Source organism: Microbacterium sp. LjRoot45, assembly GCF_964253325.1.
In the GTDB taxonomy this organism is placed as follows: Bacteria; Actinomycetota; Actinomycetes; order Actinomycetales; family Microbacteriaceae; genus Microbacterium.
Genome location: NZ_CAXUQM020000001.1, coordinates 2,380,024 through 2,436,974, shown reverse-complemented (window position 1 = coordinate 2,436,974; position 56,951 = coordinate 2,380,024). Strand labels below are relative to the sequence as shown.

The following is a 56,951-nucleotide window of genomic DNA, read 5'->3' as shown; positions in this document are numbered from 1 at the left end:
GTCCAACTCCTGAAGGCGATCTTCGGCCGCCTGCGTCCCGAGGACATCCTCGTCATCTCCGACCACGGCTCCTTCCCTTCGGGACATACCGCCAACGCGGCGACGATCGCCGTCGCGGCCGCGATCATCTTCCCCCGGTGGTGGGTGGCGCTGATCGGAGCGGCGTGGGCCCTCGTCATGGCGTTCAGCCGCACGCAGGTGCACGCGCACTGGCTCAGCGACACCCTCGGCGGAGTGCTCATCGGCACGGGCGCCGCCCTCATCGTCGCTGCCGCGTTCACCCTGCCGCTGGCGAGGGAGCGCTCGCTAGGCTGAGCGCATGACCGCGCCCGACGAAGCCGCCGCCGCCGAGATCGCCCGACTCCAGGCAGAGGCGGAGGCCGCTGAAGCGGCGCTGAAACTCGCGCAGGCCAAGGCCGCGCTCGCCGCCGCACAGGCCGCCGCAGCGCAGGGAAGCTCGACACCGGCAGTCGAGGCGGCACCGGAGACGGAGGCGGCACCCGAGGTCGCACCGGCGCCCGAGGAGGCACCGGCACCCGAGGTCGCACCGGCGCCCGAGGAGGCACCGGCGCCCGAGGCGGCGCCGGCACCAGAGGCGGCGACCGGACCGCTGGATGCCGACGAGATCGCCGCCGTCGTGAAGGGCTACACGTTCGACGGTGAGACGCTCGACCTCGGCGCGCTCATGAACACCGAACCCGTCCCGAGTGCGCAGATCCGCATTCCGCTCGGGATGATGAACCGCCACGGCCTCGTCGCGGGTGCCACCGGAACGGGCAAGACCCGCACGCTGCAGGGCCTCGCGGAGCAACTCGCCGCCAAGGGCGTGCCGGTCTTCGCCGCCGACATCAAGGGCGACCTGTCCGGCGTCGCGACGCCGGGGGAGCCGAGCGACAAGCTGCTGGCGCGCACCCGCGGGATCGGACAGGACTGGATGCCGACGGCATCCGTCACGGAGTACTTCGCCCTCGGCGGCATCGGCAAGGGCGTGCCGGTGCGGGCGACCGTCTCGGGGTTCGGCCCGCTGCTGCTCAGCAAGGTGCTGGGTCTCAACGCCACGCAGGAGTCGAGCCTCGGACTCGTCTTCCACTACGCCGACGAGAACGGCCTCGCCCTCGTCGACCTGTCCGATCTGCGCGCCGTGCTGACCTATCTGACGAGCGACGACGGCAAGGCGGAACTGAAGGGCCTCGGCGGGCTGTCGGCGGCGACCGCCGGCGTGATCCTGCGTGAACTCATCACCTTCGCCGACGACGGCGCCGACGTCTTCTTCGGCGAGCCCGAGTTCGACGTCACGGACTTCCTGCGGACGGCGCCGGACGGGCGCGGAGTGCTCTCCCTGCTCGAAGTGCCCGGCGTGGCCGACAAGCCCGCGCTGTTCTCGACGTTCCTCATGTACCTCCTCGCCGAGCTCTTCGAGATCCTCCCCGAGGTCGGCGACCTCGACAAACCCAAGCTCGTCTTCTTCTTCGACGAGGCGCACCTGCTCTTCCGCGACGCGTCGAAGGACTTCCTCGCGGCAATCACGCAGACCGTCCGCCTCATCCGGTCCAAAGGCGTCGGCGTCTTCTTCGTCACCCAGACGCCGAAGGACGTTCCCGGCGACGTGCTGGCCCAGCTGGGCTCCCGGGTGCAGCACGCGCTACGCGCCTTCACGCCCGACGACGCCAAGGCCCTCCGCGCCACCGTCGGCACCTACCCGAAGAGCGGCTACGACCTCGAACGCACCCTCCAGGAGCTCGGCACGGGCGAGGCGATCGTCACGGTCATGAGCGAGAAGGGCGCGCCGACGCCCGTCGCCTGGACGCGGTTGCGCGCACCGCAGGGACTGATGTCACCTACGCCCGACCCCGACATCGAGCGAGCCGTGCACGCCTCGCCGCTCCTCGCGAAGTACGGCACGGCGATCGACCGTGAGTCGGCGCGCGAGATCCTCACGGCCAAGATGAACGCCGCCGCGGAGAAGGACGCCGCCGAGACCGCGGCGGCGGAGAAGGCGAAGGCGGATGCCGAGTACGCCCGGCAGCAGGCCGCCATCGCGAAGGCAGACGCGGCGGCCGAGAAGGAGCGTCAGCGCGAATACGACCGCATCATGAAAGCCACCGGCGGCAGCACGCGCACCCGTACGACGCGGAAGAAGGAGGCGTCGCCGCTCGAGCAGGTGCTGAACTCCAAGGCGACCCAGTCGATCCTCACGTCGGTCATCCGGGGCGTGTTCGGCAACGGCCGCCGCTGAGGGCCGACGCCGTCGCCGCGACGGCGCCATGCCTCGGGCCGCATGCCTTGTCAGCGCGCCGTGCGCAAGGGGTTGGGCGGTCCGCTCTCCACGACGTAGGGTCTCGACATGGCTGAGACCGACCCGAGCACGCACGACGACGACACGACGCTGTCATCGCCGACCGGACGCGAACCCGCACTGCGCGCGATCCCGCGTCCCGACGGGTCGGCCCCGCGTGCTCTCGTCCTCGGGGCGACCGGCTATCTCGGCGGCCGGCTCGTGCCGCGCCTCCTCGCCGCCGGCTACCGGGTGCGCGTGCTCGTGCGGCATCCGGGACGACTGCCCGCGTTCGCGTGGGGCGACGACGTCGAGGTCGTCGAAGGGTCGGCATCCGACGCCGCGGCGGTCGCCGAGGCCGTGCCCGACGTCGACGTGCTCTTCTACCTCATCCACTCGATGGGACAGGGCGCAGGCTTCGAGGAGAGCGACCTGGCGGCGGCCCGAACCGTCGCAGCCGCGGCGGCCACGGCATCCGTCGGTCGCATCGTGTACCTCGGCGGGCTCCACCCCGACGCCACCGAGCTGAGCCCGCACCTGCGCTCGCGCGTGGCCGTCGGCGAGGAGTTCCTGCGCAGCGGGGTGCCGACGCTCGTGCTGCAGGCCGGCGTCGTGATCGGATCGGGCTCGGCGTCGTTCGAGATGATCCGCCACCTCACCGAGGTGCTTCCTTACATGCCCGCGCCCCGGTGGGTGCGCAACCGCATCCAGCCGATCGCCGTGCGCGACGTGCTGCACTACCTGCTCGGGGCCGCCCGGGTCGATGCCGACGTCAACCGCACGGTCGACATCGGCGGGCCCGACGTGCTCCGCTACGGGCAGATGATGAACGGCTACGCCGTGGAAGCGGGGCTGCGGCAGCGTCCGATCGCCGCGCTGCCCGTGCTGACGCCCGGTCTCGCGTCGCACTGGGTCAACGTCGTCACGCCCGTGCCGCGATCGATCGCCCGCCCGCTCATCGCCTCCCTCGTGCACGACTGCGTCATGCACGACCACGACGTCGACGAACTGATCCCGCGCCCCGACGGCGGCCTCACCGGCTACCGCGAAGCCGTCGCGCTCGCTCTCGGCCGCGTCGAAGGCGACGCCGTGGAGACCAGCTGGCAGGATGCCGCGGTGTCGGGCGTGCCGTCCGACCCGCTCCCGAGCGACCCCGACTGGGCGGGACGCACGGTCTACACCGACGTGCGCACCGCGCGCACGACCGCGTCGCCCGCGCGGCTGTGGGAGGTCATCGAGGGGATCGGCGGGGAGAGCGGGTGGTACTCCGCCCCGGTGCTGTGGGCGCTGCGCGGCTGGATGGACCGGCTCGTCGGCGGCGTCGGGCTCTCACGCGGACGCCGCAGCCGTTCGCGCGTGGCCGTCGGTGACGCCGTGGACTTCTGGCGGGTCGAGCGCGTCGAACCGGGCCGCCTGCTGCGCCTGCGGGCGGAGATGCGGGTGCCGGGACTCGCGTGGCTCGACCTCGCGTGTGACCCCGGGGATGCCGGTGGCGCCCTCTACCGGCAGCGGGCGGTGTTCTTCCCCCGCGGCCTCGCCGGGCGGCTGTACTGGCTCGCGGTGCTCCCGTTCCACGGCTTCATCTTCCGCGGGATGGCCAACCGGATCACGGCGGCCGCGGAAGCCCTCCCCGAGGCTCCGGCGGCCGCCGCGGCTCCGTAGACTCGGGCCGTGCCCCGCATCCGTCCGTTCCGTCCCGGCGACGAGCCCGCCCTGGCGGAGATCTGCCTGCGCACCGCCGATGCCGGCGGCGACGCGACCGGCGTGTTCGAAGACGACGACCTCTGGGCGGAGGTGTTCGTCCTGCCGTATTTGTCACGGCATCCCGACCTCGCGTTCGTCGTCGAGGACGACGCGGGCACGCCGAGAGGCTACGTCGTCGGCACCCCCGACACGCGCGCCTTCGAGGACTGGTTCGCCACGCAGTGGTGGACGCGGTTCGGGGCGCGCTGGCCCCGGCCGGAGTCCGAGCGCACGCGCCAGGACGGCACGCTGATCTACGCCTACGGGCGCCGCGCCGGTGCCGAGCCGTACGGCGACGACTACCCCGCCCACCTGCACATCGACCTGCTCCCGGAGCTCCAGGGGCAGGGATGGGGGAGGCGCCTCATCGACACCCTCGCCGACGCGCTGCGGGAGCGCGGTGTGCGCGGGCTCCACCTCGTCGCCTCGTCGGACAACACCGGAGCGCTGGCGTTCTACACCCGGCTCGGGTTCGCGCCGCTCCCGTCGCACGCGGGCGTGCAGGCGTTCGCCAAGACGCTCTGAGACGAGCGGCGTCAGCCGACGATCCGGCCGCGTTCCAGGCGCACCGTGCGGTCGACGAGACCCTCCGGCACCGTGACGTGCGAGATCAGCACGACCGCGCGCTCGTCGCCGACGGCGAGGAGCAGATCGCGCAGGAGAGCATCGGATGCGGCGGGGTCGACGCCGGCCGTCGGCTCGTCGAGGACGAGCACGTCGAACCCGCGCAGGAGGGCTCGTGCCAAGGCGATGCGCTGCGCCTGACCGCCGGAGACGAGGGCGCCGCGCTCGCCGACCCGCGCGTCGAGGCCGCCGCGCTCGCGCACCCACGCGCCCAGCCCGACCCGCTCCAGCACGCCCAGGAGGTCGTCGTCGCGGGCGGTGTCTCTCGCGAAGAGGAGGTTCTGCCGGATGTCCTCGTCGAAGAGCATGGGGCTCTGCTCGCACAGGCCCACCGTCAGCCGGACGTCGTCGGGGGCGAGCGCTCGGGCGTCCGCACCGCCGATCGTGTACGACCCGTCGATCTCCAGGAAGCGGACGAGCACGTGCGCGAGCGTCGTCTTCCCCGCGCCGCTCGAGCCGACCACGAGCACCCGCTCGCCCGGGGCGACGTCGAGATCGACCTCGTGCAGAGCGGACCCCTCGGCATCCGGCCAGGAGGCGGACACGCCACGCAGCCGCAGCCCCGACCCGGCGGGGGATGCGAGGGGAGGCGCGATCCCGGTGCCGACGGTCTCGCGCGGCAGCTCCGGAGGCGCCTCCGCCGGCAGCGCATCGGCGATGCGGCTCGCGGAGGCACGCACCTGACGCCAGGCGGCGGCGGCCAGCGGCACCGCCGTGAAGACCTCGAACACCGCCATCGGAACGAGGACGGCGACCGCGAACTCCGGCCCGAGCAGCGATCCGGATGCCACGGCCGGCGCGGCGATCCAGACCGCGAGCACCGAGGCGGCACCGGCCAGGAGCGACACCAGCGCCGTCGTGCCCGCCTGCGCCCCCGCACGACGGACGACCGCCCGCCGCAACCGCGCGTCGGCGGCGGCGATGCGCGCCCGGCTCTCCTCCTCCGCGCCGTACGCGACCAGCACGTCGAGGCTGCCGAGATGATCGAGGACGGCGCCGGCGAGGTCGGCACGGAGCGGAGCGATCGTCCGCTCGGCACGCGACCCCGTCGCCCAGCCCCAGAAGACCGCGACGATGCCCGCGGCCACGAGGCAGGCCAGGAGCGTGAGGGCGGCGGGCCACCAGATGACCGCCACGAGGATCACGGAACCCACCGCGACCGCTGTCGACGACACGAGCGGGAGCACGACGCGCAGCGGCAGATTCTGCAGCTCATCGACGTCGTCGACGAGCGCCCCCAGTACCGAGCCGCGACCCGTGCGGCCCAGGCCGTCGGGAGCGAGCGGCACGATGCGACGAACGAGGTCGGTGCGCGTGGATGCCAGTTGCCGCAGCGCCGCATCGTGGCTCGCGAGGCGCTCCGTGTAGCGGAAGGCGGCGCGAGTGAGGGCGAACAGGCGCACCCCGACGACCGCCGCCGACAGGTACATGAGCAGCGGCTGCTCGCTGGCGCGCACGATGAGCCAGGAACTCACGGCCAGCAGCGCCACCGCTGACGCCTCCGAGGCGAACCCGGCGGCGGCACCGGGCCAGAACCGGCGGGCGGGCGGCATGGCCGAGCGCAGGATCTCGCGCGAGGTGGTCATGCGACGGCCTCCGCGGGCGAGAGGGAGACGACGGCGTCGGCGATCTCGCGCGCCGACGGGCGGTGCGAGACGAGCAGGACGGTCGCGCCCCCGTCGGCGATGTCGCGCACCGACGCCCACAGGCGGGCTTCGGTCTCGGCGTCGAGGGCGGCGCTGGGCTCGTCGAGCGCGACGACCGACGCCCGCCCGCGGAGGTGACGGTGGATCGCCCGCGCGACGGCCACGCGCTGCGCCTGGCCGCCCGACAGCCCCGACCCCAGCACGCCGAGGAGGCGGTCCGGATCGAGGTCGTCGGCGCCCGCGAGCCGCAGCGCGCGGCCCACGAGCTCGTCGGAGCCATCGGCGTCGCCGGCGTCACCGAGCCTCACGTTGTCGGCGATCGTGCCGGCCACGAGTCCCGGCTGCTGACCCGCCCACGCGAGCCACGTGGAGGGGGCGAGCGTCGCGGCATCCGTCCCGTCCACCGTGATGTCGCCGCTGTAGGGCGCGGCCGTGCGGAGCGCCGCGAGGAGGCTCGACTTGCCGGAGCCGCTGGGCCCGTCCACGAGGGTGACCGTGCCGGGGCGCGCCTCGAACGAGACCGGCGGGAGGTCGCGCACCGCCACGTCACGCACCACCAGAACGCCGCGCGAGGAAGCGGCCGCGGCATCCCCGCCGTCATCGGCGGATGCCGGGCGCCCACCCACCGCGCGGCGGTGATCGTCGAGCACGGCGAAGACGTCGTCGGTGGCCGCGACGCCCTCCGCCGCAGCGTGGAACTGCACGCCGACCTGCCGCAGCGGCAGGTACGCCTCGGGCGCGAGCAGGAGCACGAACAGGCCGACCGTGAGGGTGAGCAGGCCGTCCATGAGGCGGAAGCCGATCGAGACCGCGACGATCGCGACGGCGATCGAGGCGAGAAGCTCCAGCGCGAAACCGGAGAGGAACGAGACCCGCAGCACCCGCATCGTCTCTTTGCGGTAGGTGTCGGTGACCGTGCCGATCGACGCCACGGCGCGGTGATGCCGTCCGAACACCTTCAGGGTCGACAGGCCCCGCACCGTGTCGGAGAAGCGCGCCGCGAGTCGCCCCAGCGTCTGCCACTGCTTCTGCTGCACCGACCGGGTCGCCAGGCCGATGAGCACCATGAACAGCGGGATGAGCGGGAGGGTCAAGAGCACGGTGAGGCCCGAGATCCAGTCCTGCCACCAAATGACCGCCAGCAGCACGGGCGTCGCGATCGCCGTCTGCACGAGCTGAGGCAGGTAGCGCGAGAAGTACGCGTCGAGGGCCTCCAGCCCGCGCCCCGCCGTCACGGCGAGCCGCGCGCTGTTCTGAGAGGCGATCCAGCCGGGCCCCAGGAGTCCGACGGCGGAGAGGAGATGGCTGCGCAGCTGGCTCTGCACGCGGGCGGCGGCGCGGGCGGCGACGGTCTCCCGGGTCCACAGCAGCACCGCCCGCAGGGCGATCACGCCGGCCAGCAGGAGCAGCGTCTCGCCGAGCGCGCCGTCGAGCGGCTCGCCGGCGATCGCGCCCGTGACGGCCCGCGTGAGGAGCCACGCGAAGGCGACGATGACGGCCGTCTGCGCGAGCCCGATCACGGCGATGGCGACGAAGAAGCCGCGCGACGCCGACGCATACCGCAGCAGGCGCGGATCGACCGGGCGCGTCCGGGTGCGCGCGCGACCTTCGCCTGCAGTGGTGGTCATGGTTCTTCGACCCTACTTCGGTTCCGCGCAGCGCCCCGGCGGCAGGTCACCGGCGCCGTCCAGGGCGCCGGGCGCGGCGGCCTGTCAATGGGCGACGGCGTCGGCCTTCTCGATCACGGCGCGCGTCACGCGCTTGCGGAACACCCAGTACGTCCAGCCCTGGTACAGCAGCACCATCGGCAGGAAGATGAGGGCGGCCCAGCTCATGATCTCCAGCGTCAGCTGCGTGCTGGACGCGTTCGAGATCGTCAGGCTGTTCGCGATGTCGGTCGAGGAGGGCATGACGAACGGGAACAGGGCCAGCCACAGCGTGAGGACGGCGAAGACGATCGTCACGGCCCCCGCGGCGAAGGCGCGGCCGTCGCGGTCGATCCAGTTGAAGGCGACGGATGCCAGCAGCGACACGGCCGCGATGACACCGCACGCGATGACCGCCCACAGGAGCGGAGCCTCACGGCCCGCGGCGATCAGCACGGTCCAGACAACCGTTCCGGCGGCGAACAGCACCGTGGGGATCGAGAGCTTCTTGGCGAGCGCCTGCGCGTCGTGGTGCACCTGGCCGTCGGTCTTGAGCCCCACGAAGTAGACGCCGTGGAGGAAGAAGAGGAGGAGCGTCGTCACGCCGACCCACAGGCCGTAGGGGTTCAGCAGCGTGAGGAACGAACCGGTGAACTCGTGGTCGGCATCGATCGGCACCCCCTGGACGATGTTGCCCACCGCGACGCCCCACAGGAGCGCGGGCACGGCCGATCCGATCGTGATCATCCAGTCGAAGCGCCGCTTCCAGCGCGGGTCGTCGCGCTGGTGCCGGTACTCGAACGACACGCCGCGCGCGATGAGGGCGAGCAGGATCAGCAGGAGTGCGAGGTAGAACCCGCTGAAGAGCGTCGCGTACCACTCGGGGAACGCGGCGAACAGGCAGGCGCCGGCGACGATGACCCAGGTCTCGTTGAGGTCCCACACGGGGCCGATCGTGTTGATGACCTGGCGGCGCGATACCTCGTCCTTGCCGAGGAAGGGGAGGGACATGCCCACGCCGAAGTCGAATCCGTCGAGCACGAAGTAGCCGACGAAGAGCACTCCGACGATGAAGAACCAGAGGTAGGCGAGATCCATGGCGTGCTCCTAGTAGACCGTCGTGGGCGTCTCGTCGATCGACAGCTCCGAGGGCTGTGGATCGTCGGGTCCGGGAAGGGGATCGGGTCCGGTCTTCACGGTCTTGAAGATGAGGCCGAACTCGACCACCGCGAGGATCAGGTAGATGAGTGTGAACGCCACGAGCGAGATCAGCACGCTCCAGCCGGGCACGCTCGGGGAGACACCGTCCTCCGTGAGCATCAGGCCGAAGACGATCCACGGCTGGCGTCCCATCTCCGTGAAGATCCAGCCGACGAGGATGCCGAGCAGCGCGAGGGGCGCCTGCCAGATCGCGATCTTCCACATCCAGCCCGCCACGGGGCGCTTCGCGTTCTTGCGCGTGACCCAGAGGCCGACGACGGCGATGAGGGCGGCGAGGCCGCCGAAGCCCATCATCCAGCGGAACGACCAGTAGGTGACCCACAGGATGGGCGCGAAGTTGCCGTCGACCTGGTCGGCGAACTGCGGGAAGAGCTCGGTCGTGTACTGCAGGTTGAGGTCGTTGATGCCCTCGACGCAGCCGTTGAAATCGTGCGTGGAGAGGAAGGCGAGCAGGTAGGGCACGCGCAGCGACCAGATCTCGCTCGTCCCGTCGGGGGTGCCGATCGAGAACAGGGAGAAGGAGGCGTCGGCGCCGCACGCAGAGTTGAACATCGCCTCGGCGGCGGCCATCTTCATCGGCTGGGTCTCGACCATGACCAGGCCGAGCTGATCGCCCGAGAGCGCGACCCCGGCGAAGGCGATGATCATCGACCACAGGCCGAGCTTGAGGGCGGGGCGCATCATCTCGTCGTGCTGCCGGCGGGAGAGGTGCCACGCGGCGACGGCGATCATGACCCCAGCGGCGAACATGATCGCCGAGAAGATCGTGTGTGGGAACTGCGTCAGGGCGACGGGGTTGGTCAGGACGGCGCCGAAGTCGGCCATCTCCGCGCGGTGCCCCTCGGTCGACATCCGGTAGCCGACGGGGTTCTGCATGAAGGCGTTGGCGGCGAGGATGAAGTACGCCGACAGCCACGTGCCGAACACCGTGATCCAGATCGTGGCGAGGTGGATGCCGCGGGGCAGGCGATTCCAGCCGAAGATCCACAGCCCGATGAAGGTCGCCTCGAAGAAGAACGCCATGAGGCCCTCGAAGGCGAGGGGGGCGCCGAACACGTCGCCGACGAAGCGGCTGTAGGACGACCAGTTCATGCCGAACTGGAACTCCTGCACGATGCCCGTGACGATGCCCATCGCGAAGTTGATGAGGAAGATCTTCCCGAAGAACCGCGTGAGGTGGAGCCACTTCACGTCGGCCGTGCGGAACCACATGGTCTGGAAGATCGCGACGAACAGCGACATGCCCAGCGTCAGGGGGACGAAGATGAAGTGGTACAGCGTCGTGAGCCCGAATTGCCACCGAGCCAGCAGCAGCGGATCCAGAAAGTCCATGCGAGTTCCCTCCCGAGCGTGGGTCTTCCTGTTGACTGAAGGTACAGACGGCGCGCGCGAGCCGATCGCGCGTGCGCCGTGAATAACGGCAGGCGGGCGATCAGTCGCCCGCGGCCGCGTGGATGAGCTGCACGACGCACTGACGCGGGTCGCACGAGGAGCGCATCCCGTCGACCGACAGCGGACCGCCGGCCTCGCTCAGCACGCTCTGCATGAGGCCGAGGTGCACGCTGCACAGCACCTCGCGGTGCGCGGCCTGGGCTTCCGCCTGCGCGCACGGCGTGAGGTCGACGGTGAGCTCCGTCTCGTCGACGAGCGGATCGAATCCGGCGTCGATCAGATCGTCGATCAGCGCGTCGACCTGGTGGAGCGCTTCGGTGTCGAGCTCGGGCGGGGCGCCGGGGAGCACGCGGCGCATGAGATCGCCGCGCTCGGCGGCAGCCTTCACCTTCCGACGCTGCACGGGGCTCGACGCACGGAGGCCGTCGGCCACGCTGTAGAGCACGCGCGGGCGGCCGCGGGTGGTGCGCAGCTCGGGGAGAGCGACGACGTAGCCGTCGTCGATCAGGCGCTGCAGATGCTCGCGCACCGTGTTGGGGTGGAGGCTCGTGGCATCCACGAGCTCAGTGATCGTACGTTGCGGCCGCTCCTGGATGAGGTGCAGCAGCTCGACGCGGGAGTAGCTGGAGATCGCGCTGTAGCCGACGGGACGCCCTGTGGTCATACCACTATTATTCCCGGTCATTCTCAGGAAGGGAAGAGGCTGCGCCGGGGGATTTCTCCGGCCCCCCGGAAGGCAGTCTCCGCCCCTCTCGGAAGGTCGCCGCCGGGACGACCGCCCATCGTCGCCCGCCGTTCGTCGGCCGTTCTCCTGCCGTTCGCCGAGGGCCGGGACGATCGCGTCGGCGACCCGCATCGCCGCCCTCCACCGCCTCCCGACCCTGGAGAGAGATGTCTTCCACCGTCCCGCACGCTCGTTCCCGAACCCGACACGGTTCCTCGCTCGCCGGCGCCCTCGTCGCCGCCCTCGGCCTCGGCCTGCTCGTCGCCCCGCTGGCGGCGCTCCCCGCCGTCGCGGCGGACGAGCCCGGTGTCGTGCTCAACGAGATCGAGTCGGACGGCGACACCACCGACTGGATCGAGCTCGTCAACGCCTCGTCCGCGTCGGTCGACATCTCCGGCTGGGTCGTCAAGGACAACGACGACACGCGCACCGACGCGATCCCGGCCGGGACGGTCCTGGCGGCGGGGGAGTTCTACCGGTTCGATCAGCCCGCGATGACCTTCGGTCTCGGACGAGAGGATGCCGCGCGCCTCTACCTCGCCGACGGCGTCACCCTCGTCGACGAGTACGCCTGGACGCAGCACGCTGCCACCACCTACGGGCGCTGTCCCGACGGCACCGGGGCGTTCGGTCTCACGGCTGTCGGCACTCCGGGCGCCGCGAACGACTGCACGCCCGCGCCGACGCCCACCGCGACGCCGTCCGACGACCCCACCGCCGACGTGATCGTCGTCAACGAGGTCGAGTCCAACGGCGACGACACCGACTGGCTCGAGCTGTACAACCTCGGCGACGTCGATGTCGACCTCAGCGACTACGTGCTGCGCGACAACGACGACACGAAGGCGTACGTGCTGCCGAGCGGGTCGGTCGCGCCGGCGCACGGCATCCTGCTGATCGACCAGCTGACGGCGCACTCGCCCGGGTTCGACTTCGGTCTCGGCGGTGCCGACATGGTGCGCCTGTTCGCTCCCGACGGGGTGAGCCTTGTCGCCTCGTACGCGTGGTCCGCCCACGCCGCGACCAGCTACGGGCGGTGCCCCGACGGCACCGGGGAAATGCGTGAGACCACCGTCACGACCAAGGGTGCGCCCAACAACTGTGCGCTGCCGGTGAAGATCAACGAGGTCGAATCCAGCGGCGGGACGCCCGGCGATTGGATCGAGCTCGTCAACCTCACCGACGCGTCGATCGATGTGAGCGGCGTCGTCGTGACCGACTCGGACACGGCCGCTCACCGCTACACGGTTCCGGCGGGCACCGAGATCGCCGCGAAGGGATATCTCGTGCTGGAGGAGGCCGCGTTCGGCTTCGGACTCGGCAGCGCGGATGCCGTGACCCTCTTCGACGCCGACGGGACGACGGTGCTCGACACCACCTCGTGGACGGCCCACGCCGCGACGTCGTGGGGCCGCTGCACCGACGCGACCGGATCGTTCGGTGAGACGGCGCTCGCCACGAAGGGGACGGCGAACCGCTGTGCCGGCGAGGTCGTCGTGGAGACCTGGCCCGGCGGTGCGCAGGTGCGCGTGCTCGACGACGAGAGCACCTTCGCCGGCGACCTCAGCGGACTCGACTACGCGACCGGCGCGAACGGCGCCGAACTCTGGGCCGTCGAGAACGGCAACGGGCTGCTCTATCGTCTCGTGCCCTCCGGCGAGGAGTGGGTGCCGGCGGCGGGATGGTCCGCCGGGCGTACGCTCCGGTACCCGGACGGCACCGGCACGGTGGATGCCGAAGGCGTCACGGTGCAGGGCGGCAGCGTCTTCGTCTCCAGCGAGCGCAACAACGACCAGAGCTCCGCGAGCAGGCCCGCCGTGCTCCGCTTCAACGGCGCGGAGAGCGGGGGCTCGTCAGAACTCGTGGCATCCGCGGAGTGGAACCTGGCATCCGACTTCCCCGGGCTCGGCGCGAACGCCGGTCTCGAGGGCATCACGTGGGTGCCCGACGCCGACCTGGTCGCCGACGGCTTCCGCGACGAGCGCACCGGCGCGGCGTACGACCCGGCGGACTATCCCGGCCACGGCGACGGCCTCTTCTTCGTCGGTGTCGAGGGGACGGCCTCGGTGTACGCGTACGCCCTCGGTTCCGACGGGTCGTTCGCGCGCGTCGCGACGATCGCGACGCCGTTCGCCCTCGTCGCCGACGTGCAGTACGACCGAGGGCTCCTCTGGGTCGTGTGCGACGAGGCGTGCGACGGCCGCACCGCGACGTACGAGGTCGACGGCACCGGCGTCTTCGCGCCGACGCATGTGTACGCGCGTCCGGCCGGGATGGCCAACGTCGCGAACGAGGGGTTCGCGATCGCCTCGACGTGTGTCGACGGTCACGCCCAGACCTTCTATGCGGACGATGCCGACACCGACGGGTTCTCGCTGCGCGCCGGCACCCTCGACTGCACGACGGGGACGCCCGAACCGACCCCGACACCGGAGCCGACCCCGACCGTCTCGCCGACGCCGGAGCCCACGCCGACGCCGGAGCCGACATCGGAGCCGACCGCCACGCCGACGCCCGAGCCGACGAGCACGCTCCCCGGGACGCCTGACGCGCCCGACGAGGGCGACCTGACGGACGAGAACCGCGGCGTGATCGACGCGCCCTCGGAGGTGCGCGCGGGCGGCAGCATCCGGGTGCAGCTGGACGCCGCGCTCGCCGGCACGACCGTGAATGTGTGGCTGTTCTCGGAGCCGACCTCCCTCGGTGCGGCGGTCGTGGCATCCGACGGCGGCATCACGGTGCGCATCCCGGCGACTGTTCCGGCCGGCGAGCACCGTCTCGTCGTGACAGATGCCGACGGCGCGATCCTCGCGTGGACGGAGCTCACCGTGACGGGCGCCGAACTGGCCGTGACCGGCGGCGATGCCACGGCATCCGCGCTGTCGGCGATCGGCGGTCTGTTCGCCCTGGCGGTGGGCATCGCGCTGCTGCGCCGAGGGCGTCGCACCGCCGCCTGACGACGAGCAACGGAGGCCGGGCGCCCGATCGGGCGTCCGGCCTCCGTGCGCTCCCGGGCACGGCCGACGCGGTCGGTTAGGGTGCACATGTGAGGCAGAGGAGCGCGGGGTGATCGGGGGCGCTCGCTTCGCGGTCGCCCGCGCGCGTGCCGCGCTGCCCGCTCTCATGACGCTCTTGGTGGTCTGCGCCGTGGCGGCGGGGCTCGTCGTCGGGATGGCGGTCGCGTTGCGTGCCGTCGAGGCGCAGGACGTCCGCGCAGCCCTCGCCGCCGCGACCGGCAGCCGCGGGCAGGCAGTCGTGACGGTCGCCGAGGGCTCGACCGACGCCCTCCGCGACGCGGTCGAGACGACCCTCGCCGCTCACGGCGCCCCGCCGGTGTCGATCGCCGTGACGACGGATGCCGTGACGATCACGCCGGATGCCGCCCGGTTCACGGGCGACGACGTCGGTGCGCTGGACGAGGCGCTGCGCGACCTCCCCGCCGACGCGCGCGAGATCGTCGGCGCTCGCGTGCAGGTCGCCGGGAACCTGGAGGCGACGCTCGGGGCGATCAGCGATGGCATCCAGGCGCGTCGCGGTCCGACGGCGGTCGCGGTCGGCTTCCTCGGACTGATCACCGTCGTGGTCGTGGGTGCCGTGGCGTGGGAGCCGGTGCGCGCGCGGGCGGGGGAGTCGCTGTTGATGCGTGCCCGGGGCGCGCGGGCGCGGAGCCTCGCCGCCCTGTCGGGCACCGAGACGGCGGCGGTGTCGCTCCTCGGGGCGGTCGCGGGCGCCGTCCTCGCCCTCGCCGTCGCCGTCGTCGACGGGTGGCCCTCGCCCGGCATCCTCTTCGCCGCGGTCGCCGTTCTCGGGGTGACAGCGGCGGCGACGCTGACGGCGGTCGTCATCACCGCGCGCACCGCCGACCGCCGCCCCGGCCGCGCACAGCTCGTCGCGGTGGGCGCCGCCGCCGTCGTGCTCGCGGTCGTCACCGGTCTCGCCGCGTGGCAGTTCGCCCAGTCGGGCACGCCCGTCGTGACGCGCGGCGACGGCACGGCCGTGCTCGACCCGCTCGTGGCGATCGCCCCCGCGCTCATCCTCGCGCTCGCCGCCGTCGTCGCGGTGCTCGTGGCGACCCCCGCTGCCCGAGCGGTCGCCGCGACGCTCGGCGCGACCCGCGGCGTGCAGCCGATCACCCCGCTGCGGCTCGCGTCGCGACGCCCCGGCCGCCACGCGCTCCCGCTCACGGTCGTCGCGTTCGCTATCGGCATCGCGACGGTGGCAGGCGCTTATCAGGGCACGACCTCGGCGCTCGGTGATGCACCGGAGGCTCTGCGGGTGGGCGCCGACGTGCGCGTGACCACCATCCCCGACACCGTGGACGCCGCCGACGTCGCGCGAGCGGCCGCCGACGCCGGAGCCGCTTCGACGGCGGCGGCGCGGGGGTTCACCGCGCTCGGCCCCGGGTCGCGCCTTCCCGTCATCGCCATCGACGGCGGCCGGCTCGGCACGGTGATGCTCGACGGCGGGGGGACGATCGCCCCCACCGAGCTCGGCGAGGCCATTCGGCTGCCCGCTGCCGGCATCCCGCTGGCGGGGGACACGCTGGAGCTGCGGGTGCGGGCGCCGCTGCCGCCGCCGATCGATTTCGACGGAGAGCTGTTCCAGCCCGAGCCGCTGCTGGCGAACGTGCAGTTCTCCTTCGTATCGGCGCGCGGTGAGCTGTGGACCACGTCGTTCGTGAACGGCGACCCGGGTTCGGGCGGCGATGACGGCAGCGAGTTCGTGCCGCCGGTCGTCGACCCCGACGTGCGGGAGCGGATCGCCCTTCCCGGCGGCGACGAGTGGTCGCTCTTGGCGGTGAGCGTGTGGTCGGCGGCGTGGGCCGGCGAGGGCGACGTGATCCTGTCCGACGTGACGAGCGGGGGTGAGCCCGTCGACGTGTCGACGCTCGCCCTCGCGCCCGGTACCGCAGGCACCGCCGAGGGCGGCGGCTCGGATGCCGGCGGCTCGCTGCGGTTCTTCCCCGCGTTCGACGACACGGGCGACAGTCTCGTCACCCGCGTCGTCGCGCCCGGTGCCCCCGCGACCGCACCGGTCGTGCTCACGGCGGCGCTCGCCGCCGACCTCAGCCTCGACGTCGGCGACACGATCGCCCTCGAGTTCGACGGTCCCGACTTCGAGGCGCAGGTGGAGGTCGTCGACATCGTCCCGGTGCTTCCCGGCACGCCGTCGGGGCAGGGGCTCCTCGCCGACATCGGCACGCTGACGCTCCTTTCCCCCGTCCCCGTCGTGCCCAACCAGGTGTGGGTCGAGGCGGACGATCCGGATGCCGTGGCCGCCGCGCTCGCCGAGCAGTTCGCCGGCACGACGGTGCTCGCCGCCGATCCCCGGCAGGGGCGTGCCGCGGCGGCGACCGCCGCCGGCTTCGTCGTGGCGGCAGCCGGTGCGCTCGCCCTCGCGCTCGTCGTGCTGATGCTGCGCCGTTCCCGCACGCGCGCCGACGCGCGGGAGCTCGCCCTCCTCGCCGTTCTCGGCCTCGGCCGGCGCCGCGCGGCTCGCGTGCGCACGGTGGAAGACCTCGTCGCGCTCGCGTTCGGTGCGCTGGGCGGCGTCGCAGCCGGCATCCTCACCGCGATGCTCGTCGTCCCGGCCCTCGTCCGTGCCGCCTACGGCACGGTGCCCGACGCGTATCCCGTGCCGCTGGTCTGGCCGATGCTGCCGCTGGGGGTCGCGCTCGCGGCGATGCTCGCGGCGTGCGTGCTCGTGGTTGCGACGGTGCGCGCGCCGCGAGGTCTGGCCGGCGCACTCCGGGAGGACGAATGACGACCCGCTCGCCGGGGCTGTTCGCCCTCACCCGACGCCGCTTCGCCACGCCGCGCAGCGCGGCGATCGTCATCGTCGCGCTCACGGCGCTCGCCGCATTCGTCATCGCCGCCGCGCCGCGCGCCCTCGTCGGCGTGGTGCGCGCGGAGGTGGCGCATCAGATCGCCGGTGTCGCGGCGACCTCGCGCGACCTCACGGGGTCGTCGATCAACGTCCCCGTCTTCGGGCCCGCGCCGGACGCGGCGCTGACGGACGGCTGGGATGCCGGGGCCCCCGACGTGTTCGGCGCGCTCGCCGGGCAACTGGCGGCGGCTCGCGAAGACTTCGACCCCGTCCTGCGCGACCTGACCGGGCCCGCGGAGTTCGCCGAGCACCTCTCCGCGGGTGTCGCCGCCGATCCGACCGGCATCCCGGCCGACCTTCCCCTGCCGTTCGTGCAGGTGATGTCCGAACCGGCCGCCGCCACCCACGTGCGCGTCGTCGACGGCGCATGGCCGGGCGCGTGGAGCGGTGACGGGCCGATCCCCATCCTCCTCACCGTTTCGGCGGCCGAGACGATGGGGTGGACGGTCGGTCAGGAGCGCACCCCGTTCGTGCTCGCGGGCATCGGTGAGGCGGTCGATCCCGACGCCGACCGGTGGCTGCACCTCATCACGGCACTGACGGCATCCGTCTACGACGACGGGAACCGGCGACCCACCGCGACGAGCGCCGGGTGGGTGGCGCCGGAGACCTGGGCCGCCCTCGTCCAGTCGGGCGAGCTCGGGCGCACGCAGCTCAGCCTGTGGTACCCGGTCGACGGTGCGGGCGCGCGGGATGCCGACCCGACCGCGCTGCTGTCGGCCGTGCGCGGTGCCACGACGGCGTCGGTCGCACTCGACCCGTCCGGCCAGCTGCGCACGCGCCTGTCGAGCGACCTCGTCTCGGTGCTGTCCACGGGACTCTCGCGCGCCAACTCCGCGAGCGCGATCCTGGCGGTCGCGGCCGTGGGGCCACTCGCCGTCAGTGTCGCGCTCATCGTGCTCGCGTCGGCGCTCATCGTGCGCCGGCGGCGCAGCGATCTCGCCCTCCTCTCGGCGCGCGGTGCGCCGCTCGCGCGGCTGCGACGCCTCCTGTTCGGCGAGGGTCTGCTGCTCGGCGCGCCGGCGGCGGTCGCCGGTGCCCTCGCCGGCGTGCTGCTGACGGCGAACGACGCCGGATGGGTGCCGACCGTGTGCGCCGTGCTGGTGGGATTCGCGCCGGCGGCCGCGCTGGCCGCGACGCTCCGGCCCGCGCTCCTCACACGGGCGCGCGCTGATCTCGACGCCCCCTCGCGCGGTCGCTGGACGCGGGTGGGCGAGCTGATCGTCGTGCTCGTGGCGGTGGCGGCGGTCGTGCAACTCGTGCTCCGCGGCATCGGCACCGACACGACGACGATCGACCCGCTCGTGATCATCGCGCCCCTCCTGGCGACGGTCGCACTCGCGCTGCTCGTCGTGCGGCTGCACCCGGTGCCGCTGGCGGCGGCACTGGCGGCCTCGCGCCGCCGCCGCGGCGTGGTCGGCCTCGTCGGGGCGGCCCGCAACCTCCGCGACCCGTCCGCCGGCACCACCGCCGTGCTCGCGATGGTCGTCGCCGTCGCGATCGCCGTGTTCTCGTCCGTCGTGCTGGCGACCGTCGACCGGGGCGCCGTCGTCGCGGCGCAGCGCGACGTGGGCGCGGACGTGCGCCTGGCGGGGCCGTACTTCGACGAGGGCACGGTGGAGCGTCTGCGCGCGGTGGACGGCGTCGCGGATGCCGTCGGCATCCTGCGCGGTGACTTCCTCACGATCGCGGGTGAGTCGGGTTCCGGCGCGGGCCAGGCCACGGACAGCGTGCTCGCGTTCGTCACCGAGACGGGCCGCGCCGCCGAGGCGCAGCGCGGCTACGTCGGCGCGTTTCCCGGCGGAGTGCTCTCCGGCGCGGACCCGCTCGAGATCGTCGCATCCACCAGCGTCGCGGCCGAGGTGGGGTCGGGCGATGTGACGCTGCTCGACCGTCCGGCGCGCGTCGTGGGGACGATCCCCGCGCTCCTCGGCGCCACCGACACGACCGAGTTCGTCGTGCTCGACGCCGCCGACTACACGGCGCTCACGGGACTCGGCTTCTACCCGCGCACCGTACTCGTCGACCTGGACGACGGCATCGACCCCCGCGACGTGCTGCCCGCGATCCAGGATGCCGTCGGGCAGACCCACACGACACGAGTGCTGGCCGACTCGACGGCGGAGATCCAGGCGTCGCCGGCGGTGACGGCCCTGCGCTTCGTGCTGTTCGGGGCGCTCGGGATCGCCGCGCTCCTGTCGGTGATCGCGCTGCTGCTGGTGGCCGGGGTGTCCCGCGACGCCCGCTCCCGCGTCATCGCGCTCCTGCGGACGATGGGGCTCGATCGGGCGCGAGCCCGCGGCATCGTCGCGTGGGAGTTCGCCCCGCTCGGCGTCACGGCCCTCGTCGGCGGCGTGCTGCTCGGGGCCGCCCTCCCGCTGCTGGTCGTGGCATCCATCGACCTGCGTCCCTTCACCGGCGGCGGTGCCCAACCGTCGCTCACCGTCGACCCCGCCCTCAGCGGGGCCCTCATCGCCGTCGTGGTCGTCGCGCTGGCGCTCGCCGTGGTGGCGGGCGTGCTCAGCGCGCGGACCGTCTCGATGGCGACCGTGCTCCGAACGGAGGAGGATTGATGAACGATCCCGACATCGTCTGCGAAGGCCTCGTGCGCATCTTCGCGGTCGCCGACATCGAGGTGCAGGCGCTCCAGGGCCTCGACCTCGTCGTCGAACGCGGCGGCCTCGTGGCACTCGTCGGCGCCTCCGGCTCGGGGAAGTCGACCCTCCTGTCGATCCTCTCCGCGCTGGATGCCCCCACCGCGGGCAAAGCGACCGTCGCGGGCCGCGACCTCACGGCGCTCACCGCGCGACAGCGCGTGGACTACCGACGCGAAGTGGTCGGGTTCGTCTGGCAGCAGACCGCCCGCAACCTCCTGCCGTACCTGTCGGCGGAGGAGAACGTGCACCTGGCCCGGGCGATCGGCGGCGACCGCTCCCGCTCCGCCCGCGCGCGCGAGCTCCTGGAGCTCACGGGTGTCGCCGACGTCGCGGCGCGGCGTCCTGCGGAGCTCTCGGGCGGGCAGCAGCAGCGCGTGGCCATCGCCGTCGCGCTCGCGAACGACCCGCGCGTGCTGCTGGCCGACGAGCCCACGGGCGATCTCGACGAGCACGCGACGGCGGACGTGCTCGCCACCTTCGAGACGGTCAACCGCGAGCTCGGCACGACGGCGCTCATCGTGACCCACGACCCCGCCGTCTCGGAGCACGTGCGACGCACGGTGCAGATCCGCGACGGACGCACCGCGACCGAGGTGCTGCGCTCCACCCACACCGACGACGAGGGCCGCGAGCACGTCGTCGCCCAGGAGTTCGTGGTGCTCGACAAGGTCGGCCGGATGCAGCTGCCCACCGACTACATGACCCAGCTCGACCTTCGCGACCGCGTGCGCCTCGAACTCAACCCCGACCACGTCGGTGTCTGGTCCGGCACGGCGGCGGTGCCGCGACCGGAGGCGCGACGAGAGGCTGCCGAGGCGGGTGCACCGGGATCGGAGGCCGCGGGCCCGGCATCCGGGGATGCCGCCCCGCCCACGAGGCGGAGTCTGCGCGAACGGAAGGACGATTCCGATGACTGAGACCCTGCTCGACGCGCACGGCCTCTCGGTCGTGCATCGCACGCCGGCCGGTGAGGTCGCGGCGCTCGCCGACGCGTCGCTCACCCTCTCGCCCGGCGAGTTCGTCGTGCTGGTGGGACCGTCGGGCGCGGGCAAGACCACGCTGCTGCACGTGCTCGGCGGCATCCAGCCCGTCACGACCGGCACGGTCCGCATCGGCGAGGTCGAGATGACGACGGCATCCGAGGCGCAGGTCGACCGCGTGCGCCGCGACGACCTCGGCTACGTCTTCCAGTCGTTCGGCCTCATCAGCGCGCTGACGGCGGAGGAGAACGTGGAACTCCCGCTGCGCATCCGAGGGACGGATGCCGGTGAGCGCGCCGCGCGCGTGTCGCACCTGCTGGAACGGGTGGGGCTCGCGGCGCACGCGAAGCAGCGCCCCGGAGAGCTGTCGGGCGGTCAGCAGCAGCGCGTGGGCATCGCCCGGGCCCTCGCCGGTTCGCCGCGCATCCTGCTCGCCGACGAACCGACCGGGCAGCTCGACTCCCACACGGCCGTGCAGATGATCGACCTCATCTCCTCGATCGCCCACGACGACGGCCTCGCCGTGCTCCTGTCCACCCACGACCCGTCGGTGCTCGCCCGTGCCGACCGTGTGCTGGAACTCCACGACGGGGTGCTCCGCGCGGGCTGACCTCTGCGTTTCGTCTCGCTGCGCTCTGCGTTTCGTCTCGCTGCGCTCTGCGTTTCGTCTCGCTGCGCTCGCTCAACGACCGAGTGGGCGCTCTGTGTTTCGTCTCGCTGCGCTCTGCGTTTCGTCTCGCTGCGCTCGCTCAACGACGGGGTGCTCCGCGCGGGCTGACCTCTGCGTTTCGGCTCTGCGTTTCGTCTCGCTGCGCTCGCTCAACGACCGGGTGCGCGCTCTGTGTTCGTCTCTGCGTTTCGTCTCGCTGCGCTCTGCGTTTCGTCTCGCTGCGCTCGCTCCGCGACGGGGTGCTCCGCGCGGGCTGACCTCTGCGTTTCGACTCGCTGCGCTCTGCGTTTCGTCTCGCTGCGCTCGCTCAACGACCGGGTGCGCGCTCTGTGTTCGTCTCTGCGTTTCGTCTCGCTGCGCTCTGCGTTTCGTCTCGCTGCGCTCGCTCAACGACCGGTGGATCTCGGTCGTTGAGCGAGGGAGCGCAGCGACCGAGACGAAACGCCGGTGGCGAGGGGGGGTCAGCCGCGGGTGCTGACCCAGCCGAGGGCGGGGGCGACGTGCGTCGCGAACGACTCGACGATGCGGAGGTTGAACTCCACCCCCAACTGCGAGGGGATCGTCAGCATGAGCGAATCGGCCGACATCACGGCGGCATCCTGCTTCAGCTGCTCGACGAGCACGTCGGGTGCCGCTGCGTAGGTCTTGCCGAACGTCGAGCGGAAGCCGTCGATGTAGCCGATGCCGTCGCCCTCGGCGGACTGGCCGAAGTACAGCTCGTCCTCGGCGGTCGTGATCGGGAAGATCGACCGGCTCACCGAGGTGCGCGGCGTGCCGGGGTGACCGGCATCCCGCCACGCGGCGCGGAACAGGTCGAGCTGTTCGGCCTGGAGGAGATCGAACGGGCGGCCGTCGGCCTCGGTCACGAGCGTCGAGGACATGAGGTGCACACCCTGACGCCCGGCCCACTCGGCCGTCTCCCGCGTGCCGGCACCCCACCAGATGCGGGAGCGCAGCCCCTCCGAGTACGGTTCGACGCGCTGTCCGCCGCTGCCGCCGCCGAACGGGCTGCTCGCGTCGCGCTCGGCGAGCGGCTGCCCCTCGATGGCGCGCAGGAACAGCTCGAACTTGTCACGAGCCATGTCGGCGCCGCGAGGGTCCTGCGAGCCCGTGTAGCCGAACGCCTCGTACCCGCGGACGACGGTCTCGGGTGAGCCGCGGCTCACGCCCAGGGCGAGGCGACCGTCGGAGAGGAGATCGACGGCCGCCGCCTCCTCGGCGAGGTACAGAGGGTTCTCGTAGCGCATGTCGATGACGCCCGTCCCCATCTCGATGCGCTCGGTGGTGGCGGCGATCGCTGCGAGCAGCGGCATCGGCGACGCCTGCTGCCGAGCGAAGTGGTGCACGCGGAAGGCGATGCCGTTGACGCCGAGGTCGTCCAGGCCCTGGGCGAGATCGATCGCCTGCTTCATGGAGTCCTGGGCGGTGAGCTGGCGGCCGTTGCCGAGCGGGCCGTAGTGGCCGAAGGAGAGCGTTCCGAAACTGCGCATGATGCCGCCAACGATACGCCCGTCCGATGTATTCCGACGCATGCATCGGTGTCGTGACGGCGCTCGCGGTTTCGCGCCGTGACACGCTCTGCGGAATAGCTCGGGCGCGGTGGGTATTGTCCCCACCATGACCCGCATCGGAAACAGTGACCTCGACGTCTTCCCCCTGGCCCTCGGCGGCAACGTGTTCGGCTGGACCGCCGACCGCGACACGTCCTTCGCCGTCCTCGACTCCTTCCGTGCCGGCGGCGGCGACTTCATCGACACCGCCGACTCCTACAGCGCGTGGGTCGACGGTCACACCGGCGGCGAGAGCGAGACGATCATCGGCGAGTGGCTCGCCGCGCGCGGGCTTCGTGCGGGCGAGGACGTCACCGTCGCCACCAAGGTGAGCCAGCACCCCCAGTTCAAGGGGCTCTCGGCATCCACCGTGCGGGCCGCCGCGGAGGCGTCGCTCGGTCGCCTGGGCGTCGAGACGATCGACCTCTACTGGGCGCACTTCGACGACGCCGACACCCCGCTGGAGGAGACGGTCGCCGCGTTCGGTGCGCTCGTGGAGGACGGGCTCGTCCGCTACACCGCCGTGTCGAACTACTCGGCCGACCGCATCCGCGAGTGGGTGCGCATCGCGCGGGAGCTGGGCGTCGCCGAACCGGTCGCGGTGCAGCCGCACTACAACCTCGTCCACCGCGAGATCGAGGCCGACATCGTCCCGGCCGCGCAGGAGCTCGGCCTCGGACTGGTGCCCTACTTCGCGCTGGCAAAGGGCTTCCTCACCGGGAAGTACCGGACGACGGATGCCACGGGCGCCTCCTCGCCGCGCGCCGCCGCCGCCGTGACCTACGCGACCCCGCAGGGCCTCCAGATCATCGACACCCTCGAGCGGATCGGCCGCGCGCACGACGTGTCGATCGCCGCGACGGCGCTCGCCTGGCTCCGCGCCAAGCCCACCGTCGTCGCCCCCATCGCGTCGGCGTCGAAGGAGGCGCAGGTCGCCGATCTCCTCGACGGCGGAAAGACCGACCTCACCGCCGACGAGGTCGCCGCGCTCGACGCCGTGTCGGAGTGGACGCCCGCCGACCAGTGAGCGCGTGTTGCGGCCGCCGGCGTCACATGGCGTCGGCGGCCCCTCACCGTCGGCGATGATGGGGAAATGGCCGACGACTACACCCACGGGCACCACGAGAGCGTGCTGCGCGTGCACCGGAAGCGCACGGTGGGCAACTCCGCCGCGTACCTCCTGCCCGAACTCCGACCCGGCAGCCGCGTGCTCGACGTAGGCGCCGGGCCCGGCACGATCAGCACCGATCTCGCGGCCATCGTCGCGCCGGGCCCCGTGCACGCGGTAGACGCCTCGGCCGACGTCGTCGCGCACGCCGAAGCGGATCGGGTCGAGCTGGGCATCGAGAACCTCTCGTACGCCGTCGACGACGCGTACGCGCTCTCGTCGGAAGATGGCGCATGGGACGTCGTCCACGCCCACCAGGTGCTGCAGCACCTCGCGCGGCCCGTCGACGCGCTCCGCGAGTTCCGCCGCGTCGTCGCACCCGGCGGTGTCGTCGCGGTGCGCGACGTCGACTACGAGGGCACCATCTGGTGGCCCCGGGTCCCCGGCCTCGACGAATGGCGAGAGGTGTATCTCTCCGCCCACCGGGGCACGAGCGGCGACCCGTCGGCGGGGCGGCAGCTGAAGTCGTGGGCGCGGGCGGCGGGCTTCACGGACGTGCGGTCGTCGGCATCCGTCTGGCTCTTCGAGTCGCCCGAGGCGCGGGAGTGGTGGGGCGGCGCGTGGGCGGAACGGGCGCTCCACTCCTCGTTCGCCGACAACGTGCTGCGGCTCGGCATCGCCGATCGCGATGCGCTGGAGCGGATCAGCGCCGGGTGGCTCGAATGGGCGGCGGCAGAGGACGGCTGGCTGCTCATGCCGCACGGCGAGGTGCTCGCGCGCGACTGAGGCGTCGACCCGGTACGCTCGCGGCGTGACTCCACCCGCCGCGCCCGCTCCTTCGTCCGCTCTGCCCGACGGCGCCGTGCTCCGTGAGGCCCGGCCGGGCGACGAGCCCGGCATCCTGGCGCTCATCCACGCGCTCGCCGTCTACGAGCGGGAACCGGATGCCGTCGAGAACACGGCCGACGATCTGCGTCGCAGCCTGTTCGGCTCCCACCCGCAGGTCTACGCCCACGTCGTGGAGCGAGACGGCGCGATCCTCGGCATCGCCGTGTGGTTCGTCACGTACTCGACCTGGACCGGCCGCCACGGGATCTGGCTCGAAGACCTGTACGTCGACGAGGCCCATCGCGGCGCGGGCTACGGCAAGGCGCTCATGCGCGCGCTCGCCGGGGTGTGCGTCGCCCGGGGCTACAGCCGCTTCGAGTGGACGGTGCTGGACTGGAACGCGCCGTCGATCGCGTTCTACCGTGCGATCGGCGCCGAAGCGCAGGACGAGTGGACCACGCAGCGTCTCTCGGGTGCGGCCCTCGAGGCGCTCGTAGGGGAGGCTTCGGCGGAGGGCTGACGTCGGCGGCTTCGACTGCCTACGATGGCGGCAGACGATCGGAGGTGACCGTGGTCGAAGTGCGCGTGGCCGGTGTCGCCCTCGACGGTGCGGGGCAGCATGTCATCCTCCTCACGCCGATGGACGACGCCCAGGGCGATGGCCGCGTCCTGCCCATCTGGATCGGGGCGCAGGAGGCGACGTCGATCCTCATCGCGGTCGAGGGCGCCCAGGCGCCGCGGCCCCTCGCGCACGACCTCATGCGCGCGATGCTCGCCGAGACCGACACGGTCGTCGACCGCGTCGAGGTGACGCGCATCGAGGACGGCACGTTCTACGCCGAGATCACCCTCCTCACCCCCGGCGGGCCGCGGATCGTCGATGCCCGCCCGTCGGATGCCGTGGCCCTCGCGTCGCGGACGGGCGCGTCGGTGTTCGTCGCCGATGACGTGCTGGCCGAGGCCGGGGTGCCGGGCACGATCGTCGAGGGCGGCGAGGAGCAGCAGGTCGAGGAGTTCCAGCGATTCCTCGACGATGTCGACCCCGACGACTTCCGCGGCTGAGCGTACCGACGTAACACGGCGACACCGCGAGTAGGCGGCGCGGCCCCTCCCGGCGCAAGATGGCTGTCGGCAAGGAGGGACACGTCATGGGCCGCAGGGGATTCACTACGAGGCAGGTCCACGAGCGCGGGCGCGCCGGGGCATCCTCTCCGCGGGCGACCCCGATCTACCTCACGGCGGGCTTCAGCTTCGACGAGTACGGCGATGCGGCCTCGCACTTCGGTGCGGGCGAGGGCTACGCGTACACCCGCATCGGTAACCCGACGATCGACGCCGTCGAGGGCGCGTTGGCTGCCCTGGAGGGCGGCTCGCAGGCCCTGCTCCTGGCGAGCGGCCAGGCCGCCACGTCGGTCGCGCTGCTGAGCCTCGCCGCCGCCGGCGACCACATCGTCGTCTCGAACCACATCTACGAGGGCAGTCGCGGACTGATCCTCGACAACCTCTCCCGGTTCGGGATCGAGGCCGACTTCGTCGACGACATCGGCGACCCCGCAGCGTGGGAGGCGGCGATCCGGCCCGAGACGAAGGCGCTGTTCGCCGAGTCGATCTCCAACGCCACCAACCGCATCCTCGACATCGCCGCCGTCTCCGCGGTCGGGCGACGTCACGGCATCCCGCTCGTCGTCGACAACACCTTCGCCACCCCCTACCTGCTGCGACCGATCGAGCACGGCGCGGACGTCGTCGTGCACTCGGCCAGCAAGTTCCTCTCGGGCCAGGGAACCGTCATCGGCGGGGCGATCGTGGACAGCGGCCGGTTCGACGCGGCGCGATCGGGAGCGAAGTTCCCGCACCTCGTGGCGCCCGGTCGAGGCGGCACGGCCAGCCTGGTGGAGCGCACCGGGGGCGACGCGCGCATCGCCTACGCCCGCGAGAGCGTCGCACCGCGCCTGGGTCCCACCCCCTCGCCGCTCAACGCCTTCTTCATCGGGCAGGGCATCGAGACGCTGAGCCTGCGGGTGGACCGCCAGTCGGCGAACGCCCTCGCGGTGGCGACGTGGCTCGCCACGCACCCCGCGGTCGCCTCGGTGGACTACGCGGGCCTCCCTTCGCACCCCGATCACGCCCTGGCATCCGAGCTCCTGCCGGACGGATACGGGTCGGTCTTCACGTTCACGGTGGCGGGGGATGCCGGTGATGCGCGCCGTGTCGTCGAAGCGCTCGACGTGTTCACCCACATGACGCACCTCGGCGATGTCCGCTCGCTCGTGCTCCATCCCGCCTCGACGAGCCACACGCACCTCACCGAGGCGGAGCGTCTCGCGCTCGGTGTCTTCCCTGGCACGCTGCGCCTGTCCATCGGCATCGAGGATGTCGATGATCTCATCGACGACCTCGGGCGGGCGCTGGCGGCCGGGGCAGCGTCCGTCGCTCCCGCCGTCGCCCGCGCGGAGGTCTCGGCATGAGCCGGCCGCAGCACTTCGGCTGGTTCCTCGCGCGCGGTTTCGGGCCGCACGGGTGGGGGCATCCCTACCTCGACTGGGACTGGCGGTGGACATCGCCCGACCTGTATCAGCAGTCGGCGCGGGAGCTGGAGCAGGCGGGCTTCGACTTCGTGCTCATCGAAGACGCCCCCTCGCTCGGATCCCCCGCCACGCTCGACACACGCGTCCGTCACGCGTTCGGCGGGCCCAAGCACGACCCCCTCCTGCTGGCGCCGTACCTGTTCCAGGCGACGCGGCACCTCGGCGTCATCCCGACCGTGAACCCCGCGGCGTACCTGCCGTACACCGCGGCGAGGCAGTTCGCGAGTCTCCAGCACCTGAGCGGCCACCGCCTCGGGCTCAACGTCGTCACCGACACCGGCAGCGCCCGGCACTTCGGCGACGCACCGCAGCTCGGGCACGACGCCGCCTACGACCGCGCCGAGGAGTGGCTCGCCGGCATCCGCTCGCTCTGGCGCAGCTGGGGCGAGGGCGCCCTCGTGGCCGATCCGATCTCGGGCGTATACGCCGACGGCACGCGGTTGGATGCCGTCCGCCACCGCGGCGAGTACTACGCGTTCGACGGTCCGCTCAACGCCGTGCCGTTCGAGCACGGCGAGCCCGTCATCGCGTCACCCGGGGGATCGGGTCGCGGCCTCGCGTTCGCCGGTGCGAACTCCGACGTGCAGCTGGCGCTCGCCCCGCTCACCGAGACGAGCATCCGCGAGTACCGCGCGCGCATCCATGCGGCCGCCGTCGAGCGCGGACGCCGTCCCGAGGACATCACGATCCTCTTCGCGATCCAGCCCACGCTCGTCGCCAGCGCGGAGGAGGCAGACCGGTTGGTGGCGGCCGCAGCGCACCCCGACGACGCCGCGCTGAAGCGCATCGCCCAGCGTCAGTCGAGCGATCTGGAGACCGACCTCACCGCGCTCGACCTCGACGCACCGCTCGACCCCGCCATCTTCGGCGACCACGTCTCGCAGGGCAGCATCCGACGACTCACCGGCGACCGCGATGTCGCGACGACGCCCCTGCGGGAGCATCTGACGGCGCTCGCGCGCCTCGGGCGCATCTCCGACCGTTCGGGCTTCGTCGGCACGGCCGAGGAATTCGCCGACCTCATCGAGGAACTCGGTGAGTGGGGCAACGACGGGGTGCTGCTGTGGGGCGACCTGCACCCCGTGACCGTCCACCGCACCCTCGACGAGCTGGTGCCCGTGTTGCGACGCCGTGGCATCCTGCGGCGCGAGCAGATCGACGGCGGCCTGCACGCGACGCTGCGCGCCTTCTGATTCGGGGGGCGTTTCGTCTCGTCGCTGCGCTCCTCGCTCAACGACCGGGGCGGGGCCGGTTGTGGGTGGGGCCGGGCGTTTCGTCTCGTCGCTGCGCTCCTCGCTCAACGACCGGGGCGGGGCGGTTGTGGGTGGGGCCGGGCGTTTCGTCTCGTCGCTGCGCTCCTCGCTCAACGACCGGGGGGTGGTTGTGGGTGGGGCTGGGCGTTTCGTCTCGTCGCTGCGCTCCTCGCTCAACGACCGGGGGGGTGGTTGTGGGTGGGGCTGGGCGTTTCGTCTCGTCGCTGCGCTCCTCGCTCAACGACCGGGGGGGCGGGGGACGGCGAACGCCCCCGGAGAGTGTCCGGGGGCGTTCGCGGTGACGGGGTGTCAGTCGAGGCCGTTGGCGGCGAGCCAGTCGGTCGCGATGTCGGCCGAAGAACGCTTGTCCTCGGTGGACTCGACGTTCAGGGCGACGAGGCCCTCGGGCGTGAGGGCGGCGCTGATCGGGTTGATGACGTCGGCGATCTCGTCGGCGATCGACTCGCTCACGAGCGGGACGACGTTGGATGCCAGGAACAGGCCCTTCGGGTCGGCGAGGGTGACGAGGTCGTTCGTCTGGATGCGCGGGTCGGCGCTGTAGACGTTGGCGACCTGGATGTTGCCCGCGACGAGCTCGTCGACGGTCGTGTCGGCGGTCGCGGAGAACGCGACGTCGACGCCGTAGACCGACTTCAGGCCCTTCGGACCGTACGGGCGCTCCTCGAGCTCGGGTGCGCCGCCGAGGGTGAGGTCGGCGATGCCGGCGAGGTCGCCGATCTCGGTGAGGTTGTTCTCGGCGGCGAACTCGGCCGTGACGTTGTAGGAGTCCTGGTCGGTGGCCGACGACTGGTCGAGCACGGTCAAGCCCTCGGGCAGTGCGTCGGCGAGGGCCGCGTAGACATCCTCGGATGCCGTGGCGGTGGTCGCCTCGTCGAAGAACTGCAGGAGGTTGCCCGTGTACTCGGGGATCAGCTGGACGCTGCCGTCTTCGAGCGACGGGATGTAGATGTCGCGCTGGCCGAGCTGGAACTTGCGCTCCACCGTGAAGCCGGCGTTCTCGAGGGCCTGGGCGTAGATCTCGGCGATGATCTCGTTCGAGTAGTACGCCTGCGAGCCGACGACGATGGTCGACGGCTCACCGGATGCCGGCGGGGTGTTGCTGCTGTCGCCGCCGAGCGGGTCGGAGGTGGCGCAGCCGGCGAGGGCGAGGGCGGCCACCGTTGCCAGGCCGAGGGTGGCGGCGAGGCGGGTGCGGATGCGGGTCATGGTGCGGACCTTTCTGGATGGTGTGCAGATCTCGGAGTGAGCGGTGCTGTGGTGCGGGAGAGGCGTCTCAGCCGGGGGCGTCGGCGACCTTGTGTGGACGGAGGTAGGGCGTGCGGCCCTCGACGCCGCGGGGCAGCGCGACCCCGCGGGGGACGACGAGCCGCTGCAGGAGGGCGAAGAGGCCGTCGAGGGCGAGGGCGAGCGCGACGACGATGAGCGAGGCGCCGAGCACCTGGTCGAAGCGGTTGAGCTGGATGCCCTGCAGGAAGTAGAAGCCGAGCCCGCCGAGTCCGGCGTACGCGGCGATGGTGACGGTGGCCACCACCTGCAGCGTGGCCGAACGGAGCCCGCCCATGAGGAGGGGGAGGCCGAGGGGCACCTCGATCTTCCACAGCACCTGCCACGGCGTCATGCCGACGGCCCGCCCCGCATCGATCACGGACCGGTCGATCGCCTCGAAGCCGGCGTAGGCCCCGGCGAGGATCGACGGGATGGCGAGCAGCACGAACGACACGACGGCCGCCTCGGTCTTGTGTACGACGCCGATGAGGAGCACCAGCAGCAGGAGGAGGCCGAGCGACGGGAGCGCGCGGGCGGCGCCGGAGAGGGCGACGGCGATCTCGCGCCCACGACCGGTGTGGCCGATGAGCCAGCCGAGCGGGATGGCGATGAGGGCGGCGATGAGCACGGAGCCGAACGTGAAGGCGAGGTGCTGCCAGATCGCGAGGGGCAGGGGCACCGAGGAGCCGGTGAGGCGGTCGGGCGAGAAGATCCACGCGAACGCGTCGAGGAAGAGGTTCATGCGGTGGCCTCCGCGAGCACTCGGCGGGAGACCGCGCGCGACTCGCGCCGTCGCGGCTGCCACGGCATCAGCACGCGTCCGAGCACGACGAGCAGCAGGTCGATGATGAGGGCCACCGCCACGACGGCCACGACGCCGGAGAGCACCTCTTCGACGATGCGCCGCTGGTATCCGTTGGTGAACAGGTAGCCGAGGTTCTGCACGCCGATGAGGATGCCGACGGTCGCCAGCGAGATCGTCGAGGTGGCCGTCACTCGGAGGCCCGCGAGGAGCACGGGTCCGGACAGCGGGAAGTCGACCGCCCAGAAACGACGCCACGGGCCGTAGCCCACCGCGACGGCCGACGCGCGGACGGCGGGATCGATCGAGTCGAGCCCGTCGGTGACCGACCGCGTCATGATCGCGACGCCGTAGACCGTGAGGGCGATGATGAGGTTCACCTCGGAGAGGAACGGGATGCCGAAGGCCCCGAGCAGGCCGAAGAGCCCGAGCGACGGGATCGTGTAGAGGAGGCCGATCGTCGTCAGCGCGGCTCCGCGGAAGGGCGTGTAGCGCCAGGCGGCCCAGCCGAGGGGCACGGCGATGAGGAAGGACAGCACGATCGGGATCACGCTGTGACGGAGGTGGTCGAGCGTGAGGCCGCCGATGAGGTCGAGGTTGTCGAGGATCCAGGTCACGCGGGACCTCCCTCGCTTCCCTCGCTGCCGGCGTCGTCGTTCACGAGCACGCCCTGCGTGCGCCCCACGGCGTCGACGAGCACCGTGCCGCGCGGGGTGGCCTTGGTGCGCAGCGCGCGACTGCCGCGATCGACCCCGACGAATTCGGCGACGAAGTCGCTCGCAGGATTCTCGATGATCTCGTCGGGGCTGCCGACCTGCGCGATCCGCGCGCCCTTCTCGAGGATCACGACCTGGTCGCCCAGCAGGAACGCCTCGTCGATGTCGTGCGTGACGAACACCACTGTCTTGTCGAGGTCGCGTTGGAGGCGCCGCGTCTCGGCCTGCAGCTCCTTGCGCACGATCGGATCGACGGCCCCGAAAGGCTCGTCCATGAGGAGGATGTTCGGGTCGGCGGCGAGGCCGCGCGCCACCCCGACCCGCTGCTGCTGGCCGCCGGAGAGCTGCCGGGGGTACCGATCGGCCAGGCGCCGATCGAGACCGACGATGTCGAGGAGCTCGAGCGCACGCTCTCGTGCCTGCCGCTTGGGAGTGCCGGTGAGGACCGGGACCGTGGCGACATTGTCAGCGACGGTGAAGTGCGGGAGGAGCCCGGAGTTCTGCAGCACGTAGCCGATGCCTCGGCGCAGCTGCACGGGATCGCGGTCGCGGATGCTCTCGCCGTCGATCGTGATGTCGCCGTCGGTGGGCTCGACGAGACGGTTGATCATGCGCAGCAGTGTCGTCTTGCCACAGCCGGACGACCCGACGAACACCGTCGTCTTGTGCGCCGGGATGACGAGGCTGAAGTCGTCAACGGCGGTCGTGCCGTCAGGAAATCGCTTCGTGACGGCGCGGAACTCAATCGACATTTCGCCTCCGGGTCGGTCTGTTCACCCAATCACACCCCAACGACATCGGCGAAGGGGGTGGCACACAGCGTCACACTTCCGGTAAGCGTGGTCGAGTGGATGCCGAAGAGTACGACCTGATCGTTATCGGAGCCGGCCCCGTCGGCGAGAACGTCGCCGACCGCGCCGTGCAGGGAGGCCTGAGCGCCGTCATCGTCGAGAGCGAGCTCGTCGGCGGCGAATGCTCCTACTGGGCGTGCATGCCGTCGAAAGCCCTGCTGCGGGCGGGAGCGGCGCTGCGCGCGGCGCGGAGCGCGCCGGGCGCGGCGGAGGCGGTGACCGGCGGCGTCGACGTCGCGGCGGTGCTGCGACGTCGCGACGAGATCGTGCACGAGTGGGACGACAGCGGCCAGGTGTCGTGGCTGGAGGGTGCCGGGATCGCCCTCGTCCGCGGACACGCACGCCTCTCGGGCGTGAAAGAGGTCGAGGTGGACGACCGGCGGTTGCGGGCGCGGCACGCCGTCGCCGTCTGCACCGGTTCCGCCTCGCTCCTGCCCGACGTTCCCGGACTGGCGGATGCCGGGCTGTGGACGAGCCGCGAGGCCACCGGGGTGCGGGACGTTCCGGCATCCCTCGTCGTGATCGGCGGCGGCGTCGTCGCCGTCGAGATGGCCACCGCGTTCGCGTCGTTCGGGACAAAGGTCACGGTGCTCTCTCGGTCTGCCCTACTGCGCGGCATGGAGACGTTCGTGGGCGACCGTGTCGCGGCGGGGCTGCGCGCCTCGGGCGTCGATCTGCACCTCGGCGTGGACATCTCCCGGGTCGACCGCGCCGACGGCGGCGAGGTCGTCGTGACGCTGACGGACGGGTCGGAGGTGCGGGCCGCGGAAGGGCTCGTCGCCACCGGGCGCGTGCCGCGCACGACCGATCTGGGACTCGAGTCGGTCGGGCTCGAGCCCGGCGCGTGGCTGGACGTCGACGACACCCTCCGCGTGCGCGGTCACGACTGGCTGTACGCCGTCGGTGACGTGAACCATCGCGTGCTGCTCACCCACCAGGGGAAGTACCAGGCGCGGGCGGCGGGCGACGTGATCGCGGCCCGGGCGCGTGGCGGCGATGTCGACGACGCGCCGTGGGGCGCGCACGCGGCGACCGCCGATCACCGTGCGGTGCCGCAGGTCGTCTTCAGTGAACCGGAGGCTGCGGCCGTCGGTCTCACGGAGGCCCAGGCGCGCGAGGCCGGCATCCCGGTGCGGGTGCTCGACTACGACCTCTCCTGGGTGGCCGGGGCGAGCACGTATGCACAGGACTACGCGGGCACGGCGCGCGCCGTCGTCGACGAGGAGCGCGGCGTGCTCGTGGGCGCGACGTTCGTCGGGCCCGACGTCGCCGAGATGCTCCACGCCGCCACGGTCGCGATCGTGGGGGAGGTGCCGATCTCCCGACTGTGGCACGCGGTGCCGGCCTACCCGACGGTCAGCGAGGTCTGGCTGCGCTGGCTGGAGGCGTACGGCCGCCCGGAGTGAGTCTCCGTCAAGCCGGAGGCCCGGACGCGGCTCGCAGGCTCGCGGCGATGCCGTACCAGGCCACGAGGAAGGCGGGCTCGTCGAGGCGCCGCCGCCGCATCCACACGGTGACCTCCTCGTTGCTCTTGCTGGCGTTGCACGAGCGGCACGCGGGGACCACGTTGTCGAGCGTGTAGCGCCCGCCGCGCGAGATCGGCAGCACGCAGTCCTTCTGGAGCGCCACCCCGTCGGCGCCGCAGTAGGCGCACCGTGCCCACGCCTCGAGGATGCCGAACCACTCGGCATCCGTCAGGTCGCTGCCCGACGCCGCCACCCGGCGTGCGCGGCGGCGCGATGCGCGAGCGCGCCGACTCTGCGACGGCCTGGGCGTACTCATGCCCCGACCGTAGCGCCGGCCGATCGGCGGCTCACGTCGACGCGCGCGGGACGCCGGAACGCCACCCCGCCGCGTGCAGACGCTCGACGGCGTCCAGGAGCAGGTCGAGCGTGAAGTCGAACTCGGCGTCGGCGACGCACGCCCCGGACGGATGCCGGGAGGCCGCATCCGCAGCGACCGCCGCCACGTGGGGGTAGCGCTCCGCCATCGCCCGCCGCGTCTCGGCATCCGGGGTTGCGGTCTCGGGGTCGGGTCCGCCCGTCGGGGCGGTGAACGCCTCCGGCGAGAACCCCCAGATGCGGCTCCCGAGGGCGTGCATCGCGTGGTGGACGAGGTCGGCCGACAGGCCGGAGCGGAAGAGGTCGCCGGCAACGGCATCCATGTGGGCGAGCACCGTCGGGGTGGGGGAGGTCGCGGCCTCGATGGCACCGCGGAGCCACGGATGCCGCCCCACGGCCGCTCGCGCCGCGGCGATGCGCGCCGTGATGCTGTCGCGGGCTCCGAGATCGGCGGCGGGGGCGGCGAAACCGGCCACGACGGCGTCGATCATGCCCGCGACGAGGTCGTCCTTGTCGGCGACGTGCTTGTAGAGGGCCATGGGCACCACCCCGAGCCGGGTCGCGAGGCCGCGCATGCTGAGTGCCGCGAGCCCGTCGGCATCGGCGGCGTCGATCGCCGCCGCGATGACGCGCGCGCGATCCAGCGGGATGCGGGCGGTCGCGGGTGCGGGCATGGGTCCATTGTCGGGCACTTGCTGAAGTGTACGCCGTACACCTACGATGTCGACAGAGGTGTACGCCGTACACCACCGACTCGGAGGACTTCCATGACCGATCGCCGCCTCGCGCGCACTGCCGGCATCCTGTACCTGCTCACGTTCGCTACCTCCATCCCGGCGCTCGCCCTCAAGAGTCCTGTCCTCGCCGGATCGACCGCCGCCGACGCCGCGATACTGGCGCGCGCGGGGGCGCTGCTGGAGGTCGTCCTCGCGCTGGCCTGCGTCGGGACGGCGGTCGCTTTCTTCCCCCTGCTGCGCCGCGCGGTTCCCGCGCTCGCGGTCGGCTTCGTCGCCTCGCGCGTGCTGGAGGCGGGACTCGTGTTCCTCGGGATCGCCGCCGTCCTGGTGGTCGTCACGACGGGCGACCCCTCTGCCGTCGCCCTCCACGACGCGGCCTTCCTCCTCGGGCCGGGGCTCCTCCCGGCCGTCAACGCGCTGCTCCTGGGCGCCGCCCTGCTCCGCACGCGGCTCGTCCCGCGCCTCATCCCCATCGTCGGACTGATCGGGGCGCCGCTGCTCCTCGTGTCGGCCGGCGCGACGCTGCTCGGCGTGCTCGACCAGGTCTCCCCTCTCGCCGCGCTGCTCGCGCTGCCGATCGCGGTGTGGGAGTTCGCGCTGGGGGTGTGGCTCACGGTGCGTGCCGTGCCCGGAACGCCGCGTCGCTCCCCGTCGCGGCGTCGGGGGGCGCCGGTACTGTCGTGACATGCACCGCCTCTCGAAAGACGATGCGCGCAGACTCGCCGTGCGCGCGCAGCTGCTCGACGCGCAGCGCCCGGGAGACGTCGTCGAGGTGGCCGAGCAGCTCGGGTCGCTCAAGATCGACCCGACCGCGACCATCGCGCCCGCCGAGCAGACGATCCCCTGGACCCGGATCGGCTGGTCGTACGAGCCGGGTCAGCTGAGCAAGTCCGTCGAGCAGGACCGGTTGCTCTTCGAGCACGACGGGCACTTCCACGCGGCAAGCCTCATGCCGGCGATGGTGGCGCGGATGCGGGGGCGGGTCTTCCGCGCGCAGGCCACGGAGTGGCTCGCCGCCAATGCGCGCTTCCGCGCCGATGTGCTGGCGAAGCTGCGCGCCGACGGGCCCCTGCTGGCCTCGGAGATCGCCGATTCCAGTCAGGTCGCGCACAAGGACGAGGCGGGCTGGTACGGCTCCAATCAGGTGCCGCGCATGCTGGAGCTCCTGTCCTACGTGGGCGAGGTCGGCATCGTGCGGCGGGAGGGGCGCCAGCGGGTGTGGGACATCGGCGAGCGCGTCTACCCCGCCGACCTCCCGGTGCCGTCGTACGAGGAGGCCGGCCACCTGCTCGAGGCGCGGCGGCTGCAGGCGGCGGGCATCGCGAAGCGGAAGTCGCCGTGGACGCCCGTCGGGGATGCCGGGGAGCCGGCGACCGTCGAGGGCAGCACCTGGGCGTGGCGGGTCGATCCTGCGGCCGTCGCGTCGCTCGACGACGACCCCGGCGGACGCGTCGCGATCCTGAACCCGTACGACGGGATGCTGTTCGACCGGCCGCGCCTCCGAGAGCTCTTCGAGTTCGACTATGTGCTGGAGCAGTTCAAGCCCGCCTCGCAGCGGAAGTTCGGCTACTTCGCGCACCCGATCCTGCTCGGCGACCGCTTCGTGGGTCAGCTCGACGCGCAGCTGGACAAGAAGAAGGAGACGCTCGTGGTCTCCGCCGTCCACGAGATGACGCCACTGGATGACGAGGAGGTCGAGATGATCCGGTCCGAGATCCTCGACCTGGGGGAGTGGTTGGGCGTTCCCGTCGTCGGTCTGCGCTGAGCCGACTCGCTGAGCCCTCTCCCCGGCCCGTCTCACGGAGCGCCTCCGCGCCGTGTCGAAACTGATGCTTGACGCGGCTGCCACTTACTTCTACGGTTTATTCAGTCATAAACAAAGGGGTTACTGTGGCGGCAATTCGCAGTCAGGCGGACGTCAATCGCACCGCGATCCTGGCGCACCTGGGAGCGCAGGGCTCGACGTCGCGTGCCGATCTCGCCCGCGCGCTCGCCGTCTCGCCCGCGCTCGTGACCCAGCTCACGCGCGACCTCCTCGCCGACGGTCTGATCGAAGAGCTCGAGGTCGCCAGCAGCGGCGGTCGTCCCGCACGACTCCTGGGTCTCGTGGCCACCGATCTCGCCGCCGTCGGCGTGAAGGTCGCCCCCGATCACGTCGCCTTCGTCGAGGTCGGCGTCGACGGCATCGTCCGCCGGGCCGACGTGCAGCCGTTCGACGCGGTCTCGCCGCTCGCGGCATCCCATCTCATCGACGCCGTCCGCCGCTTCATCGACGGACGCGGCGCCGGTCGCCTCCTCGGCATCGGCGTGGGGCTCCCCGGCACGGTCGCGCAGCAGGGCATCGGAGTCGTGGACTCCACGCAGCTCGGCTGGGTGCAGGTTCCCCTCGGCGAACAGCTGCGCCGCGCGCTCCACCTGCCTGTCGTCGTCGAGAACAACGTCAACGCGCTGAGCGCCGCCGAGCAGCTCTTCGGCCACGGTCGGAGCCTGCGCAACGTCCTGGTCGTGACGGTGGGCAACGGCGTCGGGGCGGGACTCATCGCCGACGGCGCGATCGTCCGCGGCCGATCCGGCGGGGCGGGCGACTTCGGTCACACGCCCGTGCGCGAGGACGGTCCCCTCTGCCAGTGCGGCAATCGCGGATGCCTCGAGGCCATCATCGGCCAGGGCGCCCTCGTCACCGACGCCCGTTCCATCCGGCTCATCGGGGCGGACGAGGGGATCGACGAGCTGCGCGCCCTCGCGGACGCGGGCAACAGCGAAGCCCGCGAGATCTTCGCGCACGCGGGGCACCAGCTCGGCCGGGCCATGGCGGGCGCGGTGAACCTGCTCGACCCCGAGGCCGTCGTGCTCTCGGGCGAGGGCGTGCAGGCGTGGTCGCACTGGCAGGATGCCTTCGACGCGGCGCTGCGCAACGCTCTCGTCCCCGGAAAGCGCGGGGTGTCCGTCGAGGTCGAGCGCTGGGACGACGATCGCTGGGCGCAGGGTGCCGCCGCCCTCGTGCTCGCGACACCGTTCGACGCGCAGGGCGTGGCGGGCGACCAGGGTCGCCTCGTGCGGGAGCGCCTCGTCGCCGCCGTGGAGAAGCGATCGTGAGCGTCGCACTCACGGCGCGCGCCGCGGCGGAGGGCGCGACCACGCAGCGAGCCGGCGCACCCGGTGCGCCCGCGCAGCGCCGAGGGATGCCGGGGCGCCGACGCCTCCGTTACGCGCTGACGGTCGCCGTCTTCCTCCTGCCGAGCCTCGTGCCGCTCCTGGCGTTCGTGATCGGCCCGATGCTCAGTGCCGCGTGGACGAGCCTCCACTCGTGGAATCTGATCGGCCCCATGCAGTGGGTCGGGCTGGACAATTACGCGCACCTGCTCACCGACCCGGCCACCCGCGACGCGTTCCTGCACACGCTGTACTACATCGCCGGCTACCTCCCGATCGTCTATGTCGGCGGACTCGCGCTGGCGCTCGCGCTCAACGCACGACTGCGGGGCCGAGCGGTCCTGCGCGGCGTGTACTTCCTGCCCGTCATCACCAGCTGGGTCGTCGTCGCTCTCGTGTGGCGGTGGCTGCTGAGCCCGAGCAACGGTGTCGTCAACAGCGTGCTCGCCTGGTTCGGCATCGAAGGACCCGGCTGGTGGGCCGATCCGGCTTGGTCGATGCCGTCGATCATCCTCGCCTCGGCGTGGAAGGACCTCGGATTCGTCATGGTGATCCTGCTCGCCGGACTGCAGTCGATCAATCCCGACCTCTATGAGGCGGCGCAGCTCGACGGCGCGGGACCGTGGCGGCGACTGGTCAGCGTCACCCTTCCGATGCTGTCGCCGTCGACGTTCTTCGTGATCGTGCTGTCGCTCATCAACGGGTTCCAGGTCTTCGACCAGGTCTACGTGATGACCGGGGGCGGGCCGAACAACTCGAGCCAGGTGATCGTGCAGCAGGTCTACGACCTGACGTTCCGCTACGGGCAGGCGGGCATGGCATCCGCCCTGTCCTGGCTGCTGTTCTTCGTCATCATGATCGTCACCCTGGTGCAGTTCGCCGGTCAGAAGCGATGGGTGAACTATGACTAAGCCGCTGCCGCGCCTCGCGCTGTACGTCGTGCTCGTCGCCGGAGCGCTCATCATGGTGTTCCCCTTCGTGTGGACCGTGGTCACCTCGATCACCCCCGGCGCCACCCTGACCACGACGCCGACGCTCGTACCCGAGAACCCCTCGCTCTCGCCGTACGCCGAGCTGTTCGATCGCGTGCCGTTCGCGCGCGTCATCGCCAACTCGCTGCTCATCGCGATCGCCAGCACGGTGCTCCAGCTGATCACGAGCGCCATGGCGGCGTACGTCTTCGCGCGGATGCCGTTCCCCGGGCGCGGTGCGCTGTTCGTCGTCTACCTCGCGACCATGATGATCCCGTTCCAGGTGCTGATCGTGCCGCTGTTCGCGGAGATGAAGGCCCTCGGCCTCATCAACACGTACGTCGGCGCGATCCTCCCCACGATCGCGACCGCCTTCGGGGTGTTCCTGCTCCGGCAGGCGATCACGAGCGTTCCCTACGACCTGGACCAGGCGGCGACGCTCGACGGGGCGGGGCACTTCCGGATCTTCGTGCAGATCATCCTGCCGCTCATCCGCCCGGCCCTCGCCACGCTCGCCGTGTTCGCGTTCCTCAACACGTGGAACAGCTTCCTGTGGCCGCTGATCATCCTCCGCGACCCCCTCATGCAGACACTCCCCGTCGCTCTCACGAGCCTGCAGGGCCAGTACTCCACCCAGTGGGACGTGCTGATGGCGGGGTCCGTGATCAGCATCATCCCGATGTTCGCCCTCTACGTCTTCGCCCAGAAGTACATCGTCCAGGGCGTCGCCGGTGCCGGCCTGAAGTAGGCGCGGCACCACCCGCACCACCACCCGAATCAAAGGAGATCGCACCACATGTACCGCAAGACCGCTCTGGCCGCCGGCGCCCTCGCCGCGGCCTCGCTGCTGGCCGTCACCGGCTGCACGTCCTCGGCCACGCCGAGCCCCGACGCGACCGACGAGGAGGTGACGATCAGCTACGCCAACTTCATCTCGAACGGCGGCAACGAGGAGAACCTCCAGACGATCGTCGACGCCTTCGAAAAGGCCAACCCGGGCATCAAGGTCGATGTCACGACCACCGACTACGCCAACTACTTCACGCAGCTGCAGACCGACCTCGCCGCCGGGACGCAGGCCGACGTCTTCGACGTGGATGCCGGTGCGTTCGCCAACATCCAGGCGTCGGGGGTGCTCGCGCCTCTCGACGGCGTCGACACCTCGCTGTACCGCGCGGGCGTGCTCGACACGTACGCCGTCGACGGGACGCAGTACGGTCTGCCGTCGTCGTTCTCGAACGTCGTCCTGTTCTACAACAAGGAGCTCTTCGACGCGGCGGGCGTGGACTACCCGACGTCGGACTGGACCTGGGCCGACGAGAAGGCCGCCGCCGAGAAGCTCACCGACAAGGACGCGGGCGTGTGGGGCGACTACCAGCCCATCTCGTACTACGAGTACTACAAGACCGTCCAGCAGGCCGGTGGCAGCTTCCTGGCGGACGGTGCCGCAGGGTTCGGCTCGGACGCCGGGCAGGCCGCCGCGGAGTGGCTGACGGGCAAGTCGGGCACCGTCATGCCCACCGCCGCCGACGGCGCGGGAACCCCCGACTTCGACACCAACCTCTTCAAGGAGGGGAAGCTGGCGATGTGGCACACGGGCATCTGGATGATCAGCCTCGTGGGCGACCTGCCGTTCGAGTGGGACATCGCCGTCGAGCCGGGTGACACCCAGAAGGCCAGCGCCACCTTCTCCAATGCGGTCGTCGTGTCGCAGTCCAGCGAGCACCAGGAGGCGGCGCAGAAGTGGGCCCAGTTCCTCACGAGCTCGAAGGAGATGGTCGACGTGCGCCTGAACGCAGGATGGGAGCTGCCGGCCATCAGCGACGAGTCGCTGCTCGCGCCGTACCTCGAGAAGACGCCCCCGGCCAACCGGATCGCCGTGTTCGACTCCCTCGAGAACGTCGCCGAGGCGCCGCAGCTCGGCGCGAACGCGACCCAGATCCAGGATGCCGTGGGCAACGCCCTCGGTGAGATCGCCGCGGGGCGTGCGACGGTGGCCGACGCCATCCCGGCGCTCGCGACCGAGGTCGACGGCCTGCTGCCGTGACCTGCGCCGCGGCGGACGGGGAGGCTCCCGTCCGCCGCGGCCGTCCGCCCACCCCGCGCCGCTCCCGCCGCTCCCGCCGCTTTCGAACCGAGGACCCCGTGCCCGTGACACCCCCCGACGCCGCCGCGCTCGCCGCCCACAGCCTCCGGCTCATCACCGGCCTGCAGACGCCCGAAGGCGCCTACCCCGCGAGCCCGTCCTTCTCCGCCTACCGCGGCTACTGCTGGTTCCGCGACGGCGCGTTCATCGCCGACGCGGCGTCGGCGGCCGGCGAGATCGCCTCCGCGGAGCGGTTCTTCGACTGGTGCGCGGCCGTGCTGGTCGCTCGGGCCGATCACATCCGCTGGATCGTCGCGGAGACCGCGGCGGGTCGCCCGCCCGCCGCCGAGCGCATGCTTCCCGCGCGCTACACGTTCTCCGGCGACGACGGTGCCGACGAGTGGTGGGACTTCCAACTCGACGGCTACGGAACGTGGCTGTGGGCCCTCCGGGCGCACGCGGACAGGCACGGCACCGACCTGTCCCGCTGGGCGGATGCCGTGGAGCTGACGGTGGACTACCTCGTCGCCTCGTGGCAGCGCCCCTGCTTCGACTGGTGGGAGGAGCATGCGATGCACGTGCACGTCTCGACTCTCGCGTGTGTCGCCGCCGGCCTTGACGCCGCCCGCCCCGATCTCTCCGGAGCACGCGCCGAGCGTGCCGCGACCTCGTCCGCCGCGATCGTCGAGCTCATCCGGACGGAGGGCACGCTGGACGGGCGGCTGCGCAAGTGGCTCGGGAGCACCGCCGTCGACGGCAGCCTTGCCGCGGCCATCGCGCCCCTCGAGGTGATCCCTGCGACCTCGCCGCTCGGCGCCGAGACGATCCGTGTGCTCGAAGCCCACCTGACGGTCGACGGGGGCGTGCACCGCTTCCTGGGCGACACGTTCTTCGGCGGCGGGCAGTGGCCGCTTCTGACCTGCTTCCTGGGGCTCGCTCAGCTCGCGGCGGGCGACCGCGCCAGAGCGCTGGAGCTCTTCGCGTGGGCATCATCCACCGCCACCGACGACCTCGATCTCCCCGAGCAGGTCCCCGGCCACCTCATCGCGCCCGGCATGAGGCAGGAGTGGATCGACCGTTGGGGCACGGTGGCCACTCCGCTCCTGTGGAGCCACGCCATGCTGCTCCGCCTCGGCCTCGCCCTCGACCTCTTCACCCCCGACTCCCTGAAGGACCCCCGATGATCCGCCACCGTCCGGCCGGCTCCGGCCACCCCTATTCCGTCGACACCGAGCAGCGGCATCCCGTCATCCCCGAGGCCGGGAACACGGCCACCCTCGGCGTCCGCGCCGACGGCGAGGTGACCGCGGTGACGTGCCTGCTGGAGTGGGTGCCCGACGACGGGAGCGACGGCGACGAGACCGTGCTCGACCTCGTGCCGGTCGCGACGACGTCGCGAGGACGCCTCACCGACGGCGGTCACCTCGCGTCGGCGCAGAGCCGTCGCGCGCGAGCCGTGGGCGGCTGGCAGGTCACGACGCCCGCGCTGCGCTCGGGGGGACGCTACCGCTACCGCTTCACGGCGACGTCCCGCACCGGGCGGCGGGAGCAGTCGCGGACGTTCTCCTTCCGGGCCGCGACCTGGCAGGACGCCCCCGACGCCGTGGTCGAGACGGGTCGATCCCGCATCGTCGCGGGATCGGTGCAGCGACTCCACGACGGCGAGCGCGCGTGGCGGGTGCGGTTCGCGCTCCCGCTCGCGGCGGGCGAGCGGGTGACGGGCTTCGGCGAGCGGTTCGACACGCTCGACCACACGGGTGCCGAACTCGACTCGGTCGTCTTCGAGCAGTACAAGAGCCAGGGTGCGGAGCGGAAGACCTACCTCCCCATGCCGTTCGCGCACGTCGTGGGCGGCGAGGGGTGGGGCTTCCACGTCGACACGTCGCGGCGCGTCTGGTTCGATCTGGGCCGGACGGATGCCACCCGGATCGCGGTGGAGACGGAGACCGGCGCCGACGGCGTCGTCGAGCTGCGACTGTTCGACGGTGCCCCGACCGACGTGCTCGGCGCGTTCCTCGATCGCGTCGGTCGCGCGGAGGAGCTCCCGGACTGGGTGTTCCGGCTCTGGGCGTCGGGCAACGAGTGGAACACGCAGGCCGAGGTGATGCGGCAGATGGACCTGCACGTCGCGCACGACATCCCGGTCGGTTCCGTCGTCATCGAGGCCTGGAGCGACGAGTCGACGTTCACGGCCTTCCGCGATGCGCAGTACGAGGTCTCCGCCGACGGGGGACCGCACCGGCTCGACGACTTCACGTTCCCGCCCGAAGGGGCGTGGCCCGACCCTCGCGGGATGATCGACGAGCTGCACGGCCGTGACGTGCGCCTGCACCTCTGGCAGATCCCCCTGCTGAAGATGCGGCCCCACCCGGCCGGTCAGCTGGCCGCCGACGCGCGGGCGGCGATCTCCGAGGGTGTGCTCATCCGCGAACCCGACGCGCGGGGGCGCCTGCGGCCGTACCGCAACCGCGGCTGGTGGTTCCCGTTGTCGCTCATGCCCGACCTCACCGATGAGCGTGCGGCGCGCTGGTGGACCGAGAAGCGCCGGTACCTCGTGGAGGAGCTGGGCGTCGACGGGTTCAAGACCGACGGCGGGGAGCACGCGTGGGGTGCTGAGCTCGTCTACCTCGACGGTCGGCACGGCGACGAGAAGAACAACACCTTCCCCGTGGCGTACGCGGCCGCGTACGGCGAGCTGCTGCGTTCGGCGGGGAAGGCGCCGGTGACGTTCAGCCGGGCGGGATTCACGGGATCGCAGGCCCACGGCGCGTTCTGGGCCGGCGACGAGAACTCCACGTGGGAGGCGTTCGCCTGGTCGATGAACGCGGGACTGTCGGCGGCGTCGGCGGGCATCGTCTACTGGGGCTGGGACATCGCCGGATTCTCGGGCGAGATCCCCGATGCGGAGCTGTACATCCGCGCCTTCCAGGCCTCGACGTTCGTGCCGATCATGCAGTACCACTCCGAGTTCAACCACCACCGCACGCCCTCGCGCGACCGCACGCCGTGGAACATCGCCGAGCGCACGGGAGACGACCGCGTGCTCGCGCTGACGCGGGCCTTCACCCACCTGCGCGAGCGGCTCGTGCCCTACCTGGCCGCGTCCGCGCGCGAGACGATCGCGACCGATCGGCCCCTCATGCGCCCGCTGTTCTTCGACGACCCGCAGGCGTGGGATGCCGTCGGCGACACCACCCAGTGGATGCTGGGCGCCGACCTGCTGGTGGCCCCGGTGCTCGCGCCCGGCGCACGAACGCTCGACGTGTGGATTCCGGAGGGGGAGTGGGTCGACGCATGGTCGGGTGAGCCCGTCGCCTCCGGTGCCCGCGTGAGCGTGCCGGTGTCGATCGAGCGGATCCCCGTGTTCGTCCGCGCCGGCTCCCAGGTCCAGCACGCGTTCGCCGACGTACAGTGAGAGCATGTCGCGTCGTCTTCCCGTCACCCCCGATCCGCTCCGCGAGGGTCAGGAGTCGGTGTGGGACTATCCCCGTCCGCCCCGCGCCGAGCGGGTGTCGTCCCGCGTGACGATCGAGCTCGGCGGTGCGGTGATCGTCGACACGACCGATGTCGTGCGCGTGCTCGAGACGAGCCACCCGCCCGTGTACTACGTGCGCGAGAGCGACTTCGCACCGGGGTCGCTGCGTCCGGCATCCGGTTCGTCGTTCTGCGAGTTCAAGGGTCGCGCCGCCTACTTCGACGTCGTGAGCGGCGGCGAGGTGCGGGAGCGCGCAGCGTGGGGGTATCCCGACGCCTCGGGCGGTTTCGCGGAGCTCCAGGGCCGCGTGGCCGTATACGCGCGGGGCATGGATCGTTGCACGGTCGACGGCGAGACGGTCGAGCCGCAGCCCGGCGGCTTCTACGGCGGCTGGGTGACCTCGTGGATCGCGGGGCCCTTCAAGGGGATACCCGGCTCGATGGGCTGGTGACGGCGGGCCGTCGCACGCGATTCTCGCGACGACGGTTGCCAAACCGCTGACACCCTCGCTACTGTCGGCACCAGCGCAGTAAGCGCTTACGTTCGCAACGACGCGAGGGTGACATGGTGACCGTGTACGACGTGGCACAGGCCTGCGGCCTGTCGATCGCCAGCGTGTCCCGCGCCCTCAACGGCCAGCCCGGCGTTTCGCAGGCCACTGCCGAACGCATCGCCCGCATCGCCGGCGAGCTCGGCTATCAGCCCAACGAGGTCGCGCGTTCCCTCGTCGCGGGGTCCACGCAGACGATCGCGCTGCTGGTCCCCGACATCACGAACCCCTTCTTCCCCGAACTCGTCAAGGGCGTGCAGTCGGTCGCGGACGAGAACGACCTCCTCCTGCTCCTGGTCGACGCGCCGAAGGATGCCGACGAGCTCCGCCCGCGGCTGGCGGCACTGCAGCGCAAGCAGGTCGACGGCATCCTGCTCGTCGCGAGCGCTCTCGACGGGCGTACGGAGGAACTGTTCGGCGACGTGCCCGCGGTGCTCCTGGACCGGGGTCGCAGCGGACGGCACGCCACCGTCCGCGTCGATCAGGAGGCAGCCGGCTACGCGGCGACTCGGCACCTCCTCGACGCCGGGCACACGCGCATCGGACACCTCGCCGGACCGGAGGTGCTGGAAGTGTCGCAGGACCGGCGGGCGGGGTGGGCGCGGGCGCTCACCGAGGCGGGGCTTCCCGTGGAGGATCGACTCGTCCTCGCGGGCGACTTCGAGGAGGAGGGCGGTCACCGCGCCGGCGCGCAGCTCCTGGACCGCAACCCCGACCTCACGGCGGTGTTCGCCGCCAACGATCTGAGCGCGATCGGACTGCTCGCCCTCTGCGCCGAACGCGGCATCGACGTGCCGCGAGAACTCTCCGTCGTGGGCCTGGACGGCATCGAACTCGCCCGCTACACGACCCCCGCCCTCACCACGGTCGCCCAGCCCATCCGTGAACTGGGCGAGGCCGCCTGCCGGAGTCTCCTCGCGCTCATCTCGGGAGGCGGCCCCGTCGCCGACGTCACCCTTCCCACCCGACTCGTCGCCGGAGCGAGCGTGCACGTCGTGAACCGTGACGCCGCGGTCGCCGTGGGGGTGCCCCGATGACCGCCGCCGGCCGCGTGATCGTGTTCGGTTCCCTCAACGCCGACATCACTTTCGAGGTGCACCGACTCCCGCAGGCGGGGGAGACCGTCGTCGCGGGCGGCGTGCGCCGTGCGTCGGGCGGCAAGGGCGGCAACCAGGCGTACGCCGCAGCGCGCACCTCCACGCGTCCCGTGCTCATGGCGGGGGCCGTCGGTGACGACGAGGCCGGCGTGAGCCTGCGCGACGACCTCTCGACCGCCGGCGTGGACATCGGACTGGTTCGCGTCGTCGAGGGAGTCTCGGGCATGGCGATGATCGCCGTCGACGAGGAGGGCCACAACGTCATCGTCGTTGCGCCGGGCGCCAACCACGTCTGGCCGGAGGTGCCCGCGCTGCCGCTCGAGGCGGACGACGTCGTCGTGCTGCAGCTCGAGGTCCCGCTCGACGTCGCCGCGCAGGTCGCCCGCCAGGCGGTCGCGCGCGGGGCCCGTGTGGTCCTCAACGCCGCCCCCGTCACGCCCGGAGCGGACGGCCTGCTCGCCGACGTCGACGTGCTCGTGGTCAACGAGGTCGAAGCGACCGATCTGCTGGGCCTGAGCACGATCGACGTCGAGGCGGTTGCCGCCGCCGCGCGCGAGCGTGCACTGGCGGTCGTCGTCACGCTGGGCTCCGACGGCGCGCTCGTGGCCGACGCCGAGGGCCGGATGACGCGCGTGCCCTCGTTCCCCGCCGACGCGGTCGACACGGTCGGGGCGGGGGATGCCTTCGTCGGCGCCTTCGCGGCGGCCCTCGCCGGTGGCGCCGACCTCGTCGCCGCCGCCCGACGGGGAGCGGCGGCGGGTTCGCTCACCGTGACGGTGCGCGGAGCCCGGCATCCAAGACTGCATCCCCTCCTCGTCGACGACCTGCTCGACTCACAGCCCGATCCCCCCGGAAGGACGATGTCGTGACCGACCCGCACACCTCCACCCCCGACGCCCCGCGCGTGCCGCTGATCGTCGACGTCGACACCGGCATCGACGACTCGCTCGCCCTGCTCTACCTCATGGCCAGCCCCGAGGCCGAGATCGTCGCGATCACCTGCACGGCGGGCAACGTCCCCGCGCAGCAAGTCGCGATCAACAATCTGGCGTGGCTCGACCTCTGCGGGTACGGCGAGGTCGAGGTGGCGCTCGGGGCCGAAGTGCCGCTCGTGCAGCCGCTCATGACGACCGAGGAGACCCACGGCCCCCAGGGCATCGGGCACGCGGTCCTCCCGGCGCCGCAGCGCACCGTGTCCGACCGGCATGCCACCGAGGTCTGGATCGATGCCGTGCGCCGTCGCCCGGGAGAGATCGTCGGGCTCGTCACCGGTCCGCTCACGAACCTCGCGCTGGCCGTCACACTGTGCCCCGAGCTGCCGACGCTGCTCAAGCGGCTCGTCATCATGGGCGGCGCGTTCAACCACGCGGGGAACACCCTCCCCACGACCGAGTGGAACATCGCGGTCGACCCGGAGTCGGCGAAGATCGTCTTCGACGCCTTCTCGGGGCTGCCCGCCGACCGGCATCCCGTCATCTGCGCGCTCGACGTCACGGAGCGCATCGAGATGAAGCCGGAGCACGTCGCCGCCCTCGCCCGGGCCGCCGGCAGCACGCCGGAGGAGATCATCTCGCCCGACGACCCCGAGGGCACGCGGTCCACCGCCTCCCACGCGGTGATCCGTCACCTGTCGGATGCCGTCCGGTTCTACATGGAGTTCCACCGCGCCTACGACCAGGGGTTCCTCGCGCACATGCACGACCCGTTCGCCGCAGCCGTCGCGCTCGACCCTTCGCTGGCGACCACCCGTCCGGCCACCGTCGACATGGAGCTCGCCGGCACCCTCACCCGCGGGCAGACGGTCGCCGACTGGCGCGGCATGTGGGGGCGCCCCCACAACGCGGCGATCGTCGTCGACACAGATCCCGAAGAGTTCTTCCGCCGCGTCGTCGACCGGGTCGGTCGCCTCGCGCGCAACGTCGGCTGAGAGGCCGCCACACCCGCAACACACCCGAAGAATGCAAGGAGGCATTCATGTCCACCACCGCTCCCGCGAAGACCGGCGACTCCCGTCGGCTCCGCAACACCGTCCTCATCGCGGTCGGGTCGGTCGTCATCGTCGCGACCTACCTGTACCTCGTGATCGGCCAGCCCGCCGAGGTCGCCGAGAGCAGCACCAGTCAGGCCTCGCTCATCGCGATCGCCGGCTACGTGATCGGCGCGATCCTGCTGGCGGCGGGGTCGATCCACCGCCTTCCCACCGCGACGATCGCGATGATCCCGGTCGCGATCGCGCTCAACATCGTCGTCGGCCAGATCGTCGCCCTCCTCGGGCTCCCGGTCTACATCGACTCGATCGGCACCGTGCTCGTGGCCGCGCTCGCCGGCCCCGCGGCCGGTGTCGTCACCGGCATCCTGACGAACGTCATCTGGGGTCTCACGCTCAGCCCCATCGCGCTGCCGTTCGCCGTCGTCCAGGTCGTGATCGGCGTCATGGCCGGGTACGCCGCCCGCTACGGCCTGTTCCGCCGGTTCTACCTCGCACCGATCGCGGGCCTCGTGACGGGCATCGTCGCCGCCGTGGTGTCGGCGCCGATCTCCGCGTTCATCTTCGGCGGGGCCACCGGCGGCGGCACCGGAGCCATCGTCGGCGCGTTCCAGGCGATGGGGCAGTCGATCCTCGGTGCGACGACCCTGCAGGGGCTCCTGTCCGATCCCCTCGACAAGGCGATCACCTTCACGATCGTGGTGCTGATCCTCGCCGCCCTCCCGAGCAGGTTCCGCCAGCGGTTCCCGTTCGTGCGGCAGTACCGGGTGTTCGGGAAGGCCCCGACGACGGCCACGAGTCGTCGCGCGGCGGGAACCTCCGAGGACTGAGAAGACATGGCGTCGACGCTCTACGTGGACCGGCCCTCGCCGATCCACCGCCTCAATCCGGTGACGAAACTCGTGATCCTCGTCACCGTGATCGTCGTCGTGTTCGCGATCCCGTTCTGGTGGGTCGCGGCGGGCGTCGTCGTCGTCGTCATCGTGCCGGCCGCCGTCGTCTCGGGCTGCGGCGGCCGGCTCGCCCGGTTGGGTCTCACGATCCTCCTTCCCCTCGTGGTCGTGCTCTTCGTCGTGCAGGGGCTCACGTTCCCCGGCGGCCGGACGGCGCTGTGGGAGTGGGGACCGCTGGCCCTCACGACCGAGGGGCTGATGTTCGCGCTCGGCATCGGCTCGCGGATCGTCTGCCTCGTGCTCGCCTCGATCCTGTTCGTGCTCACGACGCATCCCGGCGATCTGCTCACGGCGCTGACCGAACGCGGCATGTCTCCCAAATTCAGCTACATCATCAGCTCGACCCTGCAACTGATCCCCGCGTTCCGCGACCGCGCCGACGGCATCCTGCTCGCTCAGCAGGCGCGTGGGCTCGCCGTCGGCAAGGGCGTGCGCGGAAGGGTGGGTGCGATGATGCCGCTCTTGGCCCCCCTCGTGCTGGGGATGTTCACCGATGTGGAGGAGCGTGCCACCGCGATGGAGGCGCGCGGATTCGGGTCGACCGCGCGCCGCACGGCGCTCACTCCCGTACCCGACTCGACGGCTCAGCGCATCGTGCGCTGGTCGATGCCCCTGGTCGCCCTGGCGGCGATCGTCCTACCCCTTGTGACGGGAGTGCTGTGATCACGCTGACCGACATCGGCTACGCCTACCCGGATGCCGAGCACTTCGCCCTCGAGAAGGTGTCCCTCCGCGTGGAGCGGGGGGAGATCGTCGGGATAGTGGGGGCATCGGGGGCGGGCAAGACGACGCTCGCGAAGATCATCTCCGGCTTCATCCCGCACGTCGACGGCGGGGAGCTGACCGGCTCGGTGGAGGTCGACGGCGCCGACGTCTCGCAGCTGAGCCTGTCCGAGGCCGTGGCGAAGGTCGGGCTCGTCATCCAGAACCCCTTCAATCAGATCTCCGGCGCGAAGTACACCGTGCGTGACGAGATCGCCTTCGGGCTGGAGAACCTGGGCGTGCCTCGCGAGGAGATGGCCGAGCGGGTCGTCGCCGCCGCCGAGCTGCTGCGCATCGGTCATCTCATGGACTCCTCGCCGTACGCCCTCTCGGGCGGGCAGCAGCAGCTCGTCGCGATCGCGTCGATGGTCGTACTGCGCACCCCCGTGCTCGTCATGGACGAGCCGACGTCGCAGCTCGATCCGGCCGGCACGCGGATGGTGTTCGACGTGCTGTCGGCGCTGCGCGACGCGGGCACGACGATCGTGGTGTTCGAGCACAAGGTGGAGCTCCTGCGCGAACACTGCGACCGCATCGCCGTGATCGCCGGGGAGACGGTCGCCCCCGTCGGTGAGCCGCGCGAGATCCTGGGCGACCCGAGAATGACGCAGTGGGGCATCGATGCCACGCGCTTCACGCTCGCCGCCCGCGCCGCCACCGCCCGGGGTCTCGGTGATCGGGGTCTCGGTGATCGGGGTCTCGGTGATCGGGGTCTCGGTGATCGGGGCAGCGCACTGCCGGTGTCGATCGACGAGGCGGCTGCGTTCTTCGCCGAGGCGGTGCGCGCATGAGCGGCGTCGCCCTCCGATTCGACGACGTGCGGTTCCGGTACCCCTCGGGCACCGAGGCGCTGCGCGGAGTGTCGCTGTCGATCGCCGCGGGGGAGCGCGTGGCCATCGTCGGGCAGAACGGCGCGGGGAAGACCACGCTCGTCCGCCACCTCAACCGCATCTTCGTTCCCACGAGCGGTACCGTGACGGTGGGCGACCGGCCGACGTCGGGGAGCACGATCGCCCAGATGGCAGCGCTCGTCGGATACGTGTTCCAGAATCCCGACGAGCAGATCTTCGCGCGCACCGTGGTCGCCGACGTCATGTTCGGGCCCCGCAACCTCGGCGCAGGCGAAGAGGAGGCCCGGGAGCGGGCGCTCGCCGCGCTCACGACCGTCGGTCTCGCCGACCAGGCCGATGCACACCCGCATCAGCTCTCGCTGTCCGAACGCAAGCGCGTCGCCCTCGCGGGCGTGCTCGCCATGCGCACCCCCGTGCTCGTGCTCGACGAGCCCACGACCGGCCAGGACGCGCGCGGCGTCGAGATGATCGCGCGGGTCGTGGCGGAGGTGAGCGCCGAGGGGCGCACCGTCGTGGCAATCACCCACGACATGGACTTCTGCGTCGAGCACTTCGACCGCGTCATCGTGATGACGCAGGGCGAGGTGCGCGCCGACGGCGCACCGGAGCAGGTGTTCGGTCGGGGCGACGTGATCGAGGCCGCGCGGGTGGAGCCCCCGCAGCTCATGCGGCTCGCGGCGCGGCTCGGGTGGACGGAGCGGCCGCGCACGGTCGACGCCTTCGTCGACGCCGTCCCCGGTCGCGGCGACGTCGGCGGCGCTGGCGATGCACGCGGCCTCGGCGGCCCCGGGGCCTCGGCGGGCGCGTAGGGTCGAGGCGACGGAAGAAGCGACGGCCGAACGGATCCGCCGCGACGGAAGGAGCCACCCATGGCACGCATCCTGCTCATCGGCGGACACGGGAAGGTCGCGCTCCGCGCCGAACCGCTCCTCGCGGAGGCCGGTCACGACGTCACTGCCGTGATCCGCAACCCGGCGCACGCGGAAGAGGTCGCGGCGACCGGTGTCCGCCCGCTCGTGGCCGACGTCGAGAACACCGACCTGGACGGACTCACCGCCCTCGTGAGCGGGTACGACGTCGTCGTCTGGACCGCTGGTGCCGGCGGAGGAGACCCCGCGCGCACGTACGCGGTGGACAGGGATGCCGCGATCCGCTCGATGGATGCCGCGGTCGCCGCCGGGGTGCCCCGGTACGTCATGGTCTCGTACTTCGGCGCCTCCGAGGACCACGGCATCCCCGAGGACGACGGCTTCTACGCATACGCGGAGGCAAAGGCCGCCGCCGACGCGCACCTGCGTTCGACCGCCCTCGACTGGACGATCCTCGCGCCGTCGGCGCTGACGCTCGACGACCCGACGGGGCGCATCGACGCGTCGGCATCCGAGTCCGGTTCGGTCTCGCGCGGCGATGTCGCGGCCGTCATCGCCGCCACCGTGGACGAGCCCGCGACGGTGGACCGCACCATCCGCTTCAACAGCGGCGAGGTGCCCATCGCCGAGGCCCTCCGCGCTGCCGCGGGGGAGTGACCCTCCGGCGCGCTCGTCGCCGTCGCCGTACGAAGCGCGCCGCCCGAACTACGCTGGGTGAGGCCCCGACCCCCGAGGAGGACCGTGTCCGACCCCGTCGCCCCTGCAGCCACAACCGACCTCGCCCGTGAATCCACCCGCGGTGCCGCGCCGGATGCCGACGCGCGCCGCCGCCACGCGGAAGACCTCGCCGACTTCGTCGCGGCATCGCCGTCGAGTTTCCACGCGGCCGCCGAGGTCGCCCGTCGCCTGACCGCCGCGGGATTCGCCCCGCGGGAAGAGGCCTCGGCCTGGGCGATCGCGCCGGGCGACCGCGGGCTCGTCGTCCGCGACGGTGCCGTGATCGCCTGGGCGATCCCGACGACGGCGACCCCCGAGACGGCCCTGCGCATCTTCGGCGCGCACACGGATTCACCCGCCTTCAAGCTGAAGCCGCGGCCCACGACGGGGCGCGCGGGGTGGCTGCAGGCCGGCGTGGAGATCTACGGCGGCCCGCTGCTGAACTCGTGGCTCGACCGCGAGCTGCGGCTCGCGGGCCGGCTCGTACTCGACGACGGAACGGCCGTCGACGCGGCGACCGGTCCGCTGCTGCGGCTGCCCCAGCTCGCGATCCACCTCGACCGCGAGGCCAACGACCACCTCTCCCTCCACAAGCAGGCGCACACCCAGCCGGTGTGGGGGTTGGGCGCTCCCGAGTCGGCCGACCTCCTGTCCGAACTGGCGACCGCGGCGGGAGTGGATGCCGCCCGCATCCGCGGCTACGACGTCGTGACGGCGGATGCCGCGCGAGGGGCGGTGTTCGGGAAGGGCGACGTCTTCTTCGCGAGCGGGCGACTCGACGATCTCGCGTCGGTGCACGCGGGGCTCGTCGCGCTGGAGAGCGGGGCCTGGGACGGCGAGCACATCGCCGTCTTCGCCGCCTTCGATCACGAGGAGGTGGGATCGGCCACTCGCTCGGGGGCGTCGGGTCCGTTCCTCGCCGATGTGCTCGAGCGACTCCAGTCGGCCCTCGGCGGCGACCGCGAACAGCAGCTGCGCGCCCTGGCGGCGTCGTGGTGCGTGTCCAGCGACGTCGGCCACTCGGTGCACCCGAACTATCCGGAGAAGCACGACCCCGTGGTGCAACCGGTCCTCGGCTCCGGTCCGATCCTCAAGATCAACGCGAATCAGCGCTACGCGACGGATGCGGCGGGCGCCGCGGCATGGCACGGCTGGTGCGCCGAGGCCGGGGTCGTGAGTCAGGAGTTCGTCTCGAACAACGCGGTGCCGTGCGGATCGACGATCGGACCGCTCACGGCGACGCGGCTGGGAGTGCGGACGGTGGACGTCGGCATCCCGATCCTCTCGATGCACTCCGCCCGCGAGCTCGCCGGCACGGCCGACCTGCTCGCCCTGTCACGCGTGGCGGGCGCCTTCTTCGCGTGAACGCCGGCGGCGAAGGGCCGCACGGATGCCGAGGCCGAGCGCGGCCGTGACGAGGCACGCGACGATCGGCCGCCACGCGAGCTCGGGCGTCAGCAGGGCGAGCGTGAACACCTGGACGGCGCCCTCGATCATGCCGGCCGGATCGCTCCACAGCACGCGGCTGCCGAGCGCGTAGCCGACGCCGGTGAGCGCGGCCGGACCGATCCACACGATGGCCACCGCCGCGACGCCCGCGAGGATGCGTCCGGCGCTGCCGATGCCCGCCCAGCCGATGGCGGCGCCGGCCAGCACCGGCGGCACCCACTGGACGAGGGTGAGCAGCGGCGGGATCTCCGTCGGTGCGGAGCCGAAGGGAACGATGAGGGCCGACAGCCAGGGGCCGGCCGCGACCGCGCCGACGGCGAGCGCGACGACAGCCCCCGCCCGCGGCGCCTTCGCGAGGAGGGCGACCACTCCCGCTCCGACGCCGATCGTCAGGACGGCCCCCGTCGTGAGGGCCGTGACGTAGAGGTCGGCCTCGCCGCCGTCGGGCAGGGTCGATCGGGTCGTCGCGGCGCTCTGCGCGACCGCGATCGCCTGCGTCGCGATCGAGCCGGCCAGGAGGACCAGTGTCGCCCAGCGTGTGCGCCGCGATCCGAGCGCCCGTCCCGCGACACCGACGAGCGCCGCACCGAACAGCAGGATGGCCGCGACGAGCGTGGCCGTGTACGGGTGGAACGGCAGCAGCACGAAGGGGACGTCGGGCGGGAGCTCCGACCACAGGTTCTGCAACGGCATCCGTCCGCCCGTGATCAGCCACGGCAGGAGCGCCGCCACGGCCCCGACGACCCCCACGGGGAGGAAGATCCACGCGCGCCTCGGAGTGTCGGGGGCTGCCGGGGTGCCGGGGGCTGCCGGGGTGCCGGGGGTCGCCGGGGTGCCGGGGGTCGCCTCGCTCATGCGCGACAGCCTAGGTCACGCGGTCGGCGCGGCCTCCTGCGCGTCGCGGCTCGGCAGCACCCAGCCCGCGCGCGGGAAGTGGCACGTGTAGCCGCCGGGGTGCTTGATGAGGTAGTCCTGGTGCTCGGGCTCCGCCTGCCAGAACGGACCCGCGGGCTCGATCGTGGTCACGGCGGGCGCGGGCCACAGCCCGGAGGCGTCGACGTCGGCGATCGTGTCGCGGGCGACCTGCTCCTGCTCGGGAGTCAGCGGGAAGATGGCCGAGCGGTAGCTCGATCCGATGTCGTTGCCCTGACGGTTGAGGGTCGAGGGGTCGTGGATCTGGAAGAAGAACGCCAGGACGTCGCGGTAGGTGGTCTTGGTCGGGTCGAAGACGATCTCGACGGCCTCCGCGTGACCGGGGTGGTTGCGGTAGGTCGCGTGATCGTTCTGCCCGCCGGTGTAGCCGACACGCGTGTCGAGCACGCCCGGCTGGCGGCGGATCAGGTCTTCCATGCCCCAGAAGCAGCCGCCGGCGAGAACCGCCGTCTCGGTGCCGGGGGTGCGGGTGATGCTGCCGTCGTCGCTCATGAGGACTCCTTCTGTCGGACTCAGTTTCTCAGGTCATTGGAGACAACGCGCGGGTGTGACGGTTTGGTCCCGCAGATCCTTCGGGTTGGCTGTGAGGACGACACGCGGACTCCCGCGCGCCTGTCGCGCGATGTATCGTCGACTATCGCTCGATATATCGTTGGAGGACGACATGAACGACTCATTCAGCGGCAGGTTCCCCTCGCAGGGCTTCGGCGGCTCCGGTGGTCTCGGCGGCGCGATGCCCCAGGAACTCTGGGACACGCTCGGCGAACTGAAGAAGGGCTTCGAGCAGACGTTCGGCCAGGGTTTCGGGCAGGCCTTCGGTCAGAAGGTCGGCACGCGCGTCGGTCGCGGTGACGTCCGCGCGGCGATCCTCTCCCTCCTCGCCGAGCAGCCGATGCACGGCTACCAGATCATCCAGCAGATCGAAGAGCGCAGCGGCGGCTCGTGGAAGCCCAGCCCGGGCTCCGTGTACCCCACGCTCCAGTTGCTGACCGACGAGGGCCTCATCGAAGTCGAGGAGTCGGCCGGACGCAAGACGTACTCCCTCACGGATGCCGGACGTGCCGAATCCGAGCACACCGACCGTCCGTGGGCGACCACGGAAGAGGGGGAGCAGTCGGGCGGGCACGAGCGCCGCCACGGTGGCCACGGTGCGCTGCCGAAGGCCGGAGCGAACCTCGCCCAGGCGGCCATGCAGGTGGGCCGCACGGGAACGCCGGAGCAGATCCAGGAGGCCGTCGACGTCATCGACGACGCCCGGCGCAAGCTCTACGCGATCCTTGCCCAGGGCTGAGAGGATGCCGGGCGGCCGCGCCCGGTATCGTCGCATCCTCCGCTTCTCCGCACGCGCGATCGCGCAGGCGTGGTGGTACGAGCTGGCGTTGCCGCGGCTCGGCCTGCGCCGCGTCGCCGACCGCACGCGCGCCCACCGGCTCCAGGTCACCGCACGCCGATTCCGCGCGCTCGCCGTCGACCTCGGCGGGCTGATGATCAAGGTGGGTCAGTTCCTCTCGTCGCGGCTGGACGTGCTGCCGCCGGAAGTCACCGCAGAGCTTGAGCAACTGCAGGACGAGGTGCCGCCCGTTCCGTTCCCGGAGATCCGCGCGCTCGCCGAGGCGGAGCTCGGCGTGCCGTTGTCGCGCGCCTTCGCCGCCGTCGACGAGCGCCCCCTGGCCGCCGCCTCGCTCGGCCAGGCCCACCGCGCCCGGCTGGCTCCGGAAGACGCGGCGCTGGCCGGCTTCGAGGCGGTCGTGTTGAAGGTGCAGCGCCCCGGGATCGACGCGATCGTCGAGATCGACCTCGCCGCCCTCCGCCGTGTCGCAGGGTGGCTGAGTCGCGTGCGCATCGTGTCCGACCGGGTCGACATGCCCGCTCTGGTGGAAGAGTTCGCGCACACGAGCAGCGACGAGATCGACTACGTGCACGAGGCGGCCAACGCCGAGCGCTTCACGGCGAACATCGCCGACGGCGCCCGCGTCGGCGCACCCGAGATCGTGTGGGAGCGCACCACGCGACGGGTCCTGACTCTCGCCGATGTCACGGCGATCAAGGTCAACGACGTGGCGGCACTGCGCG

At 72.0% G+C, this 56,951-nt stretch carries 50 protein-coding genes (2 of these 50 only partly in view); 36 read left to right on the top strand and 14 right to left on the bottom strand.

Features of this window, described 5'->3' with window-relative positions:
• From ACSQ18_RS11580 to ACSQ18_RS11565, 4 genes are all read left to right on the top strand, one after another.
• Positions 1-315: the 3' portion of a phosphatase PAP2 family protein gene (locus ACSQ18_RS11580; RefSeq protein ID WP_301037903.1), read on the top strand. Its footprint begins 315 nt before the window's first position; only the last 315 of its 630 coding nucleotides appear in the window; its start codon lies off the left edge, out of view; it ends in the stop codon at positions 313-315.
• Between the two features lie 4 nt (positions 316-319).
• A complete protein-coding gene (locus ACSQ18_RS11575; RefSeq protein WP_436037510.1) occupies positions 320-2,236 on the top strand; it encodes a helicase HerA-like domain-containing protein in 1,917 nt (638 codons plus the stop codon).
• A 108-nt stretch (positions 2,237-2,344) separates the two neighbouring features.
• On the top strand, positions 2,345-3,937 hold the full coding sequence (locus ACSQ18_RS11570) for an SDR family oxidoreductase (RefSeq protein WP_436037508.1): 1,593 nt from the start codon (positions 2,345-2,347) through the stop codon (positions 3,935-3,937).
• 9 nt (positions 3,938-3,946) lie between these two features.
• Positions 3,947-4,543 (top strand): N-acetyltransferase family protein, encoded by a 597-nt coding sequence (locus ACSQ18_RS11565; RefSeq protein ID WP_436037507.1) that lies wholly within the window; start codon positions 3,947-3,949, stop codon positions 4,541-4,543.
• An 11-nt stretch (positions 4,544-4,554) separates the two neighbouring features.
• On the opposite strand, the gene cydC is transcribed toward ACSQ18_RS11565, so the two are convergent.
• The 5 genes from cydC to ACSQ18_RS11540 all read right to left on the bottom strand — a co-directional run bounded on the left by cydC (position 4,555) and on the right by ACSQ18_RS11540 (position 11,211).
• Complete coding sequence (cydC, locus tag ACSQ18_RS11560) at positions 4,555-6,228, bottom strand: thiol reductant ABC exporter subunit CydC (RefSeq protein ID WP_436037506.1); 1,674 nt, start codon at positions 6,226-6,228, stop codon at positions 4,555-4,557.
• The gene (gene cydD / locus ACSQ18_RS11555) at positions 6,225-7,916 is read right to left on the bottom strand and encodes a thiol reductant ABC exporter subunit CydD (RefSeq protein ID WP_436037505.1); all 1,692 of its coding nucleotides are present in this window, start codon (positions 7,914-7,916) and stop codon (positions 6,225-6,227) included. Before cydD ends, cydC begins: the two co-directional genes overlap by 4 nt.
• A gap of 84 nt (positions 7,917-8,000) precedes the next feature.
• The gene (cydB, locus tag ACSQ18_RS11550) at positions 8,001-9,032 is read right to left on the bottom strand and encodes a cytochrome d ubiquinol oxidase subunit II (RefSeq protein WP_436037503.1); all 1,032 of its coding nucleotides are present in this window, start codon (positions 9,030-9,032) and stop codon (positions 8,001-8,003) included.
• Positions 9,033-9,041: 9 nt separating this feature from the next.
• Complete coding sequence (locus ACSQ18_RS11545; RefSeq protein ID WP_436037501.1) at positions 9,042-10,487, bottom strand: cytochrome ubiquinol oxidase subunit I; 1,446 nt, start codon at positions 10,485-10,487, stop codon at positions 9,042-9,044.
• A 100-nt stretch (positions 10,488-10,587) separates the two neighbouring features.
• Complete coding sequence (locus ACSQ18_RS11540; protein ID WP_144806064.1) at positions 10,588-11,211, bottom strand: ArsR family transcriptional regulator; 624 nt, start codon at positions 11,209-11,211, stop codon at positions 10,588-10,590.
• A gap of 227 nt (positions 11,212-11,438) precedes the next feature.
• Between ACSQ18_RS11540 and ACSQ18_RS11535 the strand changes: the two genes are divergently transcribed.
• From ACSQ18_RS11535 to ACSQ18_RS11515, 5 genes are all read left to right on the top strand, one after another.
• On the top strand, positions 11,439-14,228 hold the full coding sequence (locus tag ACSQ18_RS11535) for a lamin tail domain-containing protein (RefSeq protein WP_436037500.1): 2,790 nt from the start codon (positions 11,439-11,441) through the stop codon (positions 14,226-14,228).
• Between the two features lie 109 nt (positions 14,229-14,337).
• Positions 14,338-17,034, top strand: a complete 2,697-nt coding sequence (locus tag ACSQ18_RS11530) for a hypothetical protein (RefSeq protein ID WP_436037499.1) — start codon at positions 14,338-14,340, stop codon at positions 17,032-17,034.
• The gene (locus ACSQ18_RS11525; protein ID WP_436037497.1) at positions 17,031-19,730 is read left to right on the top strand and encodes an FtsX-like permease family protein; all 2,700 of its coding nucleotides are present in this window, start codon (positions 17,031-17,033) and stop codon (positions 19,728-19,730) included. Before ACSQ18_RS11530 ends, ACSQ18_RS11525 begins: the two co-directional genes overlap by 4 nt.
• Positions 19,730-20,731, top strand: a complete 1,002-nt coding sequence (locus ACSQ18_RS11520) for an ABC transporter ATP-binding protein (RefSeq protein ID WP_436037496.1) — start codon at positions 19,730-19,732, stop codon at positions 20,729-20,731. Before ACSQ18_RS11525 ends, ACSQ18_RS11520 begins: the two co-directional genes overlap by 1 nt.
• Positions 20,724-21,404 (top strand): ABC transporter ATP-binding protein, encoded by a 681-nt coding sequence (locus ACSQ18_RS11515; protein WP_436037494.1) that lies wholly within the window; start codon positions 20,724-20,726, stop codon positions 21,402-21,404. Before ACSQ18_RS11520 ends, ACSQ18_RS11515 begins: the two co-directional genes overlap by 8 nt.
• A 521-nt stretch (positions 21,405-21,925) precedes the next feature.
• On the opposite strand, the gene ACSQ18_RS11510 is transcribed toward ACSQ18_RS11515, so the two are convergent.
• A complete protein-coding gene (locus tag ACSQ18_RS11510) occupies positions 21,926-22,954 on the bottom strand; it encodes an LLM class flavin-dependent oxidoreductase (RefSeq protein ID WP_436037492.1) in 1,029 nt (342 codons plus the stop codon).
• A gap of 127 nt (positions 22,955-23,081) precedes the next feature.
• Here ACSQ18_RS11510 and ACSQ18_RS11505 point away from each other — a divergent pair, with 127 nt between their 5' ends.
• The 6 genes from ACSQ18_RS11505 (at position 23,082) to ACSQ18_RS11480 (ending at position 28,731) form a co-directional block, all read left to right on the top strand.
• Complete coding sequence (locus ACSQ18_RS11505) at positions 23,082-24,041, top strand: aldo/keto reductase (protein ID WP_436037490.1); 960 nt, start codon at positions 23,082-23,084, stop codon at positions 24,039-24,041.
• Positions 24,042-24,107: 66 nt separating this feature from the next.
• On the top strand, positions 24,108-24,908 hold the full coding sequence (locus tag ACSQ18_RS11500) for a methyltransferase domain-containing protein (RefSeq protein WP_436037488.1): 801 nt from the start codon (positions 24,108-24,110) through the stop codon (positions 24,906-24,908).
• 25 nt (positions 24,909-24,933) lie between these two features.
• On the top strand, positions 24,934-25,470 hold the full coding sequence (locus ACSQ18_RS11495; RefSeq protein WP_436037487.1) for an N-acetyltransferase family protein: 537 nt from the start codon (positions 24,934-24,936) through the stop codon (positions 25,468-25,470).
• Positions 25,471-25,514: 44 nt separating this feature from the next.
• Complete coding sequence (locus ACSQ18_RS11490) at positions 25,515-26,012, top strand: bifunctional nuclease family protein (protein WP_301037885.1); 498 nt, start codon at positions 25,515-25,517, stop codon at positions 26,010-26,012.
• Positions 26,013-26,098: 86 nt separating this feature from the next.
• Complete coding sequence (locus tag ACSQ18_RS11485; RefSeq protein WP_436037485.1) at positions 26,099-27,418, top strand: O-acetylhomoserine aminocarboxypropyltransferase/cysteine synthase family protein; 1,320 nt, start codon at positions 26,099-26,101, stop codon at positions 27,416-27,418.
• On the top strand, positions 27,415-28,731 hold the full coding sequence (locus ACSQ18_RS11480) for an LLM class flavin-dependent oxidoreductase (protein ID WP_436037484.1): 1,317 nt from the start codon (positions 27,415-27,417) through the stop codon (positions 28,729-28,731). Before ACSQ18_RS11485 ends, ACSQ18_RS11480 begins: the two co-directional genes overlap by 4 nt.
• A 369-nt stretch (positions 28,732-29,100) precedes the next feature.
• Here the strand turns inward: ACSQ18_RS11480 and ACSQ18_RS11475 are convergent, their stop codons facing one another.
• From ACSQ18_RS11475 to ACSQ18_RS11460, 4 genes are all read right to left on the bottom strand, one after another.
• The gene (locus tag ACSQ18_RS11475) at positions 29,101-30,018 is read right to left on the bottom strand and encodes an ABC transporter substrate-binding protein (protein ID WP_144806053.1); all 918 of its coding nucleotides are present in this window, start codon (positions 30,016-30,018) and stop codon (positions 29,101-29,103) included.
• A gap of 67 nt (positions 30,019-30,085) precedes the next feature.
• A complete protein-coding gene (locus tag ACSQ18_RS11470) occupies positions 30,086-30,820 on the bottom strand; it encodes an ABC transporter permease (protein ID WP_436037482.1) in 735 nt (244 codons plus the stop codon).
• Entirely contained in the window at positions 30,817-31,497 is a 681-nt protein-coding gene (locus ACSQ18_RS11465) for an ABC transporter permease (RefSeq protein WP_436037480.1), read from the bottom strand. The genes ACSQ18_RS11470 and ACSQ18_RS11465 overlap by 4 nt, the downstream gene beginning before the upstream one ends.
• Positions 31,494-32,348, bottom strand: coding sequence for an ABC transporter ATP-binding protein (locus ACSQ18_RS11460; RefSeq protein ID WP_436037478.1), 855 nt, complete (start codon positions 32,346-32,348; stop codon positions 31,494-31,496). The genes ACSQ18_RS11465 and ACSQ18_RS11460 overlap by 4 nt, the downstream gene beginning before the upstream one ends.
• A 95-nt stretch (positions 32,349-32,443) precedes the next feature.
• On the opposite strand from ACSQ18_RS11460, the gene ACSQ18_RS11455 reads away from it, so the two are divergent.
• Complete coding sequence (locus ACSQ18_RS11455; RefSeq protein ID WP_436037476.1) at positions 32,444-33,853, top strand: dihydrolipoyl dehydrogenase family protein; 1,410 nt, start codon at positions 32,444-32,446, stop codon at positions 33,851-33,853.
• Positions 33,854-33,860: 7 nt separating this feature from the next.
• Here ACSQ18_RS11455 and ACSQ18_RS11450 read toward each other — a convergent pair whose 3' ends face one another.
• Positions 33,861-34,229: an HNH endonuclease signature motif containing protein gene (locus tag ACSQ18_RS11450; RefSeq protein WP_144806048.1), complete on the bottom strand. Its 369-nt coding sequence runs from the start codon at positions 34,227-34,229 to the stop codon at positions 33,861-33,863.
• 31 nt (positions 34,230-34,260) lie between these two features.
• Complete coding sequence (locus ACSQ18_RS11445; RefSeq protein WP_436037474.1) at positions 34,261-34,962, bottom strand: TetR/AcrR family transcriptional regulator; 702 nt, start codon at positions 34,960-34,962, stop codon at positions 34,261-34,263.
• 93 nt (positions 34,963-35,055) lie between these two features.
• On the opposite strand from ACSQ18_RS11445, the gene ACSQ18_RS11440 reads away from it, so the two are divergent.
• From ACSQ18_RS11440 to ACSQ18_RS11355, 18 genes are all read left to right on the top strand, one after another.
• Positions 35,056-35,709, top strand: a complete 654-nt coding sequence (locus ACSQ18_RS11440) for a DUF4386 domain-containing protein (RefSeq protein ID WP_436037472.1) — start codon at positions 35,056-35,058, stop codon at positions 35,707-35,709.
• A gap of 1 nt (position 35,710) precedes the next feature.
• Entirely contained in the window at positions 35,711-36,790 is a 1,080-nt protein-coding gene (locus ACSQ18_RS11435) for a DNA glycosylase AlkZ-like family protein (protein WP_436037470.1), read from the top strand.
• A 125-nt stretch (positions 36,791-36,915) separates the two neighbouring features.
• Complete coding sequence (locus ACSQ18_RS11430) at positions 36,916-38,121, top strand: ROK family protein (protein ID WP_436037468.1); 1,206 nt, start codon at positions 36,916-36,918, stop codon at positions 38,119-38,121.
• Positions 38,118-39,089 (top strand): carbohydrate ABC transporter permease, encoded by a 972-nt coding sequence (locus tag ACSQ18_RS11425; RefSeq protein ID WP_436037467.1) that lies wholly within the window; start codon positions 38,118-38,120, stop codon positions 39,087-39,089. The genes ACSQ18_RS11430 and ACSQ18_RS11425 overlap by 4 nt, the downstream gene beginning before the upstream one ends.
• Complete coding sequence (locus ACSQ18_RS11420) at positions 39,082-39,897, top strand: carbohydrate ABC transporter permease (RefSeq protein WP_144806044.1); 816 nt, start codon at positions 39,082-39,084, stop codon at positions 39,895-39,897. Before ACSQ18_RS11425 ends, ACSQ18_RS11420 begins: the two co-directional genes overlap by 8 nt.
• A 48-nt stretch (positions 39,898-39,945) precedes the next feature.
• Positions 39,946-41,196 (top strand): ABC transporter substrate-binding protein, encoded by a 1,251-nt coding sequence (locus tag ACSQ18_RS11415; RefSeq protein WP_301037870.1) that lies wholly within the window; start codon positions 39,946-39,948, stop codon positions 41,194-41,196.
• A 104-nt stretch (positions 41,197-41,300) separates the two neighbouring features.
• Positions 41,301-42,419, top strand: a complete 1,119-nt coding sequence (locus ACSQ18_RS11410; protein WP_436037464.1) for a glycoside hydrolase family 15 protein — start codon at positions 41,301-41,303, stop codon at positions 42,417-42,419.
• Positions 42,416-44,650 (top strand): TIM-barrel domain-containing protein, encoded by a 2,235-nt coding sequence (locus ACSQ18_RS11405; RefSeq protein ID WP_436037463.1) that lies wholly within the window; start codon positions 42,416-42,418, stop codon positions 44,648-44,650. The genes ACSQ18_RS11410 and ACSQ18_RS11405 overlap by 4 nt, the downstream gene beginning before the upstream one ends.
• Before the next feature lie 4 nt (positions 44,651-44,654).
• The gene (locus ACSQ18_RS11400; RefSeq protein WP_436037461.1) at positions 44,655-45,161 is read left to right on the top strand and encodes a DUF427 domain-containing protein; all 507 of its coding nucleotides are present in this window, start codon (positions 44,655-44,657) and stop codon (positions 45,159-45,161) included.
• A gap of 113 nt (positions 45,162-45,274) precedes the next feature.
• Positions 45,275-46,297: a LacI family DNA-binding transcriptional regulator gene (locus ACSQ18_RS11395; RefSeq protein ID WP_436037459.1), complete on the top strand. Its 1,023-nt coding sequence runs from the start codon at positions 45,275-45,277 to the stop codon at positions 46,295-46,297.
• Positions 46,294-47,226 carry a ribokinase gene (locus ACSQ18_RS11390; protein WP_436037457.1) on the top strand — a complete coding sequence of 311 codons (933 nt, stop codon included), beginning with the start codon at positions 46,294-46,296 and terminating at the stop codon, positions 47,224-47,226. The genes ACSQ18_RS11395 and ACSQ18_RS11390 overlap by 4 nt, the downstream gene beginning before the upstream one ends.
• Positions 47,223-48,284 (top strand): nucleoside hydrolase, encoded by a 1,062-nt coding sequence (locus tag ACSQ18_RS11385; RefSeq protein ID WP_144806037.1) that lies wholly within the window; start codon positions 47,223-47,225, stop codon positions 48,282-48,284. Before ACSQ18_RS11390 ends, ACSQ18_RS11385 begins: the two co-directional genes overlap by 4 nt.
• A gap of 47 nt (positions 48,285-48,331) precedes the next feature.
• Positions 48,332-49,174, top strand: a complete 843-nt coding sequence (locus ACSQ18_RS11380; protein ID WP_144806036.1) for a histidine kinase — start codon at positions 48,332-48,334, stop codon at positions 49,172-49,174.
• A 6-nt stretch (positions 49,175-49,180) separates the two neighbouring features.
• Positions 49,181-49,960: an energy-coupling factor transporter transmembrane component T family protein gene (locus tag ACSQ18_RS11375; protein WP_436037454.1), complete on the top strand. Its 780-nt coding sequence runs from the start codon at positions 49,181-49,183 to the stop codon at positions 49,958-49,960.
• A complete protein-coding gene (locus tag ACSQ18_RS11370) occupies positions 49,957-50,850 on the top strand; it encodes an energy-coupling factor ABC transporter ATP-binding protein (RefSeq protein WP_436037452.1) in 894 nt (297 codons plus the stop codon). The genes ACSQ18_RS11375 and ACSQ18_RS11370 overlap by 4 nt, the downstream gene beginning before the upstream one ends.
• Complete coding sequence (locus ACSQ18_RS11365) at positions 50,847-51,719, top strand: energy-coupling factor ABC transporter ATP-binding protein (protein WP_436037450.1); 873 nt, start codon at positions 50,847-50,849, stop codon at positions 51,717-51,719. The genes ACSQ18_RS11370 and ACSQ18_RS11365 overlap by 4 nt, the downstream gene beginning before the upstream one ends.
• A gap of 60 nt (positions 51,720-51,779) precedes the next feature.
• Positions 51,780-52,436 (top strand): SDR family oxidoreductase, encoded by a 657-nt coding sequence (locus ACSQ18_RS11360; protein WP_436037448.1) that lies wholly within the window; start codon positions 51,780-51,782, stop codon positions 52,434-52,436.
• Between the two features lie 84 nt (positions 52,437-52,520).
• Positions 52,521-53,861: a M18 family aminopeptidase gene (locus ACSQ18_RS11355; RefSeq protein WP_436037446.1), complete on the top strand. Its 1,341-nt coding sequence runs from the start codon at positions 52,521-52,523 to the stop codon at positions 53,859-53,861.
• On the opposite strand, the gene ACSQ18_RS11350 is transcribed toward ACSQ18_RS11355, so the two are convergent.
• The gene (locus ACSQ18_RS11350; protein WP_436037445.1) at positions 53,832-54,800 is read right to left on the bottom strand and encodes a hypothetical protein; all 969 of its coding nucleotides are present in this window, start codon (positions 54,798-54,800) and stop codon (positions 53,832-53,834) included. The two genes, ACSQ18_RS11355 and ACSQ18_RS11350, sit on opposite strands and share 30 nt — an antisense overlap.
• Before the next feature lie 15 nt (positions 54,801-54,815).
• Positions 54,816-55,370: a peptide-methionine (S)-S-oxide reductase MsrA gene (gene msrA, locus ACSQ18_RS11345; protein WP_436037443.1), complete on the bottom strand. Its 555-nt coding sequence runs from the start codon at positions 55,368-55,370 to the stop codon at positions 54,816-54,818.
• Positions 55,371-55,542: 172 nt separating this feature from the next.
• On the opposite strand from msrA, the gene ACSQ18_RS11340 reads away from it, so the two are divergent.
• Positions 55,543-56,169: a PadR family transcriptional regulator gene (locus ACSQ18_RS11340; RefSeq protein WP_436037442.1), complete on the top strand. Its 627-nt coding sequence runs from the start codon at positions 55,543-55,545 to the stop codon at positions 56,167-56,169.
• 4 nt (positions 56,170-56,173) lie between these two features.
• A protein-coding gene (locus ACSQ18_RS11335; protein WP_436037441.1) for an ABC1 kinase family protein crosses the window boundary here: on the top strand, positions 56,174-56,951 show its start. The gene runs 911 nt beyond the window's last position; only the first 778 of its 1,689 coding nucleotides appear in the window; it begins with the start codon at positions 56,174-56,176; its stop codon lies beyond the right edge, outside the window.

Coding starts and splice junctions, on each gene's coding strand:
- ACSQ18_RS11545 (WP_436037501.1), bottom strand. CDS start 10,487: ATGGACTTTCTGGATCCGCTGCTGCTGGCTCGGTGGCAATTCGGGCTC.
- ACSQ18_RS11365 (WP_436037450.1), top strand. CDS start 50,847: ATGAGCGGCGTCGCCCTCCGATTCGACGACGTGCGGTTCCGGTACCCC.
- cydC (WP_436037506.1), bottom strand. CDS start 6,228: ATGACCACCTCGCGCGAGATCCTGCGCTCGGCCATGCCGCCCGCCCGC.
- ACSQ18_RS11485 (WP_436037485.1), top strand. CDS start 26,099: ATGGGCCGCAGGGGATTCACTACGAGGCAGGTCCACGAGCGCGGGCGC.
- ACSQ18_RS11405 (WP_436037463.1), top strand. CDS start 42,416: ATGATCCGCCACCGTCCGGCCGGCTCCGGCCACCCCTATTCCGTCGAC.
- ACSQ18_RS11515 (WP_436037494.1), top strand. CDS start 20,724: ATGACTGAGACCCTGCTCGACGCGCACGGCCTCTCGGTCGTGCATCGC.
- ACSQ18_RS11440 (WP_436037472.1), top strand. CDS start 35,056: ATGACCGATCGCCGCCTCGCGCGCACTGCCGGCATCCTGTACCTGCTC.
- ACSQ18_RS11575 (WP_436037510.1), top strand. CDS start 320: ATGACCGCGCCCGACGAAGCCGCCGCCGCCGAGATCGCCCGACTCCAG.
- ACSQ18_RS11520 (WP_436037496.1), top strand. CDS start 19,730: ATGAACGATCCCGACATCGTCTGCGAAGGCCTCGTGCGCATCTTCGCG.
- cydD (WP_436037505.1), bottom strand. CDS start 7,916: ATGACCACCACTGCAGGCGAAGGTCGCGCGCGCACCCGGACGCGCCCG.
- ACSQ18_RS11360 (WP_436037448.1), top strand. CDS start 51,780: ATGGCACGCATCCTGCTCATCGGCGGACACGGGAAGGTCGCGCTCCGC.
- ACSQ18_RS11395 (WP_436037459.1), top strand. CDS start 45,275: ATGGTGACCGTGTACGACGTGGCACAGGCCTGCGGCCTGTCGATCGCC.
- ACSQ18_RS11475 (WP_144806053.1), bottom strand. CDS start 30,018: ATGACCCGCATCCGCACCCGCCTCGCCGCCACCCTCGGCCTGGCAACG.
- ACSQ18_RS11390 (WP_436037457.1), top strand. CDS start 46,294: ATGACCGCCGCCGGCCGCGTGATCGTGTTCGGTTCCCTCAACGCCGAC.
- ACSQ18_RS11340 (WP_436037442.1), top strand. CDS start 55,543: ATGAACGACTCATTCAGCGGCAGGTTCCCCTCGCAGGGCTTCGGCGGC.
- cydB (WP_436037503.1), bottom strand. CDS start 9,032: ATGGATCTCGCCTACCTCTGGTTCTTCATCGTCGGAGTGCTCTTCGTC.
- ACSQ18_RS11445 (WP_436037474.1), bottom strand. CDS start 34,962: ATGCCCGCACCCGCGACCGCCCGCATCCCGCTGGATCGCGCGCGCGTC.
- ACSQ18_RS11450 (WP_144806048.1), bottom strand. CDS start 34,229: ATGAGTACGCCCAGGCCGTCGCAGAGTCGGCGCGCTCGCGCATCGCGC.
- ACSQ18_RS11400 (WP_436037461.1), top strand. CDS start 44,655: ATGTCGCGTCGTCTTCCCGTCACCCCCGATCCGCTCCGCGAGGGTCAG.
- ACSQ18_RS11380 (WP_144806036.1), top strand. CDS start 48,332: ATGTCCACCACCGCTCCCGCGAAGACCGGCGACTCCCGTCGGCTCCGC.
- ACSQ18_RS11525 (WP_436037497.1), top strand. CDS start 17,031: ATGACGACCCGCTCGCCGGGGCTGTTCGCCCTCACCCGACGCCGCTTC.
- ACSQ18_RS11510 (WP_436037492.1), bottom strand. CDS start 22,954: ATGCGCAGTTTCGGAACGCTCTCCTTCGGCCACTACGGCCCGCTCGGC.
- ACSQ18_RS11570 (WP_436037508.1), top strand. CDS start 2,345: ATGGCTGAGACCGACCCGAGCACGCACGACGACGACACGACGCTGTCA.
- ACSQ18_RS11470 (WP_436037482.1), bottom strand. CDS start 30,820: ATGAACCTCTTCCTCGACGCGTTCGCGTGGATCTTCTCGCCCGACCGC.
- msrA (WP_436037443.1), bottom strand. CDS start 55,370: ATGAGCGACGACGGCAGCATCACCCGCACCCCCGGCACCGAGACGGCG.
- ACSQ18_RS11480 (WP_436037484.1), top strand. CDS start 27,415: ATGAGCCGGCCGCAGCACTTCGGCTGGTTCCTCGCGCGCGGTTTCGGG.
- ACSQ18_RS11535 (WP_436037500.1), top strand. CDS start 11,439: ATGTCTTCCACCGTCCCGCACGCTCGTTCCCGAACCCGACACGGTTCC.
- ACSQ18_RS11505 (WP_436037490.1), top strand. CDS start 23,082: ATGACCCGCATCGGAAACAGTGACCTCGACGTCTTCCCCCTGGCCCTC.
- ACSQ18_RS11460 (WP_436037478.1), bottom strand. CDS start 32,348: ATGTCGATTGAGTTCCGCGCCGTCACGAAGCGATTTCCTGACGGCACG.
- ACSQ18_RS11435 (WP_436037470.1), top strand. CDS start 35,711: ATGCACCGCCTCTCGAAAGACGATGCGCGCAGACTCGCCGTGCGCGCG.
- ACSQ18_RS11500 (WP_436037488.1), top strand. CDS start 24,108: ATGGCCGACGACTACACCCACGGGCACCACGAGAGCGTGCTGCGCGTG.
- ACSQ18_RS11375 (WP_436037454.1), top strand. CDS start 49,181: ATGGCGTCGACGCTCTACGTGGACCGGCCCTCGCCGATCCACCGCCTC.
- ACSQ18_RS11540 (WP_144806064.1), bottom strand. CDS start 11,211: ATGACCACAGGGCGTCCCGTCGGCTACAGCGCGATCTCCAGCTACTCC.
- ACSQ18_RS11420 (WP_144806044.1), top strand. CDS start 39,082: ATGACTAAGCCGCTGCCGCGCCTCGCGCTGTACGTCGTGCTCGTCGCC.
- ACSQ18_RS11415 (WP_301037870.1), top strand. CDS start 39,946: ATGTACCGCAAGACCGCTCTGGCCGCCGGCGCCCTCGCCGCGGCCTCG.
- ACSQ18_RS11350 (WP_436037445.1), bottom strand. CDS start 54,800: ATGAGCGAGGCGACCCCCGGCACCCCGGCGACCCCCGGCACCCCGGCA.